The organism is Myxosarcina sp. GI1(2024) (assembly GCF_053543375.1).
Map to the genome: position 1 here is coordinate 687,619 of NZ_JBKGTY010000001.1, position 57,671 is coordinate 745,289.

The 57,671-nt window shown below is 41.7% G+C and carries 55 protein-coding genes and 2 pseudogenes; 30 read left to right on the forward strand and 27 right to left on the reverse strand.

The genetic code is table 11. The annotated features are described in order from the left end of the window. The first annotated feature begins 118 nt into the window (after positions 1–118). The 5 genes from ACLFKQ_RS03390 (at position 119) to ACLFKQ_RS03410 (ending at position 6,456) form a co-directional block, all read left to right on the forward strand. Positions 119–604 (forward strand): allophycocyanin, encoded by a 486-nt coding sequence (locus ACLFKQ_RS03390; protein WP_448998484.1) that lies wholly within the window; start codon positions 119–121, stop codon positions 602–604. Between the two features lie 116 nt (positions 605–720). Continuing rightward, positions 721–1,206 carry an allophycocyanin subunit beta gene (gene apcB, locus ACLFKQ_RS03395; protein ID WP_448998485.1) on the forward strand — a complete coding sequence of 162 codons (486 nt, stop codon included), beginning with the start codon at positions 721–723 and terminating at the stop codon, positions 1,204–1,206. A 322-nt stretch (positions 1,207–1,528) separates the two neighbouring features. Further along, positions 1,529–1,732: a phycobilisome linker polypeptide gene (locus ACLFKQ_RS03400; RefSeq protein WP_448998486.1), complete on the forward strand. Its 204-nt coding sequence runs from the start codon at positions 1,529–1,531 to the stop codon at positions 1,730–1,732. A 109-nt stretch (positions 1,733–1,841) separates the two neighbouring features. Continuing rightward, entirely contained in the window at positions 1,842–3,011 is a 1,170-nt protein-coding gene (locus tag ACLFKQ_RS03405; RefSeq protein ID WP_448998487.1) for an FtsW/RodA/SpoVE family cell cycle protein, read from the forward strand. A 160-nt stretch (positions 3,012–3,171) separates the two neighbouring features. Beyond that, positions 3,172–6,456 (forward strand): tetratricopeptide repeat protein, encoded by a 3,285-nt coding sequence (locus ACLFKQ_RS03410; protein WP_448998488.1) that lies wholly within the window; start codon positions 3,172–3,174, stop codon positions 6,454–6,456. 77 nt (positions 6,457–6,533) lie between these two features. Here ACLFKQ_RS03410 and ACLFKQ_RS03415 read toward each other — a convergent pair whose 3' ends face one another. Beyond that, complete coding sequence (locus ACLFKQ_RS03415; protein WP_448998489.1) at positions 6,534–7,247, reverse strand: Crp/Fnr family transcriptional regulator; 714 nt, start codon at positions 7,245–7,247, stop codon at positions 6,534–6,536. A gap of 35 nt (positions 7,248–7,282) precedes the next feature. Here ACLFKQ_RS03415 and ACLFKQ_RS03420 point away from each other — a divergent pair, with 35 nt between their 5' ends. Beyond that, the gene (locus ACLFKQ_RS03420; protein ID WP_448998490.1) at positions 7,283–7,519 is read left to right on the forward strand and encodes a hypothetical protein; all 237 of its coding nucleotides are present in this window, start codon (positions 7,283–7,285) and stop codon (positions 7,517–7,519) included. A gap of 238 nt (positions 7,520–7,757) precedes the next feature. Here the strand turns inward: ACLFKQ_RS03420 and ACLFKQ_RS03425 are convergent, their stop codons facing one another. From ACLFKQ_RS03425 to lpxB, 9 genes and pseudogenes are all read right to left on the reverse strand, one after another. Further along, positions 7,758–7,919: a hypothetical protein gene (locus ACLFKQ_RS03425; RefSeq protein ID WP_448998491.1), complete on the reverse strand. Its 162-nt coding sequence runs from the start codon at positions 7,917–7,919 to the stop codon at positions 7,758–7,760. An 8-nt stretch (positions 7,920–7,927) separates the two neighbouring features. Then, the gene (locus ACLFKQ_RS03430; protein WP_448998492.1) at positions 7,928–8,056 is read right to left on the reverse strand and encodes a hypothetical protein; all 129 of its coding nucleotides are present in this window, start codon (positions 8,054–8,056) and stop codon (positions 7,928–7,930) included. Further along, positions 8,047–9,501 (reverse strand): hybrid sensor histidine kinase/response regulator, encoded by a 1,455-nt coding sequence (locus ACLFKQ_RS03435; protein WP_448999443.1) that lies wholly within the window; start codon positions 9,499–9,501, stop codon positions 8,047–8,049. The genes ACLFKQ_RS03430 and ACLFKQ_RS03435 overlap by 10 nt, the downstream gene beginning before the upstream one ends. Continuing rightward, positions 9,467–10,876, reverse strand: a complete 1,410-nt coding sequence (locus tag ACLFKQ_RS03440; protein ID WP_448998493.1) for a PAS domain-containing protein — start codon at positions 10,874–10,876, stop codon at positions 9,467–9,469. The genes ACLFKQ_RS03435 and ACLFKQ_RS03440 overlap by 35 nt, the downstream gene beginning before the upstream one ends. Continuing rightward, positions 10,827–12,128, reverse strand: coding sequence for a CheR family methyltransferase (locus ACLFKQ_RS03445; RefSeq protein ID WP_448998494.1), 1,302 nt, complete (start codon positions 12,126–12,128; stop codon positions 10,827–10,829). Before ACLFKQ_RS03445 ends, ACLFKQ_RS03440 begins: the two co-directional genes overlap by 50 nt. Further along, positions 12,125–12,532, reverse strand: a complete 408-nt coding sequence (locus ACLFKQ_RS03450; RefSeq protein WP_448999444.1) for a hypothetical protein — start codon at positions 12,530–12,532, stop codon at positions 12,125–12,127. Before ACLFKQ_RS03450 ends, ACLFKQ_RS03445 begins: the two co-directional genes overlap by 4 nt. Continuing rightward, a pseudogene (locus ACLFKQ_RS03455) lies at positions 12,512–12,952 on the reverse strand (chemotaxis protein CheB); the annotation flags it as partial. The pseudogene ACLFKQ_RS03455 and the gene ACLFKQ_RS03450, both read right to left, overlap by 21 nt. Positions 12,953–12,964: 12 nt before the next feature. Continuing rightward, positions 12,965–13,126 (reverse strand): hypothetical protein, encoded by a 162-nt coding sequence (locus ACLFKQ_RS03460; protein WP_448998495.1) that lies wholly within the window; start codon positions 13,124–13,126, stop codon positions 12,965–12,967. A 167-nt stretch (positions 13,127–13,293) separates the two neighbouring features. Then, a complete protein-coding gene (gene lpxB / locus ACLFKQ_RS03465; protein ID WP_448998496.1) occupies positions 13,294–14,454 on the reverse strand; it encodes a lipid-A-disaccharide synthase in 1,161 nt (386 codons plus the stop codon). A gap of 173 nt (positions 14,455–14,627) precedes the next feature. Between lpxB and ACLFKQ_RS03470 the strand changes: the two genes are divergently transcribed. Beyond that, positions 14,628–15,434 (forward strand): hypothetical protein, encoded by an 807-nt coding sequence (locus ACLFKQ_RS03470; protein ID WP_448998497.1) that lies wholly within the window; start codon positions 14,628–14,630, stop codon positions 15,432–15,434. A gap of 107 nt (positions 15,435–15,541) precedes the next feature. Here ACLFKQ_RS03470 and pdxA read toward each other — a convergent pair whose 3' ends face one another. Continuing rightward, positions 15,542–16,600, reverse strand: coding sequence for a 4-hydroxythreonine-4-phosphate dehydrogenase PdxA (pdxA, locus tag ACLFKQ_RS03475; RefSeq protein WP_448998498.1), 1,059 nt, complete (start codon positions 16,598–16,600; stop codon positions 15,542–15,544). Positions 16,601–16,738: 138 nt separating this feature from the next. Here pdxA and petM point away from each other — a divergent pair, with 138 nt between their 5' ends. The 4 genes and pseudogenes from petM to fghA all read left to right on the forward strand — a co-directional run. Then, positions 16,739–16,876: a cytochrome b6-f complex subunit PetM gene (gene petM / locus ACLFKQ_RS03480; protein WP_448998499.1), complete on the forward strand. Its 138-nt coding sequence runs from the start codon at positions 16,739–16,741 to the stop codon at positions 16,874–16,876. A gap of 154 nt (positions 16,877–17,030) precedes the next feature. After that, positions 17,031–17,399, forward strand: a complete 369-nt coding sequence (psb28, locus tag ACLFKQ_RS03485; protein ID WP_448998500.1) for a photosystem II reaction center protein Psb28 — start codon at positions 17,031–17,033, stop codon at positions 17,397–17,399. Positions 17,400–17,442: 43 nt separating this feature from the next. Continuing rightward, positions 17,443–18,360: a thylakoid membrane protein ThyD gene (thyD, locus tag ACLFKQ_RS03490; protein WP_448998501.1), complete on the forward strand. Its 918-nt coding sequence runs from the start codon at positions 17,443–17,445 to the stop codon at positions 18,358–18,360. 20 nt (positions 18,361–18,380) lie between these two features. After that, positions 18,381–19,017 (forward strand): annotated as a pseudogene (gene fghA, locus ACLFKQ_RS03495) (S-formylglutathione hydrolase); the annotation flags it as partial. 493 nt (positions 19,018–19,510) lie between these two features. Here fghA and ACLFKQ_RS03500 read toward each other — a convergent pair. Beyond that, positions 19,511–22,489, reverse strand: coding sequence for a peroxidase family protein (locus ACLFKQ_RS03500; protein ID WP_448998502.1), 2,979 nt, complete (start codon positions 22,487–22,489; stop codon positions 19,511–19,513). A 335-nt stretch (positions 22,490–22,824) separates the two neighbouring features. Between ACLFKQ_RS03500 and ACLFKQ_RS03505 the strand changes: the two genes are divergently transcribed. Next, on the forward strand, positions 22,825–23,520 hold the full coding sequence (locus ACLFKQ_RS03505) for an HAD family hydrolase (RefSeq protein WP_448998503.1): 696 nt from the start codon (positions 22,825–22,827) through the stop codon (positions 23,518–23,520). 3 nt (positions 23,521–23,523) lie between these two features. Here ACLFKQ_RS03505 and ACLFKQ_RS03510 read toward each other — a convergent pair whose 3' ends face one another. Continuing rightward, a complete protein-coding gene (locus tag ACLFKQ_RS03510; RefSeq protein ID WP_448998504.1) occupies positions 23,524–24,153 on the reverse strand; it encodes a CPP1-like family protein in 630 nt (209 codons plus the stop codon). Between the two features lie 87 nt (positions 24,154–24,240). Further along, complete coding sequence (locus tag ACLFKQ_RS03515; protein WP_448998505.1) at positions 24,241–24,453, reverse strand: DUF2839 domain-containing protein; 213 nt, start codon at positions 24,451–24,453, stop codon at positions 24,241–24,243. Positions 24,454–24,798: 345 nt separating this feature from the next. On the opposite strand from ACLFKQ_RS03515, the gene mtnA reads away from it, so the two are divergent. After that, entirely contained in the window at positions 24,799–25,866 is a 1,068-nt protein-coding gene (mtnA, locus tag ACLFKQ_RS03520) for an S-methyl-5-thioribose-1-phosphate isomerase (RefSeq protein WP_448998506.1), read from the forward strand. Here the strand turns inward: mtnA and ndhM are convergent. The 3 genes from ndhM to ACLFKQ_RS03535 all read right to left on the reverse strand — a co-directional run bounded on the left by ndhM (position 25,863) and on the right by ACLFKQ_RS03535 (position 27,761). Then, positions 25,863–26,222 carry an NAD(P)H-quinone oxidoreductase subunit M gene (gene ndhM, locus ACLFKQ_RS03525; protein ID WP_448998507.1) on the reverse strand — a complete coding sequence of 120 codons (360 nt, stop codon included), beginning with the start codon at positions 26,220–26,222 and terminating at the stop codon, positions 25,863–25,865. The genes mtnA and ndhM overlap by 4 nt on opposite strands. A 314-nt stretch (positions 26,223–26,536) precedes the next feature. Beyond that, complete coding sequence (locus ACLFKQ_RS03530) at positions 26,537–27,046, reverse strand: inorganic diphosphatase (RefSeq protein WP_448998508.1); 510 nt, start codon at positions 27,044–27,046, stop codon at positions 26,537–26,539. Between the two features lie 160 nt (positions 27,047–27,206). After that, positions 27,207–27,761 (reverse strand): carboxymuconolactone decarboxylase family protein, encoded by a 555-nt coding sequence (locus tag ACLFKQ_RS03535; RefSeq protein ID WP_448998509.1) that lies wholly within the window; start codon positions 27,759–27,761, stop codon positions 27,207–27,209. 102 nt (positions 27,762–27,863) lie between these two features. Between ACLFKQ_RS03535 and ACLFKQ_RS03540 the strand changes: the two genes are divergently transcribed. Beyond that, positions 27,864–28,436, forward strand: coding sequence for a TetR/AcrR family transcriptional regulator (locus tag ACLFKQ_RS03540; protein ID WP_448998510.1), 573 nt, complete (start codon positions 27,864–27,866; stop codon positions 28,434–28,436). 72 nt (positions 28,437–28,508) lie between these two features. On the opposite strand, the gene ACLFKQ_RS03545 is transcribed toward ACLFKQ_RS03540, so the two are convergent. Next, positions 28,509–29,363 carry a tetratricopeptide repeat protein gene (locus ACLFKQ_RS03545; protein ID WP_448998511.1) on the reverse strand — a complete coding sequence of 285 codons (855 nt, stop codon included), beginning with the start codon at positions 29,361–29,363 and terminating at the stop codon, positions 28,509–28,511. 54 nt (positions 29,364–29,417) lie between these two features. On the opposite strand from ACLFKQ_RS03545, the gene ACLFKQ_RS03550 reads away from it, so the two are divergent. After that, positions 29,418–30,638, forward strand: a complete 1,221-nt coding sequence (locus tag ACLFKQ_RS03550) for a DUF790 family protein (RefSeq protein WP_448998512.1) — start codon at positions 29,418–29,420, stop codon at positions 30,636–30,638. A 142-nt stretch (positions 30,639–30,780) separates the two neighbouring features. Here the strand turns inward: ACLFKQ_RS03550 and ACLFKQ_RS03555 are convergent, their stop codons facing one another. Next, positions 30,781–31,572 (reverse strand): glutathione S-transferase, encoded by a 792-nt coding sequence (locus ACLFKQ_RS03555; RefSeq protein WP_448998513.1) that lies wholly within the window; start codon positions 31,570–31,572, stop codon positions 30,781–30,783. A gap of 193 nt (positions 31,573–31,765) precedes the next feature. Here ACLFKQ_RS03555 and mnmG point away from each other — a divergent pair, with 193 nt between their 5' ends. After that, entirely contained in the window at positions 31,766–33,682 is a 1,917-nt protein-coding gene (gene mnmG, locus ACLFKQ_RS03560) for a tRNA uridine-5-carboxymethylaminomethyl(34) synthesis enzyme MnmG (protein WP_448999445.1), read from the forward strand. A gap of 127 nt (positions 33,683–33,809) precedes the next feature. Here mnmG and ACLFKQ_RS03565 read toward each other — a convergent pair whose 3' ends face one another. Beyond that, positions 33,810–34,658 carry a polysaccharide lyase gene (locus ACLFKQ_RS03565; RefSeq protein ID WP_448998514.1) on the reverse strand — a complete coding sequence of 283 codons (849 nt, stop codon included), beginning with the start codon at positions 34,656–34,658 and terminating at the stop codon, positions 33,810–33,812. A gap of 276 nt (positions 34,659–34,934) precedes the next feature. Between ACLFKQ_RS03565 and ACLFKQ_RS03570 the strand changes: the two genes are divergently transcribed. After that, the gene (locus ACLFKQ_RS03570; RefSeq protein WP_448998515.1) at positions 34,935–35,756 is read left to right on the forward strand and encodes a fatty acid desaturase; all 822 of its coding nucleotides are present in this window, start codon (positions 34,935–34,937) and stop codon (positions 35,754–35,756) included. Between the two features lie 134 nt (positions 35,757–35,890). Here ACLFKQ_RS03570 and ACLFKQ_RS03575 read toward each other — a convergent pair whose 3' ends face one another. Further along, a complete protein-coding gene (locus ACLFKQ_RS03575) occupies positions 35,891–37,192 on the reverse strand; it encodes an ABC transporter substrate-binding protein (protein ID WP_448998516.1) in 1,302 nt (433 codons plus the stop codon). Between the two features lie 418 nt (positions 37,193–37,610). Between ACLFKQ_RS03575 and pilM the strand changes: the two genes are divergently transcribed. The 8 genes from pilM (at position 37,611) to tmk (ending at position 46,843) form a co-directional block, all read left to right on the forward strand. Then, positions 37,611–38,717, forward strand: coding sequence for a type IV pilus assembly protein PilM (pilM, locus tag ACLFKQ_RS03580; protein WP_448998517.1), 1,107 nt, complete (start codon positions 37,611–37,613; stop codon positions 38,715–38,717). A gap of 48 nt (positions 38,718–38,765) precedes the next feature. Further along, a complete protein-coding gene (locus ACLFKQ_RS03585) occupies positions 38,766–39,515 on the forward strand; it encodes a PilN domain-containing protein (protein ID WP_448998518.1) in 750 nt (249 codons plus the stop codon). Beyond that, the gene (locus ACLFKQ_RS03590) at positions 39,512–40,252 is read left to right on the forward strand and encodes a type II and III secretion system protein (protein WP_448998519.1); all 741 of its coding nucleotides are present in this window, start codon (positions 39,512–39,514) and stop codon (positions 40,250–40,252) included. Before ACLFKQ_RS03585 ends, ACLFKQ_RS03590 begins: the two co-directional genes overlap by 4 nt. A gap of 57 nt (positions 40,253–40,309) precedes the next feature. Continuing rightward, positions 40,310–42,883, forward strand: a complete 2,574-nt coding sequence (locus ACLFKQ_RS03595) for a secretin N-terminal domain-containing protein (protein ID WP_448998520.1) — start codon at positions 40,310–40,312, stop codon at positions 42,881–42,883. Positions 42,884–43,285: 402 nt separating this feature from the next. Then, entirely contained in the window at positions 43,286–43,564 is a 279-nt protein-coding gene (locus ACLFKQ_RS03600) for an HU family DNA-binding protein (RefSeq protein ID WP_448998521.1), read from the forward strand. A gap of 22 nt (positions 43,565–43,586) precedes the next feature. Next, a complete protein-coding gene (gene cobD, locus ACLFKQ_RS03605; RefSeq protein WP_448998522.1) occupies positions 43,587–44,666 on the forward strand; it encodes a threonine-phosphate decarboxylase CobD in 1,080 nt (359 codons plus the stop codon). Between the two features lie 73 nt (positions 44,667–44,739). Continuing rightward, on the forward strand, positions 44,740–46,197 hold the full coding sequence (locus ACLFKQ_RS03610; protein ID WP_448998523.1) for a dihydrolipoyl dehydrogenase family protein: 1,458 nt from the start codon (positions 44,740–44,742) through the stop codon (positions 46,195–46,197). Positions 46,198–46,222: 25 nt separating this feature from the next. Beyond that, a complete protein-coding gene (gene tmk, locus ACLFKQ_RS03615) occupies positions 46,223–46,843 on the forward strand; it encodes a dTMP kinase (protein WP_448998524.1) in 621 nt (206 codons plus the stop codon). A gap of 33 nt (positions 46,844–46,876) precedes the next feature. Here the strand turns inward: tmk and ACLFKQ_RS03620 are convergent, their stop codons facing one another. Both ACLFKQ_RS03620 and ACLFKQ_RS03625 read right to left on the reverse strand, forming a co-directional pair. After that, complete coding sequence (locus ACLFKQ_RS03620; protein ID WP_448998525.1) at positions 46,877–47,224, reverse strand: GTPase; 348 nt, start codon at positions 47,222–47,224, stop codon at positions 46,877–46,879. Positions 47,225–47,484: 260 nt separating this feature from the next. Then, entirely contained in the window at positions 47,485–47,781 is a 297-nt protein-coding gene (locus ACLFKQ_RS03625; protein WP_448998526.1) for a hypothetical protein, read from the reverse strand. 421 nt (positions 47,782–48,202) lie between these two features. On the opposite strand from ACLFKQ_RS03625, the gene ACLFKQ_RS03630 reads away from it, so the two are divergent. After that, the gene (locus tag ACLFKQ_RS03630) at positions 48,203–49,939 is read left to right on the forward strand and encodes a cation:proton antiporter (RefSeq protein WP_448998527.1); all 1,737 of its coding nucleotides are present in this window, start codon (positions 48,203–48,205) and stop codon (positions 49,937–49,939) included. A 153-nt stretch (positions 49,940–50,092) separates the two neighbouring features. Here the strand turns inward: ACLFKQ_RS03630 and ACLFKQ_RS03635 are convergent, their stop codons facing one another. From ACLFKQ_RS03635 to ACLFKQ_RS03645, 3 genes are all read right to left on the reverse strand, one after another. Then, positions 50,093–51,739: an ABC1 kinase family protein gene (locus tag ACLFKQ_RS03635; protein WP_448998528.1), complete on the reverse strand. Its 1,647-nt coding sequence runs from the start codon at positions 51,737–51,739 to the stop codon at positions 50,093–50,095. Further along, entirely contained in the window at positions 51,740–52,171 is a 432-nt protein-coding gene (locus ACLFKQ_RS03640; RefSeq protein ID WP_448998529.1) for a nucleoside deaminase, read from the reverse strand. A gap of 132 nt (positions 52,172–52,303) precedes the next feature. Next, entirely contained in the window at positions 52,304–52,948 is a 645-nt protein-coding gene (locus ACLFKQ_RS03645) for a class I SAM-dependent methyltransferase (RefSeq protein WP_448998530.1), read from the reverse strand. A gap of 359 nt (positions 52,949–53,307) precedes the next feature. Here ACLFKQ_RS03645 and ACLFKQ_RS03650 point away from each other — a divergent pair, with 359 nt between their 5' ends. Further along, a complete protein-coding gene (locus tag ACLFKQ_RS03650) occupies positions 53,308–54,063 on the forward strand; it encodes an alpha/beta hydrolase (RefSeq protein ID WP_448998531.1) in 756 nt (251 codons plus the stop codon). Here ACLFKQ_RS03650 and purN read toward each other — a convergent pair. Next, positions 54,016–54,660: a phosphoribosylglycinamide formyltransferase gene (gene purN / locus ACLFKQ_RS03655; protein ID WP_448999446.1), complete on the reverse strand. Its 645-nt coding sequence runs from the start codon at positions 54,658–54,660 to the stop codon at positions 54,016–54,018. The two genes, ACLFKQ_RS03650 and purN, sit on opposite strands and share 48 nt — an antisense overlap. 294 nt (positions 54,661–54,954) lie before the next feature. Here purN and ACLFKQ_RS03660 point away from each other — a divergent pair, with 294 nt between their 5' ends. From ACLFKQ_RS03660 to ACLFKQ_RS03670, 3 genes are all read left to right on the forward strand, one after another. Further along, on the forward strand, positions 54,955–55,650 hold the full coding sequence (locus ACLFKQ_RS03660; RefSeq protein ID WP_448998532.1) for a hypothetical protein: 696 nt from the start codon (positions 54,955–54,957) through the stop codon (positions 55,648–55,650). A gap of 118 nt (positions 55,651–55,768) precedes the next feature. After that, on the forward strand, positions 55,769–56,332 hold the full coding sequence (locus tag ACLFKQ_RS03665; protein ID WP_448998533.1) for a DUF2231 domain-containing protein: 564 nt from the start codon (positions 55,769–55,771) through the stop codon (positions 56,330–56,332). 77 nt (positions 56,333–56,409) lie between these two features. After that, entirely contained in the window at positions 56,410–57,657 is a 1,248-nt protein-coding gene (locus ACLFKQ_RS03670; RefSeq protein ID WP_448998534.1) for a cytochrome P450, read from the forward strand. Positions 57,658–57,671: the final 14 nt, after the last annotated feature.

Sequence of the window (57,671 nt, forward strand, 5' to 3'; positions counted from 1 at the left end):
GATTTTACATCCAGCGACCGATTGAGAACTAAAAAACCGAAAACCTTGTTTGAGAAACACTATCTCTTGAGGTAGCTCATCCACTATTTGATTTCATTGTATTGGGAGGAATCCATCGATGAGTATTGTCACGAAATCGATCGTGAATGCCGATGCTGAAGCTCGTTACTTGAGCCCAGGCGAACTCGAAAGAATTAAATCTTTCGTTACTACTGGTGAAAGCCGCCTGCGTATCGCTCAGACTTTGACCGAGTCTAGAGAACGCATTATCAAGCAAGCTGGCGACCAATTATTCCAAAAACGTCCCGATGTCGTTTCTCCAGGCGGTAACGCTTATGGTGAAGAAATGACTGCAACTTGCTTGCGGGATATGGATTACTATCTACGTCTAATTACTTACGGCGTAGTGGCAGGAGACGTTACTCCTATTGAAGAAATTGGTTTGGTCGGCGCACGAGAGATGTATAAGTCTCTAGGAACCGATATTGGTGCAATGGCTCAAAGCATTCGTGAAATGAAAGACGTAGCTACTTCTATGATGTCTGCTGAAGATCAATCTGAAGCTGCTTCTTATTTCGACTACGTTATTGGAGCAATGCAGTAGGATTCGGTTATCGCCAATAAACTACCGATCGACTCGATTGCAAATTCAAAAAAAACAATACACTAACTTATCGGTGTTAAAGCATTTAAGACTAGGTAAGATAAGGAAATAAAACTATGCAAGACGCAATTACCTCTGTTATTAATTCTGCTGACGTTCAAGGCAAGTATCTCGATGGTTCTGCCATGGACAAACTCAAAAACTACTTTCAAACTGGTGGACTGCGCGTCCGTGCGGCTAGTGTGATTAGTGCTAACGCAGCAAGTATCGTCAAAGAAGCAGTAGCTAAATCCTTACTGTATTCGGATGTTACTCGCCCCGGCGGAAATATGTATACTACTCGTCGCTATGCTGCTTGCATTCGCGATTTAGACTACTATCTGCGCTATTCCACTTACGCAATGCTAGCTGGAGATCCTTCGATCCTAGACGAGCGCGTACTCAACGGTTTAAAAGAAACCTATAATTCTTTAGGCGTACCCATTGCTTCTACAGTTCAAGCTATCCAAGCGATGAAAGAAGTAACTGCCAGCTTGGTCGGTGCTGATGCTGGTAAAGAAATGGGCGTTTATTTTGACTACATTTGCTCTGGCTTAAGCTAACCTAACTGACTAGGCGATCTATTAAGTCATTTATAAATAGTAGTTCTAGAGGTTCGGGAAGTCTAGAGTGAGTGCTAGTTCTAATTAAGCTTGGGCTTTCGAGCGCATTCGCGAGCTATGAGTTTTGAAGATCTAGTATTGACTTTTGACTCTCGAACTTTAGCAATTTTCAGGTCATCCGACGCTTCGGGATGATAACAATTGGTAAAAATTTTTGACAAATTGACAAAAAACCATAATATTTTCACCATAGTGATAGCTGCAGAGCATTAGGCTCGCTCATCTAGGCAATAAATAATTAAATCGGGAGAAATTTTAAGTTATGAGAATGTTTAAAGTTACGGCTTGCGTTCCTAGCCAAACTAGGATTCGTACCCAAAGAGAATTACAAAATACTTATTTTACCAAACTCGTTCCCTACGATAACTGGTTTCGCGAACAACAGCGCATCATGAAAATGGGCGGAAAAATTATGAAAGTAGAACTAGCTACAGGCAAGCAAGGAATTAATACTGGCTTGTTATAAACTTTTGTATCGAACAACGGAATTTAACTAGAGAGGTCTTGCAAGACCTCTTTTTATTTATTTTTTTGTCTGTTACCTTTGATAGGGAAAAAAACTATCTACTAAATACGTGAGACGATATTTACGCTATTTAATTCCCTTTATCGATCCTCAGGTAAAAGCTTGGACTTGGGAAGCTCGTTTATTAAATTGGTTGACTTGTGTATGGCTGTTAATCGGATTGGTTACTTTAGTATCGGCTTCCTATCCCGAGGGCATTGTCAATAATGACGACGGACTGTATGTATTTAAAAGGCAGTTGCTCGGAGTCTTAGTCGGAATCGTTGGTTTCAATCTTGTAGCCAGACAGCCCCTGAAACAAAGTTTAAAATCTGCTCCCTGGATCGTTTTAGTGGGCTTACTGCTAATTTTGGCGACTTTGATTCCAGGTTTAGGCAAAACTACTATGGGAGCGAGTCGTTGGATTGCTATCGGTCCATTTTCGCTACAACCTTCAGAATTAATCAAACCTTTTTTAGTTTTACAAGCTGGTTATTTTTTTTCTCGCTGGCAAGATTTAAAAATAAAAGTCAGGATAGTATGGCTGATAGTTTTTGCTCTAGTGCTGCTGGGAATTTTGAAACAGCCCAATTTAAGTACTGCAGCTTTATGCGGTATCGGTTTGTGGTTAATTGCCCTATCTGCTGGTCTGCCCTGGAGTCAGCTAATCGGTTCGGCAATAGTGGGAGTGGGACTTGCGGGTACGAGTCTTGCCCTCAATTCCTATCAGCGCGATCGCATCATCTTTTTTCTCGATCCCTGGCAAGACTATCATGGTAAGGGATATCAGCTAATTCAAAGTCTACTGGCGATCGCTTCGGGAGGAATCAGCGGTTCGGGATTGGGACTTTCGCAACAAAAATTATCATATTTACCCATACGTTCTACAGATTTTATTTTTGCCGTCTATGCCGAAGAATTTGGCTGGCTCGGTTGCTTATTGTTTCTATTGCTGCTTTTGGGGTTTGCAACTTTAGCCTTGAGAGTAGCGATCAAATGCCGTCATGCCGTATCCAGCGCGATCGCCATCGGCGCAATGGTTTTTTTAGTAGGACAGTCTCTAATTAACATCGGAGTAGCTACTGGTGTCTTACCTACTACTGGTTTACCCCTACCATTTTTTAGCTACGGGATTAACTCGATCGTCGCCTCTTTGCTTTTAGCAGGACTGCTAGTTAGAGTCGCCAGAGAGAGCAATCGGGGGAGAATAATCACTTTCAAACCGTCTTTTCGTTCGTAAACTAAAATACTAGAGAGAGATAAAAACAGAACTATCATTCAAAATCTAGGTATTTTAAATCTAGGTATTTTTTTATATAAGTTAGAAGAATCCTGCCCTGGAACGACGAGGCTTCCTCTAACAGCGAGACAGTCGTAGATGATCCCCACAAATCCTAATTATGCTTAACCCCAAACCGATACCGACAGATGTGGTACCCTCAAGCGATCGTCTTAAAACTATCGTCCACGCTCCTGGTGCAATTGTGGGACGCTATCAAATTATTCAGCAATTGAGTAAGGGAACGGCAGATAAAACTTATTTGGCAAAAGATTTAGAAATCAACCAACGCTCGCTTCCCCGCGCTGGAGATCGATTGGAAAGACCGAGTAACGAAGATTCGCGATGCGTTATCGAGCAGTTTTATCTCTGGTCAGATAATTCTCAACCTGAAACTGATACTATAGCTAAATTCGCTCGACAATTAGAAATTTTACAGAGATTGGGCAATCGCCCTCAAATTCCTCAATATAGAACGTATTTTGTGGAGAATAGGCAAATTTATCTCGTCAGAGAATATATCGACGACGAAGCACTAAAGCAGAAAGTCAAACGTCGAGTTTTTGACGAAGTGCGTGTAATACATTTATTGCACGATGTGCTTAAAACCCTGGATTTAATTCACAAAAACCATCTCGTTCATCAGGCGATCGAACCAGCTCATTTAATCGAACGCCAGGAAAACAATAGTTACGTGCTCTTAAACTTTGGTGCCTTCAAAACTATAGAAGTTTTTCAAAGCTCTCAACAAAATCCTGCTTTAGCTTCCCAATTTAGTACCTATGTCGCACCAGAACAAATAGTCAGAAAGCCGAGATTTAATAGCGATCTTTATGGCTTGGGTAAAACTGCTATTTACAGCTTAACCGGACTTTCACCACGAGAATTAGAACAAACCAATACATTTTGGCGGCGTTGCTGTCATATTAGTGATAAGCTAGCGGCAGTTATTGAAAAAATGATTGCCGCTGACTGTAACCAACGTTATCAAACTGCCTTAGAAGTTCTCTGGGATCTCAAGCCTCTATTAATAGTGGGTCAGATCGTAGATGGACGTTATCGAATTATCCGACATTTACAGGAAAAACCAGCAGTAAGAAAGACTCTACCCTCGAACGAAAGGGGTGCCTCTAACTTTATCAATAGTTATTTTGCTGAAAATCTACGACGTTCCTATCAATCTCCCTGTATTGTCGAGCGTGTAGAATTGAGCCAGTGCGATGCGGTTAGCTGGGAAGAAATCGAGCACCATTTGAGCAAAAGACTTTTAGACCTAGATAAATTAAGAAATTGCCCACAAATATCTCAGCTTTGGGATCATTTTCAAGTAAACGGCGAATTTTATTTAGTTAAGGCATGTGTTCGCGGTGAAAGCCTCAGAGAAATTCTGGCAAAGCGAAAGTTGTCTGAAGCAGAATTAGTAGGTTTTTTAGAAAGTGCTCTCACCGCATTAGGATTAATTCATCAATATCGGGTGATTCATCGTCATCTCCAGCCAGAAAATTTGGTAATCGACCAGGACGAGCGGGTAATCTTGATTAGTTTTGGTATTTTAGAGGATCTCCAATATTTATGGGGTAGCAACATAACCGATCGTAGACATGTTAGTTATAGTGCATATCTTCCTCCGGAACAGATTGCCGGTAGACCGACTCTCAGCAGCGATATCTATAGTTTGGGCATAATAGCAATTGAAGCTTTAACCGGAATTGAACCCGAATGCCTATCGAGACAGCAAACGGGAAAACTTCTCTGGCAGAAAGAGGTCGTCAACAATCGTTTGGCAAAAATAATCGACAAAATGACGGCTTTAGATCTGGCTCGACGCTATCAATTGGTAGAGAATGTAGTTAGGGATCTAGGCAAAGTGGAAGTTAGATCCGCTCGAGTCACTGCCGCTAAACTCGATAAATCTAAAACTGGGGCACCTCCCTCTTCATCATGGTCGCTACAGCCAGCTCAAATGGTCTTAGTAACTCTAGGAATTGCTAGCTTACTGGCAAGCATTGAATTTGCTTTTCCGATGGTTAGACCGATGTATTACTGGTATCGCGGCAAACAACTCCTCTCAGAACAACCTCAAATTGCCTTAAATGCTTTTAACCAGGCAACCGAAATACAGCCGAATAATTCTTTGGCATGGGAAGGAAAAGGAGATGCCTTGTACGACCTAAAACGTTTTCCAGAAGCTATGGCAGCTTATTCCGAAGCAAGCAAATTGAATCCTAGCGACTTTCAAATCTGGAAAAAACGAGGAGATTCTTTCTACCGTTTAGAAAGTTTTCCTAAAGCTCTACAGGCTTACAATCGTGCTTTAGAATTACAGCCCAATGATGGGGTAGCCTTGAATAGCAAAGGCAAAACTTTAGAAAATTTACAACTTTACCAAGAAGCACTATTCTTTCAGGAAGCAGCATTAAAACAAGACCCCCTCAACCCCGAGTTCTTAAGCGATCGCGCCAGAGTGTTAATTAGTTTGGGTCGCTATTATGACGCGCTAACCGTACTCAACCGCGTCCAGGCGATCGAGCCTAAAAGTCCTCATTTGTGGCAAGATAAGGTTTTTGCCTTGCAAGCTCTCGGTCGTCCACAAGAAGCCGATCGAGTTTATCGAGAAGTTCTCTCTACCTACCAAACAGTAGTCGAAGGAGCATCAGCAAGTTCGAGTTACAATCTTTGGCTGGCGCAAGGAGATTTTTTAACTGAGCTTCGAACCTCCCAAGCTGATGGATTATTCCGTCAGGGAGCTTCCAGTAATGCTTACTATTCTCCCTTACAAATTCAAAGTAAAGCCTTAGCAGCATATGAAGAAGTAATCGCTACCTCATCTCAAGCTTATTTGGCTTGGATTGGTAAAGCGAGAGTTCTCTCAGCATCTGGTGAATATGAAGCAGCCTTAACCGCATTAGATCGAGCCTTACAAATTCGTCCCCACGCCGGTCGCCCTTGGCAAATTCGCGGTTCGATTTTTAAAGACGGTTTAGATCGACCCGAAGCTGCAGTTGAAGCTTACGATCGAGCACTAGCGATCGAGCCAGATTTCGCTCAGTTGTGGCGCGATCGAGGTCTAGCATTAAGCCAAGCGGGTCAATACGCTCTAGCGATCTCTTCTTTTACCAAGGCAAGTCAACTCAATCCTAGAGACAGCAAGACCTGGATTGGTTTGGCCCATGCTCTACAGGAGGTCGCTCGCTCAGAAGAGGCTCTCTCAGCCATCGACCGTGCTCTCGCCTTAGAACCTCAAAATCCCTCGCTCTGGCAAACAAAAGGCTCGATTTTAACTAAGCAACAAAATTATAATGCAGCCTGCGATACCTATCGAGAATCGCGGCAGTTTGCTCCAAATTTTGCTCCCATCACTCAAGCGATGAATATAGTAGGCTGTCGTATGGATGGCCGTGACTAGAAGACGAAAGGAATTCACCAAATTTATTGCCTATATATTCAAGTAGCAGATAGCTAGATAACAATATATTCAATAGCCTAATTCTCTTGCATATCGTTAATTATGTTCTCTAATTTTTCCCAATCTCGAACGATAATTGTACCGCCTCTTTTATAAACAGTTATTCCCTTAAGCTTTTTAAATAAACGCACGCATTCTTCGTAGGTAATACCAATACTGCGAGCAATTTGGTAATAAGAGAGTTTGACATTCAAACAATCTCCTTCCGCCACAGAATGAATACCATCGCGATCGCGATAGTATTGAATTAGTCTTACCAAACGCACCATTGCCCGTTCGGAAATCAACCCGTGTACTGTATTGTGAAGCTGTTGCAGTCTTTGATTGAATACTTCTAAGATTCTCAAACTAATTTCTGGTGAATGAGAAATTGCCGTTAATAAAGCTTCGCGATCGATAGTTAATACTCGTGACTCTATTTGACAAATTACCCTTGCCGGAGCAATACTATTGCCAAAAATAGCTGGCGCGGCAAAAAGCTCACCTGCGGGAATCAGACGCAATACCGTTTCTTTACCATTGGCAGTAGTTTTTTTAACCTCTAGTCTACCCGTAATTAAAGCATGAAGTTGTTGGGGAATGCGATCGCCTTCTTGCATTACTATTTCATTTTGCTGGTATTCCCGTACATAACTATAGGGAACGAGGCTGTTTAATTCTGCTACGGCTAAATCTTGAAAGATTGAGATTTGTTTTAATTGGGCGATCGATGAGGAGCCTTTAACGAGCATTTATTTTGTTATTGGTCATTGGTCATTAGACTTCAATGAAATTTTCATACAGCTTCATTTTAAACCGCGTCCATATAGAGAACTGGAGTTTTAGTCAAATACCTTTTCCCTTTGCCCCTTGTCCTTTAACTTACAGCAGTTTTCGTTTGGGTAGACCATATCTCGATCTGAGGCAGGAGGACGGAGCTTTCAAGGATTCGAATGCGATTCGAGATACAGCTCCTCCAGAAGGCAAAGGAAAAAAGTCGCTCGGTTGTGTTCTATTCAACTGAAAAGCAAAGTAAAAGTAGAAAAATAAAGAACTACTGGTTTCAAAGTAGATGCGGTTTATTTATTAATATTGCTGACAAACTTAACAAAAGACCAGACAGGCGATCGCATAGCAACTATCAAACCGTTTTAAGTATGAGGCACTTCTCTATCGCCATTGCCAAACAAGCCAATAAATAAAAACTATTTGAAGTATTGAGCGATTTGGTCGATTTGTCAGATAGCGGTCTTGAAGTAACCTTATAAAAACTGCTCGATAAAATTTATCAGCTCGTGCTGTTGAAAACCAGCGGCAAGTTGTCCTGTTTGTCGTGTAAAGGGAGTGTATTCATAATCTAAAGTCGTTAAAGATTCTAACTGGCGTTCCAATGCTTCGATATCTCCCAGTTTAGCCAACTCCAATAGCTGAACTAGTCTCGTTCTGAAGGAACTTTGAGATTCGACAAATCGTCATCTATATCGCCATTAGCATCTTTATGAGTACTCCATTCTAGAGACAATTCCGTCTCTAGTAGTTGTAAAAGCTGTTTTAAGTCCACGGGTTTTGTAAGAAGCCATTACAATCAATCTCTTGTCGCTCGCGCAGGTATTGAACATTAGCAGAAATAATAAAAATCTTAATGTTCTGTAAGCTAGAATTGCGGCGAATCTCAGCAGTCATCGCTTTACCGTCCATAACTGGCATGACCAGATCTAACAGAATGGCATCTGGTTGAAAACTTGCAGCTTTAATCAAGCCCGTTTGTCCATTTTCAGCTTCCTCTAAAATAAAACCTAAAGGGCGTAAATAGTTAATTAACAAATAACGATTATCAAAATTATCGTCTACCACTAAAATTTTGCGGGGTTGTTTTAACGAGCTAATGGCTCGCAATTGTAAAGGTGGCTCGGAGTCGGGAAGCTCACTGTCTGGTAGTTCGAGATCGAACCAAAACCTGCTACCTTTGCCTACAGTACTTTCTAGATTGATTTGGCTGCCCATAAGTTGGAGAATTTTTTGACTGATAGTCAATCCCAAACCCGTTCCCTGGTGATTTTCTATGTCGTCTGGTAATTGCTCGAAAGGTAAAAATATACTCGCCAATTTGTCTTCAGGAATGCCTCGTCCCGTATCTTTAATCTCAAAGCGAATTAAAGAAGATAAATTAGGATCGCTGCCATTGTCATCAGCGGCATGTCGAGGGTAGCCGACACTGAAAACGATTTTACCCGTCTGAGTATATTTAATTGCATTACCGAGTAAATTTAATAAGACCTGCCGCAGTCGAGTTTCATCGGTTTCGACAGTGTGGGGTAGATTTGAGTCCGCTTGATAATTGAATTGTAGACCTTTCTGACGGGCACGGAAGCGAAAAATATCGACTAAATTTAGTAAAAAATCGTTTAAATTAAACTTCTGGATTTCCAAGTCTAATTTACCAGCTTCTATTTTAGAAAAGTCGAGAATATCGTTAATCAAAGTTAATAGGTGTTTACTCGAACGATGAACGATATCGACATTCTGTGACTGTCGGGCAGAAAGTTCGGGGTCTCGTTGCAAAATTTCGCTAAAGCCAATAATACTGTTGAGAGGAGTTCGCAACTCATGTCCCATATGAGCGATAAACGAGTCTTTAGCCTGATTAGCTCTTTCTAGTTGAGTACGGCTCTCAGCCAAAGCTGCTTCAGCCTGTTTGCGATCGCTAATATCTTCAATAACGGCAATCAGATAATCGATTTCTCCCGAATCTTTTTTGACCGACGAAACGGTTAAATTAACCCAAACTGTCGAGCCATTACCTCGAATGTAGCGTTTTTCGACCGAATAAGCTACCAGTTGGTCAGCTAGCATTTGCCGAAAATATTCGAGGTCGATGTCTAAATCATCAGGATAACTAATTTCTGTAAAGCTCATTTGAATTAAGCGCTCGACTGAATAGCCAGCGCTCTCGCCAAAGCGCTGATTGACATTAATAAATTTCCCTTCCAGAGATATATGAGCGATGCCTACCGCTGCTTGTTCGAAAGTGTTGCGAACAGCGAGCTTCGCTAGCTAAAAGTGCTTTAGCCGCCCTCGAGGAAGCTAGAGACTGTCCGATATCCCTTGCCATTAGTTCGACAATCTCTAGTTCGTAAGGAACAAATTCTTGACTTCTAACTTGAGTATCGGCGAAGCTTAAAGTATCAAAAAGAGTTCCATTGACCAAAATTGGCGTACCGATAAAGGAGCTTAACTGGAAATCGCGGTAAATTGGGTGTTGGTTAATTGGGGCGTCAGGTTTCACTTCAGCATAGGCGATCGTTTGTTTCCTATCTACAACATCGCCATAATAATTATTCTGACAGTAGACTTTTTTGCCCGAAGTTATAGCTTGAGGAGACAGTACCGCCAAAACTTCATAAATGTCACCACTAATTTTGCTAATAACACCAGTAGCTAAATTGAGTATACTGCATCCAGTTTGCAAATAATCGTCAAATAAATCTTCAATTCTGAAGTATTTACTAGTAGCCAAACGATGTAACTCCCGAAAATTCTCACTAAAATTAGCTAGAGCCGTGGTACGTTCGACAACTCTCTGTTCTAGCTCGCGATTGAGTTTTCCAAGTTCGGCTTTTCTGGTTTTTAGAGCAGCTTGTACCGAACGAATGTCCGTGATATCGATGGTTACTCCCGCCATGTAATGGGAATGGGAATGGGGATCGGTGTAAACTTTTCCTCTAATTGAAAGCCAACGTTCCCTGCGATTAGGAAGAATTATTCGATAATCTACTCGACAAGATTTTTGAGCGGCAAAAGCAGCCTCGATCTGCTCTTCGACAATAGGACGGTCGTTGGGGTGAACTAGCTCTAACCAACCAGTAAGAGAACAAGGCATTTGTACTGCTGTTAGACCATACAAATGATGAACGTTATTGTCCCAAATAAAACTGTTGTCTTGTGGCTTCCAGAACCAAGTACCGATGTCGGCGGCAGAAATAGCTAGATTGAGTCTGGCTTCGCTTTGTCTTAATGCTTCGAGAGTCGTTTCCAATTTTCGTTGAAGTCTTTTAATTTCGTTGAGCTTGACAAAACTAATTACGATACCATTCCTACGACCATCCTCCGATAGATAAGGATTGAGCCGCATCAATAAATATAAATTGCTGTTATTTAACTTGACTTCTCTTTCTACAGTTTTTTGGTTACCCAAGACTTGCAAGAATAAGGACTGCAAATCGGAACACTCGATCTCAAAAGCAAGTTCGGAAATGGGGCGACCGATATCAGTATTGCGGAGTGCGATCGCTATAGTAGCGGCAGGAGTAAATTTGCGAATTTTCAGCTTTCTATCGAGGAAAATAACCCCAATATCGGTACTGTTCAGTAGAATTATCAATATCGTTATTGAGTTCTGTTAATTCTTGAATTTTGGCTTGATACTCACTATTTAAGGTGTGTAGTTCTTCATTGGTGCTTTGCAGTTCCTTATTAGCAGCAGCTAGTTCTTCGTTAGAAGCTTGTTGTTCTTTATTAGCGGTGTCTAACTCTTCTACTAATGCTTCTAAATTGGCACGAGTAAGCTGCAGTTGTTGCTCTAATTCTAAATTGCGTCTTTGAGCTTCATCGTTGACCTCAAATTGTTCGGGTACGATTTTTGTCGGAAGTGGAATTTCTTCCCTAATTCGTACTAGCCAAAACTGCTCGGTTTGCTGTTTAGAAGGATAGTATAGCAATGGCTGAGAACTGTCTGCTACTGGTTCATTTGGTGGTATGACCGTGAGACTAATACTAAGAGTATTATCGCCCTGTCCTAACTTAATTCCGGTGTAAGCAATTGGTTTTTGCTCTGCTTTGGCGCGGCGCAAAGCAGTATCGAGAGGTAGTCGTAAGGCTGAGACTACCATCTGAGAAGCCTCTGTGGTAATTTTGCCATCAGGGATCTTAAAAATTTTCGCTGCATTATTACCACAGACATGAACTAGTCGACGATTTCGATCGACGATTAAGAGCATCGATTGGGATTCAGCTAACAATTGGTCGAGACTTTGTTCGATAATTGACTCAAAATACAATTTTTCCTGGGGTTGAATCGAACATGACCTAGTTGTCGCTCCAGCAGAGCGATGTTTGGCTTGAAAACCAAGGGGCATTTTAACATCGCGACGTTTTTGATAAATTTTCCATTGGCGGTCGAGGGTTTTAAATTCTCTGGTCAGGGTTTCGGCTGTTTCGGCTTCTCCCAGAAAAAGTATTCCCTTAGCAACCAGAGAAAAGTGAAGATTGCGCAGTACTAAAGTTTGTAACTTAGGTTGTAGATAAATTAGAACATTGCGGCAGCTAATAAAGTGCATCCGACTAAAGCCCGCATCGTCGGTCAAATCGTGGACTGAGAAAATAATTTTTTTACGAATCTTGCGCACTATTTGATAGGAATTCTCTCTGGCAATAAAATATTTTTGTAGTCGTTCTGAGTCGATTTCATTGGCGATAGATGTGGGATAAATGCCCTCAGAGGCTTTCACTAATGCGCTGCGATCGATATCGGTAGCAAATATTTTGATGGGAATTTGCTGTTGGGACTCTTCTAAAGTTTCATCGATCGAGATAGCTAGAGAATAGGCTTCTTCGCCCGTGGAACAAGCTGTCACCCAAAACTCAGTTCTTCTTGAGATTGAGCTTGTTCGATAAGCAAAGGTAAAACATTGTTTTTCAGGTTTTCCCAAGCTGAAATATCTCGAAAAAAGTGTGTAACGTTAATTAATAAGTCCGAACCTAAATTTTTTCTCTCTTGGTGAGAATTTCTAAGCAGTTTAATGTAATCATCGACATCTTCTAAGTTATTAATCAAACGCCGGCGCTCGATCCGTCGTGATATAGTTGTGGCTTTGTAATGAGAAAAATCTAAGTTTTCTTGTTCAATTAACAAATTGATAATTTCTTTGAGACGAGAAGAATCGAGCCATATATTTTTACCTAAGTGAGCTTTAGCTAAATCATCAGGAATGATGGCACATTGATAGATCAGTTGAGCTATCTTGTAAGGTGGCAGTATGTGATCGACTACGCCCGTATCGATCGCGCTTAAAAGCATACCATCGAATTCTGCTGTTGATGGCTCTTGGACTAAAATGATTCCTTCTGCTTCTTTAATCGCTTTGATACCTTGAGTGCCATCACTTCCAGAACCAGATAGGATTACGGCGATCGCTTGCCGACCAAAGTTTTTAGCTAGGGATTTCAAGAAGATATCGACAGAAAAGTTAACTTCGTACCTGCGATTGTGGTTTTTGTGGCGTCGTTCTAAACGCAGCCAACTTCCTTCCACTTGCAAATTTTTACCTGGTGGAATGAGGTACACCGAGTTTGGCTGTAACTTCATACGATCTATGATTCGATAAACCATCATCTCGGTATGGCGCTGCAGTAACTCTTTCATCAAACTCTCACGAACGGGCGACAAATGAGGAATGACTACAAACGCCGCTCAGCTATCAATTGGTAAATTGGCAAATAGTTCTTCTAAAGCCTTAAGTCCTCCTGCAGATGCGCCAATCCCGACTACAAAAAAACGCTCGCTGTTGGCTTTTTCAGAAAGATCGCTATTGTTTGTAGTTCGACCGCTGTCTTGCTGGTGGTTTTCGGGCATTAGTTATTTAAGTAAATGTTTGACATCTTACCGCCGATTGACAGTATCATTATCAAAATGGGCCTGAATTTTGGTAACCGTAGAACTACTAACACCGTCGTGCTGCTGTTGAGGCTAAACAGCAATCTTACCTAAATAAAAAACTTCGAGCTTGCGGTTGAAAAGTTCTAGGCTCTCAGAGATTTAAGTATTTCTCTGGCAGCGCGATCGCACACGCCGGTGTCTCCTAATAAAGAGCGCATTTGTTGATAGTCGGCAATAACTCTAGCACGCTGATTAGCACTAAGTAAAAGTTCTAAAGCGCGATCGCGTAAATTAGCCACCGTAGCTCTTTCTTGAACTAGTTCTGGTACTATTTCCCGTCGAACGACGAGGTTAGGTGGAGAAATTAAAGGAATGGAAAATCCTAATAAATGACGAGCAATCCGAGCGGTAAAGGGATTGAGGCGATAAATTATTACCTGGGGAATGTTCAGTAAAGCAATTTCTAAATTTACCGTACCAGATTTGGCGATCGCCAGATCGCCTGCGGAGATCGCTTCTAGGGTTTGACCCCCCGTTAAAATAGTTGCGGGTAAATCGTATTCAGCGACAGCAGCAGTAATTTTTTGACGATAGCTCTCTAGGGAAATCGGAATTAAAAATCGTACCTGTGGTAAGAGATGGTGAATTTCTCTTGCAGCTTGGCAGATTATTGGTAGTAAATATTTAATTTCTTGTCGGCGGGAAGCAGGTAATAAAGTAACAATTTGCTCTTGGGGTTGAATGTCTAAGGTCAGACGAGCGGCCGCTCTATCTGGAGCATTTTGTAAGCGATCTAATAGGGGATGACCTACCCAAATAACCTCAAGATTTTGCGCTTTAAAATAGTTAGCTTCATCAGGAAAGATTGCTAAGACTTTATCTATGAGCTTAGCAATTTTGTCAGCATTACCTAACATCGGTACTGCCCAATCTTGAGGTGCAATATAGTAAATTATCGGTATTTGTGGCAGATATTTTTTGACAAAGCTAGCAATTGCCAAGTTGGAAGTAGGGTAGTCAATTAAAACTAAAAGATCGGGGGGATATTGCCTTAAATACTCTTGGGTTTGCCGTTGAATTTTTAACGCAGGCAAGATAAACGGCAGAGCCTCTAACAATCCTACCGAGCCAATACTACTAGTATTAGCCAGTAACTTTGCTCCTGCTGCTTTCATGCGATCGCCACCTAAAGCAACAATCTCTAACTCGATGCCGGTAAGAGCTGCTTGGCGATACAAAGCCTCAACCAACATCGCTCCCTGTAAGTCACCCGAAACCTCTCCCGTACTAATAAAAATTTGCATAGATAAACTCAAAAATTGAGGTTGGTGCGACTATCTACCCTAAAAATAAATTCCTGTAATCTAGACAAATATTAATTAAGTTTTCACCTATTTTGTCTAATATTCGATATCGTAAATGACAAACAGTTTTAAAGCAGTGCTGTTTGAGATTCTTTACATGGGAGAGTAAAAACATGGAACTAACAATTAAGCTTTATTTATACTTAGTCATAGCTCTAGTCGCAGGTACTATTGTTTTACATTCTCTTCCCCATTTGGGCAAATTGGGCAAAAATCTTGCAGAGTTCTGTTGTTTTGCACCCGGTATCGATTTAGTTTTAGCATATTTCATGTTACTACCCCTAGCCATTGGTTGGTTAGTAAGTGGTTGGCTGGGAGTAGGAATAGCTCTTTTAGCGGAATTGAGCGTTTTATGGATGTGGATAATTGGACATGAATTTGTCAACCGCGATCGTCGCGATCGCGGTAAAATTGCCCGCACGATGAGCGGTATTTTTGGGCGTTGGCGTAACCATGTGGCAATTTGGATTACAGCTTTAGCAATTCCGGTATTTTGGTTCGTTCGTTTTGCCGAAGTAATCGTCTATCCACCGCTAACCGGATTAATTGGTTTGCCTAAATATCAAGCAAAAGACTGGGTTAACGTTTCGCGACACAAGTTTGAAGGCTTAATCGGCTACGACCTAATTTGGTGTTTATACTGCGATTGGATGACGGGTGTATGGTCTTTAGGAACTGAGATGCTAAGAAATGTCGAATCATTTTGGTGTCCGATCCGTTTTTACTCTGATAAAAAATGTGTAAACTGCAAGCAAGACTTTCCCGATTTAGAAAATGGCTGGATTAGTGCCGATGGCAATATGGAACAGGTATCAGAGTTACTGCAAGAAAAATATACTGGTCGAGAGGAATCTTCTTGGTTCGGTCATCCTGCTCGTCAAGTCGATTCTCAGTGCAGTAATTGCCAAACCGAAGCCTAAAATTTAATCAGGGTTCGACGAAGTTGAAGGATTCAGCAATTCTCGCTCGAGAAGAATGCATAGCCATTTGTCTTGACATTAATTGGCGAGCGATAGAAAACCAGAAGCTATTTAGTATTTTTGCTACTTCTTTGAATACATATCCGTGCGGCTAGTTCGATCGCGGCGATAATGCTGCTGGGATTGGCAATTCCGCGACCGGCAATATCGAATGCCGTTCCGTGATCGGGTGAAGTTCGAACGAACGGCAGCCCAATTGTAGTGTTGATGGCACGGTCGAATGCCATTAACTTAACTGGGATTAATCCCTGGTCGTGATATAGGGCAAGATAGGCATCAGCAGCTAAAGGGCGATCGCTATTGTCCAGATTACCGTACCAAGCCTGTCCTGGTTTGACCCACATCGTATCTGGGGGAATTAGTCCGATTAACTCTGCTTGAGGATATTTAGCTCGTTCCCCGCTCAACCAAGCATTCAACCAATCTTTTTCCTCGGTTCCCAGTTGCCCTGCTTCACCGCTATGGGGATTTAATCCCGCGATCGCAATTTGAGGTCGCTCGATGCCGAAGTCTCGTTTTAAACAGTCGATTAACAAACTTAATTTTTCAGACAATAACTCAGGAGTTAGAGTTTGAGGTACTTTTGCTAGAGCAATATGAGTAGTAGCAAGAAGAGTGCATAACTGCCAATCGCTATGGGGCGATCGCGCTACGAATAACATGCCAAAGCGATCTACTCCTGCCTTTTGAGCTAAAACTTCAGTTTGACCTGGATAATCGTATCCTGCAGCTTTCCAAAGAAATTTAGCGACCGGTGCGGTGACAATACCTTGAAATTTGCCGGCGCGAGTTAAGGCGATCGCTCGTTCTAAACAGGCAAAACTAAATCCTCCACTAACAGCATCACCTCTACCGAAGTTTATCTTTCCCTCCCAAGGAAGATCTACAACTAATAAATCTTCGGGATCGGCTAAATCTTCTGGTTTTAGCTGGCTATTATGTAATAAATATTCGTAAGTAGTTTTTAAGAGCGAACGATTCCCTACCACTGTGATGCAACAGTTTTGAGTGTGAGTGAGAGTCGAATCTGCTAGAGCTTTTAAAATTATTTCCGAGCCGATTCCGGCTGGATCGCCCATGGTAACTGCTAGATGAGGAACTGACATAAAACTTTAGGTTGCGCGACTTAGGCAATCGCCAGGACAAAAATCCCGTTCTGGGGGCGATCTAAAGTATGATTAATAATCGATGAGGTAGGCTCAATCCTTGAATAAATATTAAACAAATAATTAGGAGAAATTGAGATGAGTGCTGAAAGTATGCTATTTAACGGAATAATTTTATCTATAGTTCTGACTTTAGTAGGGTTGAGTTGGGGCTTTTTACTACTTAAAATTCAAGGCGGCGAAGAAACCGAACAAACTGATAATATTAGACCATAAATATTTTAGTTTAATTAAATCTTTTCAAGAAGCGGTCGCCCAACAAACGATCGCTTTAGTTTTTAGAGTCAGACTGGCGATCGATAATTACCCAAATTTAGATACTATTGTTAAATAAGTAACCATAAATCAAATCAACAGTAAACAGTTATTGATGTCCTCTGCCATTCCTTCAATTGAATTTTTTCAAGGTATTTCCGAAGATTTAAGCGGTGTAAGTTTGCGGCGTAATAAAAAAACAGGAGTTCGCAATGTACTTATGGTGTTTGAATCTTTAAATGCTTTAGAAAAGTTTAATAGCTTCACTAAAGGAGCGGCAAAAGAGTTACGTCTGAAAGACTCAGAAGGAGATATTTTGGTTCGTCCGTCCTCTTTAAAAATAATTTTTGGCGGTGATGAGGGGAACGAATTAAAAAGAGTCGAATGCAAGTTCGAAATCGAACCAGAAGCACACTGGCAAAGATTTACCCGCTTTATGGAACGTTACGCTGAAGCAAACGGTATGGAATACGGCGAACATTAACAATGCGAACCTCTCCATATACCAAGTCGATTATTTTTAAACCATGAAAATAGCAATTACAGGAGCAACCGGACTTGTCGGTACTCGTCTAGTTGAAAAACTCAATCGCGAAGGACACCAAATAGTAGTTTTTACCCGCAACCCAAACAAAGCCCAACGAATTTTTCCCAGTACGGCTTTTTCCAACTTGGAGACAGTAAAATACACTCCCCAAGCCTCCGGAGACTGGCAACAAAAAATTTCGGGTTGTGATGCCGTGGTCAATCTAGCAGGTGAACCCCTCGCCGAACGCTGGACGAAGGAGAAAAAGCAGGCGATTATGAATAGTCGTCAACAGGTGACGGAAAAAGTAGTCGAGGCGATCGCCAAGGCAGAAGACAAGCCGCAAGTTCTAGTTAGTGGTTCGGCGATCGGCTACTATGGCACTAGTGAAACTGCTACGTTTACTGAAAGCAGTTCCCCTGGTAATGATTTTTTAGCCCGAGTCTGTCAAGAGTGGGAAGCAGCAGCCAAACCAGTTACTGAGTATGGAGTGCGCTTGGTTATTTTGCGCATTGGGATCGTTTTGGCTAACGGCGGCGCATTGGGTAAAATGATCGGACCGTTCAAAATGTTTGCCGGTGGTCCTATAGGTAGCGGCAATCAGTGGTTTTCTTGGATTCATCGCGAAGATCTGGTGAATTTAATCTCTGAAGCGATCGCCAACTCGGATCTGGAAGGAGTTTACAATGCTACTTCACCCAATCCCGTGAGAATGTCTCAACTCAGCCAAACTTTAGGTAAGGTAATGAATCGCCCTTCTTGGCTGCCCGTTCCCCATTTTGTTTTAGAGTTACTCTTGGGAGATGGAGCGCAGGTAGTCCTAGAAGGTCAACAGGTATTGCCCCAAAGAACTCAAACTGCTGGCTTTAACTATCAATATCCAGAGCTTCGACCGGCGTTGGCAGAAATCGTTACTTAACCACAGGCTGACTTAGAATTATGACTAATTCTCTTCAACTAAGATCGGAAAATCTCTGCTTCGGTGGAACTGTCGCCTATTATTCCCATGCTTCGGCAACTTGTAATTGTGAGATGAATTTTGCCGTCTACGTGCCACCCCAAGCGAAAGCTCAGCCCGTTTCCATTCTCTACTATCTTTCTGGTTTAACCTGCACCGAAGAAAATTTTACCGTTAAAGCAGGGGCACAAAAATGTGCTTCCTAACACGGCATTATGTTAGTTACTCCCGATACACTAGTCCCCGCAACACGGGAATATCTGGAGAAAATAACGACTGGGACATCGATAGCGGTGCGAGTTTTTATCTCGATGCTACCGTTCGACCTTGGAAACAGCACTATCAGATGTATAGCTACGTTACCCAAGATTACCAGAACTAATTGCTGCCAATTTTGCCGTAATCCCAGAAAAACAAAGTATTTTCGGGCATTCTATGGGTGGACACGAAGCCTTAATTTGTGCTTTAAAAAATCTCGATAAGTATATTTCGGTATCTGCTTTTGCTCCCATTGCCGCGCCGATGAGCTGTCCCTGGGAAGAAAAAGCCTTTACTACCTATTTAGGTCGCGATCGCGCAATTTGGAAAAATTACGATGCTAGCGAATTGGTCAAACAGACTCAGTTAAACTATCAATAAGTTTACCGTTAAAGTTGAAGCATCCTACCTATCCCAGATTAAATTTAGCGATAACCAAAGTTTGACTGAAGCCTTAAAAGTCGCACCACGAGAATATCTTGAGTGGACTTTCATCAAGCAGGAAATAACTTAATTTTAGTTTGCAAATAAACCAAAATTGTCATTCGCGGTCGCAGCTTTTTACTGCGAGTTTCAGTTGAATATAACACAACCGATCGACTTTTTTACTCTGACTTCTGGAGGGGCTGTGACTCGAATCGCATTCGAGTCCTTGAAAGCTCCGTCCTCCTGCCTCCTGTCTCAGATCTAGATCTGGTCTACCCAGACGAAAACTGCTGTAAGTCCAACACTCATCTAAGGTATTAAACTCGATCTTACTAATTAATCGTGCGACATAAACAAAGATACATCAATATCATGAGTTAATATCAATGTATCTTTCTTAGTTACTATTATCAGCTAGACTCGATTTTTAACTAACTAAATCGTTCAAAGCTGAATCAACATTAGTTTGAGTACTAGTTGTCAGACCATAGTTGCTCAGCCACTCCCTGCCGTAAATTTCGGCTTCGGGACCACTATAAGCGTCTCTTTCTGCTGGCATATCCATACCATTGGTAAATAGATCCGCACTATGAATTTTATTGTTGAGTACCACGATATCATTATTTTGGGCACCCAACGCAACTTCTAAAGCAAAGGTAGCTAGAGTCACATTACCTGCCTCTAATTGTTCTGTCCAGAAGTCCAGTCCTGCTTCATCTCCATCGCGGTTGAAAGCAAATCGATAGACTTGATTGACTCTTTCCCTGTCACTATCGAATCCGCCAAAGAGACGCGCTGCCTCTGGTGCATTACCAAACGCATCGACAACTCGATTATAGACATCGGCTTGACTTCCTGTTAAAATATCGCCTTGTCGTGGAGCGTAACTCACTTCGTTCTCTATAAGAGTATCGTTCCAAAACTCAAGTCCTGAGTAATCTCCTGGTCTGCCGTAGTATGCCACATAAGCAATTTGTGCGGTTCCACCGGTCAGATCTAGACTGGAATAGGCTTCGAGAATTTCCGTTCCAGAGAGATTATTGATATTTTCAATAAAGCCCGTTCCTGTCTCAACCGTTTCTCCATCACTAAAGAAGTTGCTAATGGTCAAATCGCTGGCGGACTCAGCAACACCGTCACTGTTGACATCGATAATCAGATCGGTACCGACTTTTTCAATTCCAACCGCGCCTTTATGAGGAGGGGCGATGCTAATAGTCGTATTGGCAGCAGAGGGATTGGCAGGATCGCTGACGTTAAGATCTTCAGGAGTGATAATGACAGTATCGGAACCGCCAGCATCGTTAATAGTATCTCCAGATGCCGTTTCTAGTCCAAACAGATAGAGATCGTCTCCCAAACCACCTTCTACAACGTCCCTACCTGCACCGCCGAACAAGGAATCATTACCATCTCCACCGTCAATGGTATCATTGCCAGCTTGACCGAAGAGGATGTCGTCGCTGTCTCCACCTTCAATGTTATCGTTGCCGCCCAAAGCATTAATTAAGTCGTTGCTTGCAGTACCTTCTAGTCGTTGATTATTGTCGGTACCAATAATTTCATTATCGAAAGGAACTGTAAAAGCATCGTCGGGAACTAGTTCGGGGTTGACAACATGATTGCGAATTACGTCAGATAGACGCAGTTCTTCAAGATCGAGATCGATAGTATCAGTAACGACACTCAAGAAAGATTGGGAATCTTCTAGCTGGTCGAGATAGAAAAAGCGATCGTTTTGTCTTAGTCTGGCAAACTGATCTTCGATAATTGCTGAGAAGGTGGGACCGAGTAAACCCTGATTATCTCCCGCTATCTCAGAAATACCACCAATCCAGAGGTCAATTTGGTCTACACCGTCATAAGCCTGCTCGAATAAGTCGGCGACTTCTGCGCCAAATACACGGTCTAAATCGTCAAAGGTACGGATAGGTGCTTCATCGGGGAATAGAGAGTTGTAAACTTCCACATAGCCTGGTAGACCCACATCTCGACCGCGCTGAATGTTAATTGCGGCTAAGTCAAAACCACCTTGTCCCGCAGGGAAGAGAAATTCTCTGACTGCATCGACAATTAGATTATCGATATTGTTAGCTTGTTGGTAGGAAAGACCGATAAGGTGGCGGTCAACCCCGTTTTCACTGACGACATCGGGATTAAAGAAAGCATCCGCCAAAGGAATATCTTCTAAGCCGTTAGGATCTATGGTACGTAACTGCTCATTAAGTAAAGTATGTCCTACTCGAAAAGCAGCATTGGCAAATTCGTTGCTAATTCTAGGATCTGAAGATTTTCTAAGATCGGAATCGATAGTTTCTAAGCTGTCGGGGTCATCTTTACCAATCAATAGAGGTAAAAATTCTTTGTAAGTAATTACCTGAGTTTTTGCTCCTATTACCGCGCGAGCTGCTTCGTAGAGGAATTCACCCCTAATTTGTTCCTCGCTAGGTTCGAAATCTAAATTTAGAGAGGGTACGTATTCATCGCGATACCGTTGGTAAAGTTCGGTAATTGCCTTCTCTCCAGCATCGAGATTAGAGGCGATTTTATCCACCAGTAAATTGTGTTCCCTAACAAAGAGAGTGTGAACCGAAATTAAGCCCAGTTGCTCGTTGACCCGAATGTCGCCAGTGATAAATCCGTTTTCACCCAGTTCTCTACCACCACTAGCGTTCTCCGATCCTGGTCTGGCACGGTTGTAGGGTAGTAATATTTCACCAGATTCATTGAAGGGATCGCCTCCTTCTGGGTTGAGATCCCCATTGGTGTTGTAGTCGTCATTAGCAACTAGTAACTTGCCATCAAAGGGAGTAATTCCTCTGGGTGGAGTTTCTTCTAGCTCGGATAGACCGAAAAAGCTATTACCCAAATCGGTACGCTTGGCTGCGGCTCTTTCTAGTTCGGAGCCATATCCCTGAGAACCGTCAATGAAGCTGGTTAGTTGGTTTTCTTGTTGCCGTGGAGTTCCCGGTACACCAGTGCCTTCTGCTGCTGGTACCCGAATAAAAGGTAATTCTTGAGGACGACCATTTTCAGTGAATTCTTGATTATTAAAAAGAGGATCGTCGGGGTTGATAATAGGAATAGGTGTGACATCCTGAGGATCTTCAACTGCTTCAGGATTTCCTACATTTTCGTTAAGACTCAAATCGTGGTCGATAAACTGTCCCCATTGCCAAAGCCAGTCACTAGCGCTAAGGGGATTGCCTGTATCCTCTTCTTGGTCGGAGATAACGTTACTAATTTCACGAGGATTTGGTAAATTACTATCAAACCCGCCTCTAGGTGCATTGTAGCCGTCTTCGTAGGCAGGTTCGAATAATCTAATTAAGAGATCGTTTGCCTGACCGAGGTCTTGGGGTTGATTGTCAGTGCCGTCAATTTTTCTAATATCAATATTAGCCATTTTTTTTGCTTCCAATTGAGAAAATAGAGTTTTTTGTAAGAAATTAAGAGCTTTAAGAGCTTCACTAGAAATAACTTTGCTTGAATAAGAGATACGTTCGACTTTGGATATTTATGCTGTGCTTGTCATAGATCGGCTAGTAAAACTAAGCAGTATCTGTAACTCAATTGTGTTATTTTTTAAGTTGTTAATGTATTATGTTTGACGGTTGTAATTTATGTAGCAAATACAAAAATCAAAAAAGTCGTCCAAACCCACTATTTACAAGGATTTGGGAATCTCCAAAGTAATGCGTGTATAATAAATAAAACTTAACAATTGGGGCTGAAAGGGGAATGCTGCGACTGATTACTGATTTTGATGGACCGATAATAGACGTAAGCGATCGCTATTATCGCGTTTACCAATATTGCTTAGAACGGGTACGGTTTCCCCAACAAGAAATTCATCAACTGCCCAAAGATGAGTTCTGGCGACTCAAGCGAGCGCGGGTTCCCCAACGAGAAATCGGCAAAAAATCGGGCTTAAATGAAGCGCAAGCACGAGAATTTGCCCACCTGCGTAAAGTGACAGTACATAGCTTACCCTATCTCGTATATGACAAACCGATCGCTGGCGCCACAGAGGCACTATCTAAAGCTCAATACTTGGGATTCGATCTAGTAGTCATGACTATGAGGCGCGATTGCGAGCTAAATGCGGCCTTTCAACAGTACGATCTCGAAGGCTTTTTTCCCAAAAACCGTCGTTACTGTTTGCCAAATGACTACTCTAAAACTACAGACGTGCAGGATAAACCGAGGCTGATGAAAAAAGCCTTAGCAGAATTGCCACCAGTAGCGGATATTTGGATGGTAGGAGATACAGAAGCAGATATCGTCGCTGCTCAAACCCACAATGTTAAGGTAATTGGAGTTTTATCGGGAATTCGCGATCGCCAGCGTTTAGAACACTATCAACCGAATTTAATCGTTAATAACTTACAAGAAGCTGTAGAGGCGATCTCGACTTCTTGCTGGTTGTCTTGTTGACCATCAGCGTAAAAAACAGCTTGCTAGCCAGAACAGACAAAATGTAACTGCCGCAGCAAAGTGATCGGCACCTAAAACTCCACCGCCACTCTGACCGACTAACAAGTTAGCACCAGCGGTTCCAAGTCCAATTCCCAATAGCAAGGCGACCAAACTGATTAAAAAAGCTCTTCCAGAACGGTTTTCTTTTCGATTGAGAAAGTAAAAGCTCGCGATGAATCCCAGTGACATCAACAGAGGCAGCAAAGAAGTTGCGCTATTTTGAGAAAAAACTGCAATGCTCGCCAAAACTAAATATACTGCCGAGGGTAATAAGATATCAGCTTTAGAGGGTGTATCGAGAAACTCTCCCAGCCAATCGGGAGGATTGCTGTTGACCATAGAAACGGGTTTAGATGGCTTCTTCTCCACACTGCGTTCGGGAAAGCGAATTTTTTCGGGAACCTTAATTTTTCCTTCTTGCCGTAATTTCAGCCGATCCATAATGATCGAATCATAGGCAGTTTCAACTTTTTCTAAAACATTGCTGTCGTTGCCATATTTTTCATAAAGCCGTTCTTTAGCTGCCTGAATTTCTTCAAAAGAGGCACTTTCACTAACTCCAAGTTGTTCGTAGGGATTTTGTTCGCTCACGATCTGCTCTCTCCAATCTCTAACCGATCTAGATTAACGTTTTTTGTTTGGCACTTAGTCGCTCGATGATGTAGTTATCAAACTTATTTAGTATACTTCCCACCAACCCAAGGCAGGACCGATAAATCTAACGGTCAGCCAAGTGGCGATCGCCACTCCAATTCCGATCCAAGCTCCTCTGGTAGTCCATTTGACAAATTTTTCAGCTTGATTTTTGGTAATCGGTAACCAAGACAAGATTTTAGTATCTTGTCCGTATTTTTCTCCTAATGCGGCTTTGCGTCTTTTTGCTTCTCCCATAATTTCAATCTATCGCTAATAATACTTTTACTCCTCGATCGTAACGTTTTTTGAGGTTTGGAGTACACTATTTATTCTTCAGCTTAGTTTTAATTACTCAATCTAAAATCGACAACTTTGTAATAATAATACTAAATATTAGGAGCAAAGGGCTACTCGCTGTAATTGTCTTGCTAGCTCGATCGTTTTAGGTCAAAAAGGTTCGAGCGGCAGATGGAGCGTTTATCGCAGGTAACACTTTTAAGAAGTTAATGTAGCGCTCCTCCACAACAATAACCAACTCCAGCATTCGCTAAAACTTATAGTTAATTATATATTTATAGTTAATTATATATTTATTTATTTATGGCTTCTTTTTCCGATCGCATTTACCCTGTAGTTTGGCATCAAAATAAAGTCTTATTAATCGATCGCACTCGCTTGCCTAGTGAATATGGCGTTGTCGAAATCCACCGCAGCGAAGACATAGTCAAAGCAATTGAAACCAAAATTGTCGGCGGTGCTTCGGCGATTGGGGTTGCGGCTGCTTATGGGATGTATTTAGGTGCCTTAGAAATCGAAACTAACCAGCGAGATGAATTTTTACAGCAATTAGAAAAGGTGGCTACAGATTTACGTCAGACTTGCCCGACAGTAGTCAATTTGACCTGGGCGGTGGCTCAGATGTTAAAGACGGCTTATGAAACTTTTGGTTCGGTTGAAGAACTCAAACTAACTTTATTACAAACAGCCCAGGCAATACAGTTAGAAAATTTAAACATTTGTCGGGAGATTGGCAATCTCGGTTTGTCCGTTCTTCCTTCCCATCCCCAATCCTTGAATATTTTAACTCACTGTAATGCTGGTTCTCTAGCTACTGCGGGTTACGGTACTGCTTTGGGGATAGTTAGAGCTGCATGGTATAATCGCCGTTTGCAAATGCTCTATGCTGGTGAAACTCGTCCTTGCTTTGAAGGAGCTAAACTCACTGCCTGGGAATGTTTGCAAGAGGGCATCCCCGTTACGGTAATTACCGATAGCACGGCGGCTTACTGCATGCGGCAAAAAAAGATTGATGCCGTAATCGTTGGTGCAGATTCGATCGCAGCTAATGGAGATACTGCCAATACAGTTGGTACCTATTCTCTAGCCTTAGCCGCTAAAGCTCATAATATTCCTTTTTTTGTTGCCGCTCCTTTTTCTACCATTGATTTCGAACTCTCATCGGGAGAAGAAATTTTAGTTAGAGAGCGGAATGCTTCAGAAATCTACCAAATCGGTCGAACTAAGATCTGTTCGCCCAAAGCCGAATTTTACACTCCAGACCGCGATGTCACACCGGCATCATTGATTACCACCATTATTACCGAAAAAGGTGCGATCGCGCCTGACTCTCTGGTTGCTCGCCGAACTGCCATAATCAAAGGAGATTAAAGATATTTTTTTTCGGTATCGGGGCTTTCCATCTTCGGCAAACCCATGCTATAGTTACGGACTTTCGAACCTAAATTATAGGAAATTTCGCCACTTTGGAGTAACGAGCGAATAAAATGTTCTAAGTTGGAGCCGATACGTCGTAGATTGTACTCGGTTAAATCTTCTCCATTACTTGCTTCTACTAAGTCATCGAATTGACGATAAACTTTTTGCAAGGCATCTTCACTCCAGTTAAATTCATTATCTGGATCGACATCTAAGGTTAGTACGTTATCACTATAAGTAAATTCGTTATTTTCAACTTCAGCAGTGTAAATACGAATGTGGCGGGTAGTGGATTTAATAAATGTCATTATTTAGATTGGATGAAAAATTAAGCAATTGAGATGATAGAACAGGAGTCACGAGATGCCGAATGCAGTTGGGCTGGTTACGTGGATTTAAACTTCCCGTCAGTTCCAAGCAAAAGGCAAAACCAAGATAATTAAATCTATGTGATTAAACCTTCCGCTGGCGATCGCCTGACGCTCTAGTTCCAATTTAGTCGATCTAGCTTTATTTGCATTTTACAGTTTCCCCGTTAGGATTATCTTCCCAACAGCTAATTGGCAAATATTCGCTGCGCTTAAATTTTACTGTTGACCGGGTGACTCCTGCGATAAATTAATTATTTATATGCTTTAACGCATTGTTCGACCATTGGTTTAACTGCCTCTACGTCTTTCCAGCCCAAGATTTCTGTAACTTTCTTTTCGAGGTTTTTATAGGTTCTAAAAAATTCGGCAATTTCATCTAAACGATGCACGGCAATATCTTTAAGGGAATGAACTTCTTTGTAGCGCGGATCGTCAACAGGAACGCAGAGAATTTTTTCATCGCGATCGCCACTGTCAATCATTTCTAGCATACCAATAGGTCTAGAAGCAATTACACATCCAGGAAAAGTAGGCTGATCCATAATTACCATACCATCGAGAGGATCGCCATCATCGGCTAGAGTGTTAGGAATAAAGCCATAGTCGTAGGGATATCTCACCGAAGCAAATAAAACGCGGTCTAGAGCGAAAGCGTTCAGGTATTTATCGAATTCGTATTTATTCTTACTTCCGGCGGGAATTTCAATCAAAACGTTAACCACATCAGGTTTTGGTTGGGGGGGGATGAGTGATAAGTCCATAAAAACTTCTAGCTAAATAACTTCCGGCTGTATTTCTCGACTGCGATCGGGCAGCCATGAAGCATTTTACCTGAAGATTAGCTCCAAATACATATACTCTTTTACTTCAGCTAAAGCGATCGCGATTTACTTGACAAAAATATCTGGGTTTAAACTGTTGTTAGGTAGTCGGCTTTTTCCAAACGTTGGGTTTAAATTGCCGATCTAAAGGAGTTTCAGCAATGTGGTTCGTATAGTTGTGCATTACTTTAATCGCAATACCTAAAATCACTTCAAGTACTTGCTGTTTGCTATATCCAGCAGTTATAAACGCTTCAATTTCACTGTCTTCTACCCAGCCACGAGTCTGTAGCATTTTTTGAGTAAAGTGACGTAATGCCTGTAACTTTGGCTCTAGCATTGGTGTTCCATTTCTTAGGGTTTCAATATTTTCCTCCGACATTCCTGTCATTTTTGCCAAACCTGAATGGGCTGCCATACAGTAACTACAAGCGTTTTCATAATTGGCTGTTAGATAAATAACCTGCCGTTCGATAGGAGTAAAACTAGTAGCCTCAAACAAATCCCATAGAGTCATCGCACCCTTCAATAAAGCTGGTGCTTCTGCAAGTACGCCTTCTAAATTAGGGATAAAGCCAAAAGTTTCTTTCGCGTGAGCCAATGCTTCTTTCGAGTCACTTGGGGCTGTTTCTAGGGTATGAATGGTAAATTCCATAGCTTAAATTCTCAATTCAATCAATTAGGAGACAAACTTGTCTACCAAGTTTGGTTGATAGTATATACCTATAAAGACAACTTTGTCTACTTAAAATCAAAAATGTCATCTACCAATCATCCACGGCAGCAAATCTTAGAAACTGCTTCATGGCTTTTTTATCAAAAAGGAATTCAAAAAGTCGGTATCAACGAAATTATTGCTACCAGCAGAGTAGCTAAAAGAACGCTTTATCGACATTTCGCTTCTAAAGACGAACTAATAGAAGAAGTAATGAAATATCGAGCTAAAGAATGGTTACGCTGGTTTGAAATAGCAGTAGAGGATCGTGGCAATACAGCAAAAGAAAAACTGCTAGCTACTTTTGATGTATTGCGGGAATGGTATGCTAGTCCAGATTTTAGAGGCTGTCCTTTTATTAATGCAGTGCTAGAAATAGCCGATGCTTCTCATCCCGCTCATGATATTTCAGTAAAAGTAAGAGAATCAATTCGGATGCAGATCGAGCGACTAGCCGAACAAGCAGGAGTGAAGGAAGCCAGATCGTTTTCGCAGCAATATTTATTGCTAATTGGAGGGGCCAGTTTGATGGCAACAATTGAAGGGTTTTCCGAGGGTGCCAACTACGCACAACAGGTATTGTCCGCCCTAATCGATCGCTCCGTAGTTAATTAAGTCAAAAACTGTTAAACAGAAGGAAGAATTTACCCTTCTTCCTTCGAGCGCAGCGAGTTAAATTTACAAATCCTATCGCTGTTTTCTCTTAGCAATTAAAGATTGAAAACCAGGCTGTTGACGATATTCTTGCCATATTGGTTCGGAAACTACTATTTCTAAGTATTCTTCGGGATAGAGATCGATCGCTTTTGCTAAATTAATAATTGCCAAGTCGAATTTATTCAACTGCCGATAGCAGCAAGCCAAACGATAATAAACGGGCTCCGATTCGGGAGTAGTACTCAAAGCGCGCTCGTAACACAAAATAGCGTCTGGAAAACACTGTAACTGCTCTGAGATAATACCTTTTTGATACCATGCCCAATAATCACTGGGTCGAATAGACAAGGCAAGATTGTAACTAGCTAGAGCCAATGCTAACCTCCCCCATTGTTGCCAAGTTTCTGCCTGCCGATAATAGCTCCAAAAATCGTTGGGACGTAATTCTAATGCTCGTTGGTAGTAAGCGATCGCTCTATGATAGTCCGCTCGTTTGCGCCATGCTTCCCCCAAACGATAAGTCGCCCAATAGTCGTCGGGATAAGTGGCTAAAGCTTTCTCGAAACAACTAATTGCCTCTTCATACCTGGCTAATTCTTGAAGGTAAATGCAGCCTTGCTGATACCAAGCCCAATAATTCCTCGGTTTGATAACTGCAGCTTGATGATAATTTTCTAAAGCTTGCCGATATTCACCCAGCTTTTCTAGAACTACTCCCTTACGATACCATGCCCAATAGTCGTGAGGGTGATATTCTAGGGCACGCTCGTAACTTGCTAGAGCTTCCGGGTAAGAGCCTCGTTCGCGTAAAGCATTGCCTTGCTGATACCATCCTTGATAGTTATCTGGTCTGCATTCTAGAGGTTTAAACATCTGATTAGCCATTGTTCGAGGTTTGATTACTTGCGCGAATTTAAGATTTAAACTTAAAAGATTTTCATGCTCAAAAGCGATTTATTGATTTACAGGCATAGTGGCGAGACGATCGTTCCCAAAAAGTTAACCATCGATAACCGGACTCTAGCTTTAGCTGAAGAAGCGATCGCCTGTTTCCAAAACTGTGTGGGTAAAACCCAAGGAGAACTGGATTGCCAACTACTCGAATTAGAAGGAAATAGCCCCGATTATCGGGTTAGAAGAGGCTTGGCACATTTATTACGCAACAGCTTCTCTACTTTTGAAATTATAAGTCCTCTCGAACCACAAATTCTCAGAGAACGAGTATTTATCGAAGCAGCGAAAACGCCAACTATTCCCCGTTACCGCAGTCAGACGCTTGAAGCGATCGCCAATACTCTAGCCGGAGAATTAAACCGCAACGTATCTCGACAGGAAATAGAAACGGGTTTGTATGCGGACTTACAGGAAAATCGCATTTTGACTCAATTCGATTCTCCCGTTGCCGAAGCCTTGCTACACCGGTATAATCTGGGTCAAGTACAGGGAATTTTCTATCGCGCTACCAGTGTGGTGATTAATGCTCACCGTAACGACCCAGGAGAATACAAACTACTATTTCGCTATCTCAAATTATTCCAGCTAATGGCATATATTGAAGGTGATGCCGACACTGGTTTTACCCTTACTCTCGACGGTCCGGCAAGCTTATTTAAAGCCAGCACTCGTTATGGTTTAGCTTTGGCAAAAATGATTCCTGCTTTGCTGCATGTCAGTAAGTGGAGTTTACAAGCCAAATTACAAAACCGCGATCCCTACTCTGGTAATGTCAAACCAGGTAAATTTAACTTAGAGAGCGATCGCTGCGATTTGGTTTCTCACTATCCTCCTGGTAAACCATACGACAGTATGTTGGAAGCTTCTTTTGTCAAAAACTGGGCGAAAGCTAAAACTGAATGGAGATTGGAAAGAGAAGTCGATCTCGTCCCCCTGCCTGGTAGCGTCATGATTCCCGATTTTCGCTTAGTGCATCCCGACGGCAGAGATTTTTTATTGGAAATAGTTGGTTATTGGCGACCAGAATATCTCAGAAAGAAATTTTATCAAGTTAATAATGCTGATGCTGATAATTTGATTTTGGCTGTTTCAGAAAGACTCAATTTAGAAAAAGCAGGAGTAAAATTTACTAATCTTCCCAATCGAGTTGTTTGGTTTAAGAGTAAACTACAGCCTCAAGCGGTTTTGGAGGTTCTCGAGCCTTAGTATAGTAAGTTCGGGTTGAGACTTGGGGAATGATTATTAGCTTTCACCCGAACTTAGGTTAACTAGAAAATAAAAAGCCAACGACTAAATAGCGATTGCTTTTTACCATTGACTCATCTCAACCAAAAAGAAACGAAAAAAGCTATTCAATATCGATAGATGTTGGAGAAGAGCCGCTAGCTGAGATAATATTGCCACCCTGACGATACTCAGTATAAAGGCGATCGCGCCAAGCAAAAAACGGTTCGTAGACGATATTGTCCGCGAGTCCGGGAATGCCTTTACCTTTAAGCTGTTCGGGAATATCCAGATAAGAACCGGCGGGAAATTTCAACAAAATACTCAATCCAGCTACAGCTAAATCTGCCAGGGTAGGAGTATCGCCGACTAAATAAGGACGTTCTTCAAGGATCAGACAAAGAGCTTCTAAGTCTTGTTGTAAGCCTTTGGTGGCTTCTTTCACGGCATCGCCGCCAAACCCTACGCCAGAACCCAAGACATCCAGTAAGTCACCGGGAATCGCACCGACTACTGTCTTGACAAAATCGGGAGTGTCTTTTGGTAGTAAATCGGCTCGAAAATTCTGATTGCGGTTTAAAGCACCGATAAAAGCCTTGCGCCCTTTGAGAGCGATGGATTCGTCAGCCCACTCTTCGATTAACAAGCACTGTCCTTTAGCTAGAGGTTCTGTAGGGATAATAGGACGTTCTGGGTACTTACGCTCTAAATACATAGCGATTTCTGTAGAGTCGGCGATATAAGTACCCCCATCTTTAAGCACGGGTACTTGGCGACTGCCTGACTTTTGCAGCAATTCTATCTGTCCAACGCCCGGAGTAACCTCAACTTTGCGGTATTCTAACTGTTTGTAATCGAGAATGAGTCGTACTTTTTCTGAATGATGAGATAGCTCAAACTGATATAACTCCAGCATTGGGACTCCTTAGAATAAATTAACGTTCACGATCGCCAATATACCGTTTTTGACTATTGATTACATCAATCAAAAGTCAAAAGTTTCTTATGTCTTAAGTGTATTAATTACTGAAAGGCGATCGCTTCTTACCGAACTGGTATCCAATATTAAAATATTAATATTGCTCGATAAACTCAAACCAATAATTAAAATGACCGTATCTCATCCCGTAGAGTTTCAAGAAAGTTTTGACATTATCGTAGTCGGTGGCGGGCACTCTGGCTGCGAAGCGGCTTTAGCGGCAGCGCGATTGGGCTGTTGTACTTTGATGCTGACTTTAAATCTCGATAAAATTGCCTGGCAACCCTGTAATCCAGCTGTAGGCGGACCTGCTAAATCCCAGTTAGTTCATGAGGTCGATGCCTTGGGTGGTGAAATCGGCAAAGTTAGCGATCGCGCCTATTTGCAAAAACGGGTACTCAACTCTTCAAGAGGACCTGCGGTTTGGGCGTTGCGGGCGCAAACCGACAAGCGGGAATATGCAGCAATTATGAAACAAATCGTGGAGAATCAAGAGAACTTGAGCGTCCGCGAGGGCATGGTTACCGACTTGGTCTTGGGTAAAAACGATGAGGTAATTGGCATTGAAACTTATTTTGGCACTTGTTTTGCTGCTCGGGCAGTCATTCTCACTACGGGAACCTTTTTAGGTGGCAAAATTTGGGTTGGTAATAAGTCCATGCCAGCAGGGAGGGCAGGAGAGTTTGCCACCGAGGGTTTGACCGACACTCTCAACCAGTTAGGGTTTGAAACGGGAAGATTGAAAACTGGTACGCCAGCTAGGGTAGACAAGCGATCGGTCGATTACAGCAAAATGGAAGTACAGCCTCCCGATCCAGAAACACGCTGGTTTAGTTTCGACCCCGAAGCTTGGGTAGAGCGCGAACAAATGAACTGTTATCTTACTCGCACTACCGCCGAAACCCATCGAATTATTCAAGAAAACTTACATCTATCTCCGGTTTATGGTGGTTGGGTGGATGCTAAAGGACCGCGTTATTGTCCTAGTATTGAAGATAAAATCGTGCGTTTTGCCGATAAAGCCAGTCACCAAATCTTTATCGAACCCGAAGGCAGAGATATTCCCGAACTCTACATTCAAGGATTTTCCACTGGTTTGCCAGAAAAATTGCAGTTGGCAATGTTGCGGACGCTACCCGGAATGGAAAACTGCATCATGCTACGTCCCGCTTATGCTGTCGAGTACGATTACTTGCCGGCTACCCAGTGCTATCCGACTTTAATGACTAAAAAAGTTGCGGGTTTGTTTGCCGCCGGACAGATTAATGGTACCACTGGCTACGAAGAAGCTGCCGCTCAAGGATTGGTGGCAGGAATAAATGCCGTAAGATTTGTTAGAGAAGAACCGGAAGTTATTTTGGCTCGAGAACAAAGCTACATCGGAACCCTAATCGACGACTTGTGTACCAAAGACTTACGAGAACCCTACCGGATGTTAACCAGTCGGTCGGAATATCGTTTGGTTTTACGCTCTGATAATGCCGATCGCCGTTTGACTCCTTTGGGCAGAGAAATTGGTTTAATTGGCGATCGCCGCTGGCAGCTATATTCGGAAAAACAGGCAAAAATTGCCGCCGAAAAAGAAAGACTTTACGAAACCAGAATCAAAGAAAGAGATGAAGTAGGAATCGCGATCGCGGCAGAAACCAAACAAAAAATTAAAGGCTCGATAACTCTCGCCGATCTATTACGTCGCCCTGGTTTTCACTACGCCAACTTAAAGCGTCACGGTTTGGACGCTCCCGAACTGACTTCCTGCGAAGCTGAAGGGGCAGAAATCGATATCAAATATTCCGGCTACATCAAACGCCAAGAAACTCAAATCGAACAAGTTAGCCGTCACGCTCGGCGCAAACTTCCTCCGGACTTGAATTATCTGGCGATCGAAACTCTCTCGATGGAAGCAAGAGAAAAACTCAACCAAGTAAAACCACTGACCATCGGACAAGCATCCCGTATTGGTGGAGTCAATCCCGCCGATGTTAATGCTTTGCTAGTGTATCTGGAAATTCAATCACGAGCTAAAGATCGAGCGATCGCCAAGTAGCAAGACAAATTGAATTATTCTAAAAGTTTGTCATTTTCTAAATCGGTAGAGAATCATCTAGGTACTATCTAGTATTTCGTAAGCGCTATAACTCATCATTACATTTTTAGCACTACCTCTTAGCAGACTATAAACCTACATCAGCAGCATTAGTCGAAACAACAAAGTCATCAAAGTATGCATTAACATCACGTTCTGGCCACCAGTCGCTGCCTGAGCCACCATGAAAAGTGCTGAAAAATAGGTTATCGATGCCCTGATTATTAGTTACAAATTTGAGATTGTCCCTGGAAAGTACTTGCTCTTTATCCATCCAAACGTCTATTTCTCCATTAGACTGATTGCCGTCATTAATTTTTACTCTTTGAATTAGGTTATGCCATTTACCTCGCGCAAAATATTTATCACTGCCGTCGCTTCCTTTAAGTAAAATGTCTTCTCCATATGCTCCTGGTTTATCCATGTGATATAAATACAGAACAGCTTTTCCATTTTCTCTCCACATATACCGTGAAGTAAATCCATTATTGCCATTACAACTATTGCCTCCGGCGCAAAGACCATCGGCACCCAATCCTGGTAGTTTTCCTCCACTATACTTGGAACCATCAAAATCAAAATCTTTATCGAACTTGACCCAATAAGAAAGAAAGTATTCCTTTTGACTGGGAATTTGCCATTCTGCACCCACATTCGATTGAGCGTTTGAGGGATAGGTAATTTTTAAGGATTTATCGCCAGAGTGAGCATCTTCATTGGTAATCATAGAGTATTTATCCATATACATTGACCACTTTGCATCCCAATCTTGTCTTTGTACGTCAGTGCTATAGATCGTATTATTAGCATGCTGTTCAAATCCTACTGAGATGGCGTTGGAACTAAGAGGTTCGATAAAACTCCAGATTGCTAGTAATGCGATCGCGCCTACTAATCCCCAAGCTGCATATTGTAATTTTTTAGAGATGTTTTTCATAATACTCATTTAAAGTAGTCTGTGTACTGATAGATAAATTTCTCGCTTTTTGAAGATCGGCACTCAGTAATTGCGATCTGCTCAGTCGAATATGTCCCTAATTTGCCAAAACAGGAAGAGGGTAGACAGCGAGGCTCTATTTTTCTTATAAATTGGTTGTAAAAATTGTCTCTTGACTAGTCCAGCAACCCAATGTATGTATCTTTTGACAGTGTTGTCAAAAAATTAAGTTTTGTTAAGAAGAAGATCCATGTAAAAAAATGTTATAACCAATCTATGCAAAATGTATCGACACCAGAACCAACTGAGATTCAAACTAATTCTCGAATTGGCGAGGATGTAGCTATTATTCTGATACTTTTATGGTTTAGTAGTCTGATCGGACTAATGGCGATCGATATTTCCTCGGCTCCCCTATTATGGATCGTTGCGGCAGTTTGTTTGCGTTCTTTTCTACACACGGGACTTTTTATTACTACTCACGAAGCAATACACGGAGTTGTTAGTCCAAATAGAAAATTTAACGATCTTATTGGCTATATCTCGTCTTTTCTGTATGCACTGTTGCCATACAAGCTTTTAGCCAAAAACCATATGCTCCATCATCGCTATCCTGCCAGCGAGAAAGACCCAGATTATCATGAATCGGAGCAAAACAATTTTCTCCTCTGGTACGGCAAATTCATGAAAGAATATTTACAAGGTAGACAGGCTTGGATTTTGCTCGTCGGAATGGCAGTAATTTTCGGGATATTTTTGGTTCTGCACATTCGCCTGAGCAACATATTTTTATTTTGGGTCATTCCCATTTTAATTAGTTCTCTACAGCTATTTACCTTTGGCATATTTTTACCCCACAGAAAAACTTCCTCAGGCAAAAGAGATCGTCATCAGGCTATCAGCAGCAATTATTCAGTGTTTTGGTCGTTTATCGCCTGTTATCACTTCGATTACCATTGTGAGCATCATCAGTACCCCAATTTACCTTGGTACAGTTTGCCTGTAGCTCGTCACGAGCTCTTCTGCTACCAGACGGCAAAGGCTGTAGTTAAAATAGATAGCGATCGCTCTCCTACTAACACTCTTACTAACAATTAAACAATTAAAGTTAAAACAAAAAGCTCGTTGCCCAAACCTCGATCTTTCTTATTTTTTGTCTTATCTTATCTCAAAGCTAAGCTGTTTCAACCTCGATTGGACTGGCGATTCGGACACCAGTCCGATAATTCCGATTAACTATTATTCCATTCTGCAGCAGCATCTTTAACTGCTTGTTCTACAGTTTTTTCATTTAACATTGCCGCCTGTAAATTTTCGTAAATTGCTTTTTGCAGTACCTGTAAATTGTCCATCGCTGGAATTAAAACTTGTGCATCTTTTAGTTGAATTGCACTCACTTTTCGAGCTCGTTTTAAAGTCGTGGTGGTTTCCTGGCTTTCTAAATCTTGAATGTATCGTTCTACTGCTTTGACAGTAGAGGGAAGCACGTTGGCTTCTTTAGCGAACGCAATTTGATTGTCGGTGTTAGTAACGTAAAGTGCATACTTTAACGCTGCATCCAATTTATCGCTACTACGAGCAATTGCCAGGTTCATCACCGCTACATTCTTTTTACCAGTTTTACCAGTAATTTGGGGGGCGGCAGCGGAAACTTCGGCAATTGTCGGGGCATTATTGTTAATTACCTCTAAAAACTCTGCACCAGAAGCTAGTAGTGCTGTTTCTCCTGCCTGATACAGTTCGATGCCGTGGCGATGTCCTTGGGTCAATACTTCTGGAGGCAGTAAATTTTGTCGGTACAAATCTACCCAGTAACCAAAGGCTGCTATTCCAGCCGGAGTATCAAAAGCCGCTTTGCCATCATCATCTACTAACTTTACTCCCATCTGTACCAAAGATTCTAAAACTTCACCCGAATCACCAGGAACAAAAGTGGTAAAGAAAGCATATTTTCCCGTTTTTGCTTTAACTTGCTTGGTTACTTCAGCTAACTCCTCATAGGTTTCGGGTGGTCGAGTAATACCTGCTTGCTGTAGTAGGTTTTGATTGTAAATAGTAATGCGAGTAGTTAAATACCAGGGTAGTCCAAAGGTAGTATTTTTACAACTATTTTCCTGGCATAGTTTTATACTGCTAGCCTGCCAAATTTGAGGTAAATAAGTTTGTTTTACTTCGGGCGAAATTGCTTCTTCAAGATTTATCCAGGCATTACGAGTTGCTAACTGGGAGGCAAAACTAGGATTTAAATTAACTACATCTGGGGCGGTACTTGCCGAAATAGAAGTAAGAATTTTACTTTCCATTGCCGACCAAGGTATATCTACCCAACGCAATTTTACTGGTTCGTTTTTAGTTTCAAAATTATCGTTTAGTTCTTGAAAATATTGAGTAAACTGCGGTTTGAGCTGCATCGTCCAAAACTCAAGTTCTGGAGCACTAATATTGTTGCTCGGACTACAGCTAAATAACCAGCTAATTAGTACTCCTAATATCAGCCACCAACCAAATCTTTGACAATTGAAAATATTCTTCATTTTTTGAGCTAGTTAGAAATAAACGAAATTTATATTTTACAGAGTAATAATAAACAATAAAGGTAAGTATTATTAACCAAACTTAAAATAATAGATCTGTTTTTTTTCAGTACAACCACTTATCTTGAAAATAAATTTTAGCAGCTAGAATATCCGAGATAGCTAGACATTAAATCGAGTTCGTTCGAGCGTGTGTTTAACCTATGTGTGGCTTTTTGACAAGTCGCAATTCTTGCGTCTTTTTATAGCGTATTCTATAGTGACTTCGTCAAAAATTGGCTAAAAACTTTGTCTATTGCCACCGCTATTTAAAGGGATGAGGAACAAAGTTTAGCTAATGCAATTGCCTCGCTTAACCGCTCGCTTTGTTCGAGTTAAGTCCCTTGCTATTAGAAATAATATTATTAAAGATAAGCATATGCTCCAATACTTAACCAATATTTTTAGCAAACAGAGTAACAGTATTGGTATTGAGATAAATCCCCGCAAGATTAATATCGTTCAGATAGCCAAACAAGGGCAAAAGTATAAGCTGCTGAAAAACGTTTCGGCTAAAGTTCCTCAAGGAGTATACGAAAACGGACAAATTGTCGATGCTCTAACTCTATCAGAGTTAATTAAAGACACTCTTAAAGCCAATAATATTAGAGCTAAACAAGTCTTCACCGCCGTGCCGATGCGAGAAGCAATTATTCGGATAGTTCCAGTTCCTGCCGAATTGGACGAAGAAGAGTTAAAAGATATGGTTCTAGTTCATGAAGCGGGAATGTATCTGCCATATCCACGAGAAGAAGTAGATCTCGATTATGCCAAGCTAGGTTACTTTATGGATGAAGACGGGATCGAAAAAGTTAACGTTTTATTGGTAGCTACCAAAAGAGAAGTTACCGACCTCTATCTAGAGATTTTCGAGCAAGCAGATTTACAAACCATCGTTCTAGAAATTAACAGCTTTGCTCTAATTCGAACCATTCGAGAACAACTGCGGCAGTTCGGTTCCAGAGAGGGTGTCGTTTTGGTCGATATTGAATTTGACAGTACGGAAATTGCCATTATCGTCGAGGGCGTACCGCAATTTTCTCGAACTGTACCTATCGGTATCGAACAGATGTATGCTTCAATATCCCAAGCAATGGGCAGTAACCAGACTTCAGATGATTTAGAGCTACTGCAAAATGTCGATTTAATGGCGAATATACACGATGACACCGAAGCTCAAAACATGGAATTGTCCGTCGGCACCTCGGCTGTCCTGAGAGTATTAAAAGAGTTGATCGACGAACTGGGGCGTTCGATTAATTTTTATCTCAATCAAAGTGAAGATTTAGAAATAGCTCAACTGCTGTTAGCAGGACCTGGTGCGACGATCGAACGAATTGATGAGTTTTTTACTCAAAAATTGAATTTACCTGCAATGCGGGTCGATCCCGTGATGGCTTTAGCTCTAGAGGTAAATGATAGTGTGTCACCTCCCCAGCGACCCGGTTTGGGTATTGCTTTAGGTTTGGGAATGCGAAACAGCTAAGCAATAATTTTGCCATTAACAACTGCTAAAAGCCAGTATCGATCTGTTATGTACAATCTAGATATTAATTTTCTTAAAGACCGAGATTTAGTAAAAACTGCAGAAACCTCTACCAAGACTTTAACCGATCCCTCATCTCTTTCGGATAAAGTTCCCATCACTGCAGGAGCGGCAGCCGCTTTAATTCTGCCTCTGCTAATGTTTAGCTATCTCAAACACGTAGAAGCTAGAACTGCCGAACTTGAAGGAGAAATTCAGCAATTAGAAGGAGAAATTGCCGAGCTTGGCAGTCAGAATACCAAAATCGAAGAGATAAAGCAACAGGTAGAGGCTGCAGCAGCCGACACTCAAGCTTTTATCGGCGTATTTGAAAAGATTCGACCCTGGGCGGCAATTTTACAGGTAGTTAGCGATCGCACTCCTCCAGGAGTTCAAGTAAATTCAATTCAGCAGACGGGTTCGCAAGGGAATCTGGGAATCAATTTGTCAGGAATAGCCAAATCTTACGACGATGTCAATGATTTCATGCTGTTTCTGGCGCGATCGCCTTTTTTCGATGGAGGAAATATCACTTTAAACGGTGCCAGCACCACTGAAATACCGGTCAATTTTGAAGGAGAACCAGAATTACCGGAAAATGCCTCATTGATCGTACCTCAAGGGGTTAAATATACGATCTCGGCTCAATTGAGCAATACTCCTGCTTCTCAATTAATTCAGGAAATAAATAATAAGGGTTCGGTTGGAGTAGTTACCAGATTAAAAATCTTAGAAGGTCTAGGAGGGATTGCCAAATGACTTTTACAGGTGATTTTCTTGATGAAGAAAAACTAGAACAATACTATCCTTCTGCCTTTGGGATTACTTTTACTCCCCAAATTACGGGAATTGCTCTGGCAGTTTTAGGAATAGTCGGTGCGGGATATATTTACTTCAATATGGTTGCCCCAGTACGGCAACAATATCAGCAAGTTCAGGATAAGCAGCAACAAACCGAAGGACAATTACAAGGACTTAAAACTGGCGATTTGCAACGGCAATTTGCCGAGCTAAACCAAGAGTTGGAACGCCAAAAAGCTCTTAAGGATAGCATTATAGCTATGTTTGCCAATGAAAGTGACTTAGACACCTTGTTACTCGATTTGAATAGCTTTATCGTCGCCAATCAAGGAAAATTACTGCAATATCAACCCGACAGCGGCACGAACATCGTCCAAGATAGTTCTTTGGGGGATGGTTTGGAGGGTAAACTCAAGCGAAAGGGAATATCTCTGTCTATTGAAGGTACTTTCGCTCAAACTAAAGGAATTTTACGAGATATAGAAAGATTACAACCTTTATTGTTGATAAAAAGCATCAATTCTACTGTCAGTGAAGAGCCGACGGTAGTTCTAACCAGCGATCGCGGCGAAATCGTGCCCCAACAAGAAGCAAAATTACAAACTCAAATACAACTAGACGCTATCTTGCCATTGACCGAAGAAGAACTGCAGGCAGCTCAAGAAGCAACTACCGAACAAGAAACCCAACAGTAACATCATCTTTTTATTGCAAACAGATATTCGCTATCAGTATTAGGTTGAGGAGAAATTATGAATAGTTATCGCGATCCCCTTTCTTGGGTAACGGGATTAACAGCAATACTGTTGGTAGCAAAACCTGGGTTTGCTACCGAGAATTCAATTACGGGAATAAATTTAGAAAAATTAAATAATAAGCTCGAACTAAAACTAACTACTCAAGGTAATGCTCGGGCATCTTACTTCACCGTTCGTAACGACAATACTATTGAAACCAATCTGCTCGATACAGAGTTGAATTTGCCCACAGGCGATAGTTTCAGCCAAAAAAATCCTTTTCCAGGTATTGCCACCATAGAAGTTGCCAAGGTAGATAACCAAAATACCCGAGTTGTATTCACTGTTGAGAAGGAACTAGCAGTGGAACCTGACTTACAACAGCAGGGCAAAGAGATGGTTCTGAGTTTGGAGCGATCGCCCGAAGCAAATAAATTGCAGCAGTTAGGCAGACAAGCGATCGAGAGCCTCAAACAAACCTATCGCTCTATTTTTGGCAGCAATGACCATAATAAAAATGAGCTCAAGCCTACTACTAAATTGGCTCAAAATACCTCACCAGAAATTACTATTAATGACAGTGTAGAGAATCCTCCCGCCAGCAACTCACAACCAGCCCCAATAGATCCCAACCTCGTCCAGAATAATACCAGTCCTGACGTTTTAGTTCCCAACCCCGATATTGAAATTACCGGGGGAACCCCCAACAACTTGCCAGGCGCGTCTTCCAATCTTCCTACCTTACCCAGAGCCGTCGCTCCTCCCGTAGGAGATATGGCAGTTTCTAATATCGATGCCAGTCCCGATCTCGTAGATTTGGGTACCGATACACTCGTACCGCGTTTAGTCTTACGAGATGCACCTGTTAGAGAAGTCCTTTCCATATTGGCTCGTACGGCTGGTTTAGATATTGTCTTTTCTCTGAGTAATAAAGAAGAAGCTCAAACTAACGAAGAAGGAGAGGTAATTGGACCCACGATTACTTTAGATTTAGAAAATCAATCCATACAAGAAGCTTTTAATTCAGTACTTTTGGTTTCTGGTTTGAATGCCAACCGTAAAGGCAATATCATTTACATTAGCGATCGACTACCCACCCAAGCTCGGAACTTAGTTAGCCGTACTTTGCGCTTAAACCAGGTTCGTGCTGAGAATGCAGCTCTATATTTAGCAAGTTTAGGAGCCCAAGGTCAAAGATTGACTACAGAAGTAGAAGAAACCATCGATCCCGAAACTGGGCGCGTCGTTCAGAGAGTTGAATTACCAGCTACCTTAGAAGATTTAAGCGGCAGTTTGGAAGATGAAAACGGTATGCAAGCACTATTACTTCAAGGACTACAGGTGTCTACTGATGACCGCCTCAACTCGATTACTTTAGTCGGCGAACCCCGCAAAGTAGAAATAGCTACTTCTTATTTAACTCAGTTAGATGCTCGTCGCCGTCAGGTAGCAGTTAATGTCAAAGTGGTTGATGTTAACTTACTCAATCAAGACATTTTTAACAGCAGTTTTTCTTTTGGGGTTAATGATAGTTTTTTCGTGCAGGATAATGGTTCTGCTACTTTAAGATTTGGCGAGAGAAGTCCAGCGACATCAGGAGATATTAGCTCTCATACTGGACGCGCAGCAAACCCCCCGGTAATTACTAATCCTTTTGCAGGTGCGGAGACATTTATTGACCTGAATAACCCCAACAATAGCTTTTCTATTCCGGGCACGACTCCTGGTTTGATTAATGACGGTCAAATCGTTAGAGAACGCGGAACGGGCAACTTTTTTGGTAGAGTTGCAGGAATTTCAGAAGATCCCTTTACTGCAAGTCTGACAGATTTTACCCGAGCGGGTTTTGATGAAATAACAGTTACAGAAACTGAAGAAGGAGTGGAAACTACTTTCACTAGAGGAGAAGATGGTACCGCAACCCTATCTCTACCCGGTCTCTTTCAATACCCCGATAAATTCCTCGCTCTCCTAGAAGCTAGAGTTAGCAGTGGTAACGCTAAAATTCTCACCGATCCGACTTTAATGGTACAAGAAGGGCAGCAGGCGACAGTCAAACTCGCTCAAAATATTGTTGAGAGTGTGGAAACTAGCATCGATGCGGAAAGCGGCGCGAGAACGATTACTCCAGTTATTGGTGAGGCAGGTGTAGTGCTTACGGTAAATATTGAAAGAATCGACGATAATGGCTTTATTTCTCTGTCTGTTAGTCCTACTGTAAGTTCTGTCGGTCAGACGCAAGAATTTGATAGTGGTGGTGGTGCGACTAATATACTAAATCTGTTGAGTAAGCGCGAACTTAGTTCAGGTTTGGTTCGCCTACGAGATGGTCAGACTTTGATTCTGTCGGGAATCATTCAAGACCAAGAAAGAACGACTGTATCGAAAGTACCGATCTTGGGTGATATCCCTTTACTGGGTTCTTTGTTTAGAAGCACGGATAAAGCTAACGAACGGGCAGAAGTAATCGTCTTACTGACTCCTCAAATCGTAGATGAGGATAGTAATTTTGGCTACAATTACACTCCAGGCAAAGAAAGCCGCGAAGTTCTTAGAGAAGGAGGAGTTGAACTGCCTGGAAATCCTTAACTTAAGTTAAAAATTTTTAGGATTTAATTACTCTAGTAAATTTTGCCCCCCTGACTCCCCAAATCTGGGGGAAATATATTCAAAGTCCCCAAAATTGGTGGGTTTAGGGAGATAAGTACATAAGTACGAATCTCCTAATTTGTGACTAATTTTAAGCTCGAAATCGAAAAAATTGTTGAAATCTATATAAATTAATGCTTTTGACGATCCATATTTGACGAGTAGAGCTTAGAATAAGGCAGTAAAATACACAGTCTCTGGTTATTGTGGGGATTTTTCTCTACTAATGCTATAAATTAGGCTGGTTAATTTACCAACGGTCAGAGGAGGCTGTTGAGCTTGTCTGCGCAGTAACCTCTGACTCAAATAAGCCAAAATTAAACACAAAAAGGAGATTTTTAAATGAATAAAGGTGAATTAGTCGATCGCATTTCTCAAAAAGCGACCGTTACTAAAAAACAAGCTGACGCAGTTCTAACTGCTGCCATCGAAACTATTATGGAAGCAGTTTCCGAAGGGGATAAAGTTACTTTAGTAGGTTTTGGCTCTTTCGAACGCCGCGATCGCAAGGAACGCGAGGGACGTAACCCTAAGACTGGCGAAAAAATGTCAATTCCTGCGACTCAAGTACCTGCTTTTTCTGCCGGTAAGCTATTTAAAGACAAGGTTGCACCTAAATAGCCAGATTGGCATTTACTTTTTCTTGACTAGACCGAAACACGGTGGAAACTTAGCTTGGGCAGCCGCAATCGCAGGCTGTCCGGTTTCTGCTATTCGGGATTTTTCTGCTAGTATTAACCCTCTGGGGCCGCCTCAAAGTGCTACTGCCGCAATTACCCAAAATATCGAGGGACTAAGAACCTACCCCGATCCAGAGTATTCTCAGTTGCGCTCGGTTTTGGGGCAGTATCATAACCTGAGTCCCGATTACATTTTGCCCGGTAATGGTTCGGCAGAGTTGCTAACTTGGGCGGCAAGAGAATTAGCGCAACAGCAAGTTACTTATTTAGTAACTCCTGCCTTTGGCGACTATCAGAGGGCATTGTCGGCTTTTGAGGCTAACATTGTTACTCGCCCTCTAACTGAATTGGAGCGCGATAAACAACCGTTGTTTAATCTGGGCAAACAGTCGTTTGCCCCTACTGCGGCATCGGGAATAATGATTAACAATCCTCATAACCCGACGGGTAAATTATGGACGAGAGCAGAACTCTTGCCTTACCTAGAGAGATTTGCTTTAGTTGTGGTAGACGAAGCCTTTATGGACTTTTTACCGAGCGATCGCGAACAGAGTTTAATTGCTCAGATCGCAGAGTTTCCCAATTTAATTATCTTACGTTCTTTAACTAAATTCTATAGTCTACCAGGTTTGCGTATCGGTTATGCGATCGCTCATCCCCAAAGACTGCGACGTTGGCAAAAATGGCGCGATCCTTGGTCGGTAAATAGTCTGGCTGCGGTAGTTACCGAAGCGGTTCTCCAAGATCGAGAATTTCAGCAGCGAACCTGGGAATGGCTACCAAGAGCGCGATCGCAATTGTTTCACGGTTTGTCTGAGATTGCCTCATTACAGCCACTAAAAAGCGCGGCAAATTTCCTATTGGTAAAAGCGGAAATATCTTGTACTCAACTGCAGTATCGATTGTTGCAAGAAGACAATATTTTAATCCGAGATTGTCTCAGTTTTCCCGAATTAGGCGATCGCTATTTTCGAGTAGCAGTTCGCTTGTCAGCAGAAAATCAGCAGTTAGTTGACGCGATCGCCAGAATCTTAAGGGGTTGAGAATTAAGAACCGAGAAACAGAATTCCCAAAACTGCTATCGTTTAATCTAGGTTAAAAATTGTGAATTAAGCTATGGCAGTAGATTACAATTTAGTAGTAATTGGTAGCAGTTGGGAAGGAATTTACGCTGCTGCTACTGCTGCTCATCTTCAAGCACGTGTTGCTTTGGTTACTCAAAGTGAGGCTGAATATTTAGATAATAACTCGCTCGTCGGTCATAGCATTAACGAAGTAGCTCGTTGGCATTACTGGCAACGAAAAAATCCTCTGGCGATCGCTTTTGATAATCTACCCAATCCTTGTTTAACTGAAGCGAGAAACTGGGGACGAATTGTTAATGCCACCGTCAATGCCGAACATTCTCTAGCTAGTTTGGCAGCCTTGGGAGTAGACGTAATTTTAGACAAAGGGGAATTTTGTCGATTACCCAAACTGGCTTTTACCACCAGCAACAGAAAGTTAAGATCGCACAAGTACTTACTAGCTACTGGAGCTAAATTCTCGGTTGAGCCGATAGACGGAATCGATCGCACTAACTATTTTACTCTCGAGGATCTTTGGCAGATGGAAGATCTAGAAACTTTGCCCCAACGCATAACTATTGTCGGTGGTTCTTTACTGAGTTTGGAAGTGGCTCAAACTCTAGCGAGATTCGATAAAGACATTACTTTAGTTTTCAAAGAGCGGCGAATTTTACCCCAAGAAGAACCAGAAACTTCCAGGTTAATTCAAGCTCAGTTGGAAGCTGAAGGTATCGAGATCTTAACTGACTCTCCAGTAACCCAAATTAAAGAAATAGCAGGAACTCAATGGTTACAGGCTGGCGATCGAGCGATTGAAACTGAGCTAATTTTTTTTGGAGATCGCCGTATACCTAATATTGATGGTTTAAATTTGGCAGGAGTTGAGGTTAAATACAATCGCGATCGCTTAATTGTAAATAGTAAACTGCAAACTACCAATCCCGATCTATATGCCTGCGGCGATCTTCTCGGCGGTTATTCCATGAAAAATATCGCTCGCTATGAGGTAAATATAGCTTTAAGAAATGCTTTGTTTATAGCTCGATTTAAAACTGATTATTACTATCTTCCTTGGGCAATATTTATTCAACCCAATATAGCAAGAGTAGGTATGACAGAAGCGCAAGCGAGAATTAATTACCGAGATCTTTATGTAGTCAAGCTAGATTTAAATGGGGTTGCCCGAGCACGAATTTTAGGAGAGACTACAGGATTGTGTAAGTTATTAGTCAATAAAAATGGCGCAATTCTCGGCTGTACTCTCATCTGCGATCGCGCTACGGAATTAATTGGTGCGATCGCTATAGCAATGCAACATAAGATAAAACTTAATCGCAATTCTCTAGCAGGATTACTAGAGGTAAATTTTCCCAATGTCTATCCTAGTTTGGCTGAAATTTGGCAACAGGCGGCAGCTAATTATTATCTCCAAAAAATGCAACAAAATCCCATTTTGCTAAATTTTTTAGAAACTTGGTTTAGTTTTAGGAAAAATTGGAAAAACTAGTATTCGCCTCTCGACCATTATCTTAATGTACAAAAAACTATTTATCGTCTTTGAAGGAATAGACAGTTGTGGTAAATCGACTCAAGCAGAGTTGTTATTAAATTATTTTTTAAATCTAGGGGAGCGTGCAGTAATCAGTCCCGAACCTTCTAATGGTATTATTGGTAATTTAATTAGACAGGCATTAAAACAAAGAATTATTTTCAGTCGCGATCGCGATTTATTTGACGAACAAATGGCTTATTTATTTGCCGCCGATCGCCACGATCATTTATATAACGATATCGATGGAGTTTTTAGCTTAATTGCCAATAAGATTCATGTTATTAGCTCTAGGTACTATTTTTCTTCTTTAGCTTATAACTGTGACACTAAAGAACAGTTTGAATTCGTCAGCAGTTTAAACGCTCGATTTCCCAATCCCGATCTTACAGTTTATCTCGAAATTCCGATTGAAGTATCTCTAGATAGATTAAACCACCGTTCTTCAAAAGAAATATATGAAACCCGAGAAAAGCTAACTAAAGTCACTCGAAATTATCAACAAATATTTGATAGTTACCAAGGAGCTTTATTAAAAATTGATGCGACTAAAACGCCTAAAGAGATTCACAAACAAATTGTTGAATACATTGAGAAAAAGTAGCAGTAATTTTTAACTTAAAAATTACGTAACTATTTAGCGCGCTATAACCCGATCTACTCGGGAGATTAATTCATCTAAAGTTTGAATTTCGTTTAATTCTGATTGGGAAACTAGGATCTCTAAATCTTTATTAGCTCGCAAAATCACTGGATAATCCAATTGGAGATTGTATTTTTTCTCGAATTCATCTCTATGCAAAAATTCCATCTCTGTATGTGATTTTTTTCTAAATTTCTTCCACCGTTCCTGTTCTTTAATTAATCCATAGGTTAAAGCACAGAGATTGCATTGATAAGTTTGAGGGCTAACTACTTTGTGTCCTATATCTAAAAAAGTATTAATTAGTCCACTATCGGCATTATAGACAAATATTAATTTCATGGTGTGAGCCTACTATTTAATCAAATCCCGAGCATTTGTCTGGATAAATACTCGCGATACTTCTATCGGATCTTTGCCAATTTGTTCCCTATATAAATCTGTTACTAAGAGTAAACTTTCTACATCATTGCTACTATATCGATTCTATTTTATTGCAGAAATTACATCATCGAACAGTGACTGAGGAACAGGGAACAGAAATTATCTCATCTCATTTAGGATTGCTATAAAATAGTTTTGCTACATTTTCTAATTATCATTCAACTAGTTTGCTTTTCCCAGTCTGGACAATAGGACGATCGCAACCAACCGTAAGGATGTATGGCACATACTAATTGAGTACGAGTAGCAGTGGTTTGTCCGTAAACTCGTCCGTGATAATTACTGCAGCCTATACAAGCTTCAGGACGAGAACTTTTTACGCCATCAAACCCTAATTGCGTACGTAAAATGTAGCTTTGTGATTTATGACGGTGCCAGTTTCGATAAGCTGCTTGCCTTCTAATTAAATTTGCTTTTTGAAAAATTGCAGTATTTTGATAAGTATTGTCGGGCATAATTTACCCCTTGGTATCGATCTAATTTATTTAATAAATAACTCGTATTGACACCTTTGACAATCATTCACAAGTTGTTAATTGTAATCAAAGCAATATATAATTCGCCAATAGCATTATTGAGACTACTTACCCTAACCAAAAACGATCTTGTAATTCTCTACTGTAGTTATATGAAATACTTAAATGTTTACTAGGGATGACTAAAGTTTACAGTCAATAATTCTTCTTTTGCCTTCCGCCTTCTGCCTTCTACCTTCTAAAGATTGTGTCTACCCAAGAGAAAACTGCTGTAATACCAGTGGTGAGTTAATAAGAAAGTTGAAGTATTGAAAATTGCGATCGAATTAATAAAAAACTAAGTATAAGTAACTAGGTTGATTAAGATTGAAATGAAAACAGATGCAAACTTCTAAACTTAATGGCAGGCGTAGATACCTTTGTTCTAGACCTCACAATTGTCTTAGGCTCCTCAGCATTGGGTGGTTTTATTGCTAATCGCCTGCGACAACCAGTTCTTTTAGGCTATCTAGCCTGTGGCTTGGCGATCGGACCCTTTGGTTTGGGATTAATCGCTCAAGTAGAGCAAATCAAATCTTTAGCAGAAATTGGCGTGGCTTTTCTCCTGTTTGCTTTAGGTGTAGAATTTTCCCTCGCCCAACTAAAACGAGTAAAAGATATTGCCATTAAAGGTAGTTTGCTGCAAATTGGTTTGACAATCGCCTTGGTGGCAATTTTTGCTTGGGTGTTTGGCTGGGTGACGACACCAACCCAGGGAATTTTTCTAGGAGCAATTCTCTCTCTCTCTTCGACAGCAGTAGTACTCAAAACTCTCACTGAAAGGGGTGAGGTAGATACCATTCACGGTCAAGTAATGCTGGCGATCCTGATCGCTCAAGATTTGGCTTTGGGTTTGATGCTGGCTGTTTTACCTGCTCTTAACGAACCAGACAATCTAGTTCCTGCTTTAGTCGCGGCAATATTAAAGGCAGCGATCTTTTTCGTTAGTGCTATAGCTGTCGGCTACTGGGTAATTCCTTCTCTGATGAAAACTATAGCTCAGACTGAAAATAGCGAGCTATTTTTGTTGACAGTGATCGCTTTGTGTCTGGGAGTTGCCCTAATTACTGCTAGTCTTGGATTGTCGATTGAGATGGGAGCTTTTGTAGCGGGGTTGGCTATCTCCGAAATTGATTATTCAGATCGGGCTTTAGCTAAAGTCATACCCTTACGAGATACCTTTGCCAGCTTATTTTTTGCTTCCATTGGAATGTTAATCGATCCCCAGATCCTCTGGCAAAATTTAGGCATAATTGTGGGTTTAGTAGCTCTAGTCCAAATCGCCAAGGCATTGATTGTTTTTCCTATCGTCTGGCAATTTGGCTATTCGTTTAAAACGGCAATTATTTGTGCTTTGGGACTAAATCAGATTGGAGAATTTTCGTTCGTTTTAGCGTTGGTAGGACTTGAGTTAGAATTTATTACTCAAGAGAAATACTTGCTACTTATCGGTACGACGGCGATAACTTTAATTTTAACTCCAATTGAAATGAAGTTTTCGCCGCAAATTGCTCGCCGACTGGCAACTATACCGTTAATTGCCAATTATTTAGAGCGCAGACAACAAAACCGAGGCATATCGGTTCCCGAAACGATTTGCAACCATGTAGTCGTAGCGGGTTATGGTAGAGTCGGACAGGTAATTGTGAAAATTTTACGCGACCGCGGCTATGAAGTTCTGGCGATTGAAAACAGTGAAGCGGCGGTAAGACGCTTGCGACAAGAAAAAATTCCCTATGTTTTTGGCGATGCTGATTCAGAATTAGTCTTAGAAAAAGCCCATTTACCCAAGGCTCAAGCTCTGGCAATCGCTCTCCCCGATCCCTCAAGCACTCGTATCTTACTGGAGCACGCTCTCAAGCTTGCCCCCAAATTAGACATTGTAGTTCGCACTCATAACAATAGCGAAATCGATTTCTTAGCTCAGATGGGTGCCAAAGAAGTCGTGCAGCCAGAATTTGAAGCCGCTCTAGAAATGGGAGCACAAATTTTAACTACTTTAGGTGAATTCGAAGCAACAATTAGTTCGGTACTGCAAACAATTCGTCGCGATCGCTATTTGAGCGTTCGTTCTGAAAGTGAAAGGGATGGTGAGTAGGTAAATGTCTCGTGTTTAATTTAAATTAATACATGAATATCCCCAAAGATAGAACGCGATCGTCCTTTCTCCCTTTTGCATTTTCGCTTCTATCTTGAAAGAGGTAGTAGACCATTTCTCGGCTTCTTCTACTACTCTATTTCCTCTTACCTTTTACCTCAGCTTTCCAGAACGTAGAATGCTAATCACCAACCACAGTCCCAATAAGCTAGCTGCGGCAAATAAAATATTGCTGACAATCGATACCTGAGTTGTCTCAGAACCCGTAGAAATAATCGCCGCTCCCATAATCAAAGAGCCAACTAGAATACTAAACGAAAGTCGATTGGCAGAATCTTCCAGACTTAGAGACAGCAAGTCGATCTCGCGGATTCTCAGATTCCATTTCAGAGTTTCTGAGGTAACGCGGTCTAATAGTAATTCTACCTGGCGCGGCGATCGCAAAGTCAAACTTTTGAGATCCAAACCAATACGCAGCAAAGTTTCTAAAGGACGTTCCCCTAACAACTGACGGCGAAATAAATCTGCCATCAATGGTTTGATTTGCTCGAGAAAATTAACTTCAGGATTGAAGCCACGAGCCACTCCCTCTAAGTTAGCTAGAGATTTGGCATACAATCCCATATTGCTGGGAAGACGAATTTTGTTATTGCGCGATACCTGTAAAACTTCATAGAAAGCCTGACTGAAGTTAATTTGCGAAATGCTACGATTATAATACTTGCGCAGCATGCGATCGTAATCATTACTCAAGCGCGATAAACTAACGGGTTGTCCCCCTTCAGCTAGTTCTAAAGTTAGCTGGGTACACCTTTTCGCATCCAAATCCACGATCGCCAACAGCATTTCGGTTAAAATTTGTTGGGTACGGGGATCTAATCTCCCAATCATCCCGCAGTCGAGCAGTGCTACTCGACCATCTTGTAAATAAAAGATATTTCCTGGATGAGGATCGGCATGAAAGAAACCATCGATATAGATCTGTTGGAAAAAAGCCCGAAATAAAATTGTAGTAATTTCCTGTCTTCTGGTGGCTTCGTCCTTCTTTTCAGTCGCTTCGATCTCAGCCTTTAAAATTGGCTTTCCTTCTAACCATTCGAGAACCATCAATTTCGAGGTGGACAAATTTCGATAGACTTGAGGAACGAGAATTTGACTGGCATCGAACCAGTTACTCTTGGACATATTGAGCCGTAACTGTTCTGTATAGCCAGCTTCGATAGTAAAATCCAGCTCGTTTTTGATTGCATCGGTAAATTCTTGAGCTAAAGCTACGATATCAAAATCCTTACCGAATTCGGTAAAAGCAACTAACTCTGCTAGACTTTTAATTAATTCGATGTCGCGGTCTACTACTGGTTCGATTCCGGGACGCTGCACTTTAATCGCTACTTGTTGTCCGTTAACCAAGGTGGCTCGATAGACTTGAGCGATAGAAGCAGCCGCTACGGGATTGCGATCGATCGAAGCAAAGATTTTTTCTAGGGGTTGGGATAGCTGCTCTCGAATGAGACTCTCTACCTCAATCCAGGGTACGGGAGGAACGTTTGCTTGAAGATCGGTAAGTTTATCTACATATCGTCCGGGTAAAATATCGGGACGAGTTGATAGTAACTGTCCCAATTTGACATAAACGGGTCCTAACTCGATTAAAATATTTCGCAGTACGTCGGGAGAGGGTAAGCGAGGTTCTTCAGCGTTATTGCCAGTTAACAACCTCCGCGCATAATCCCAACCGTTACGAAATACTACTTCAGCAATTTCTCTCTGGCGAGAGGTATTTTTGGTAAGAGCAAACATTTATTTAAAGAGTTCCAAACACTCGTGAGCTAAAATACCTTTGGTTACTTTGACGTTTTGAAATCCTCGGGCAATTACTTCTTCGCAAGTAAGATCGATTTGTTTTGAACCAATACCGATTAAGTTTTTGATCGAAGCTCCGAATACGATTTCAGATAATCCCGCCCAGACGCAAGCCGCAGCGCACATCGGACAAGGTTCACAAGTAGTATAAAGGGTATAACCCTTTAACGCATCCAAAGAGTAGGAGTTTTGAGTGGTAAAGCTACGCAAAACATTAGTTTCTGCATGAGCCAGGACATCATTATCGGTTTGGGCAGTATTATGTCCTCGGATAATAACTTCTCTGTCTTTTACGAGTACCGCACCATACGGCAGATCGCCTTTTTTTGCCTCTTCAAGTGCTATGCGCATAAAATTTTCATGGCTCATGATACTTTTGGGTTCGATCTGGTATTTATAACAAATTGCTACTTCATAGCTTATCTCAAACAAGAAGGCACGAGGCACTAGTCTCTAGGCACTAGGATCTCGTATTTAAATCTAATCGTTTTTTTTACCTCTCTACTTTTTGTTGGCAATGACTGCATAAAAAGGATCGTCTCCGGTTATTCCGAACATTTGCAACAGGCTAGAACCTGGTGCCTGACGCACTACTATTTCTGGGGTACTAAAGCCAGCAACGGCTTGAAAATATTGCTCGACCAACTTAACTCTATTAGTTTCGGTACCATCCCGCCAAGCAGCGATCGCTTTTTGATAGAACATTCGGTTGGAGAAACTGACGATAACCACTCCTTCTGGCTTGAGGATGCGCTGAATTTCGGCAAAGACTGCCTCTGGATACTGAAGATACTGCACGGAAACTGCAATTAAGACTGCATCAAAACTAGCATCTTCTAGGGGTAATTTGGGATTTTGATTGAGATTTTGCACGAAATAGCTGTCTAAGCGCGGATTTTTCGCTAATTCTTCTTCATTGAGTCCGTGTCCTACCACCTTCTCGAACTGCATTTCTGCAGGTAGGTGAGATACCCAACTGCTCATTAAATCCAGAATGCGAGTATTAGGCTGCAATCGTTCGCCATATAGTTCGCTGAGGCGCTCGATAAAACTTTCGTCGACGTGGGTGACAAAGCGCGGAAAAGCATAAAAGTCATTGTCGTCGGTAGCGTCTAATTTAGACCTTTGTTCGGATCTGAGTATCATTTGGTATCTATGGCAATTATCTAACTCTCTACTATTTAATTATGACGAATTATTAAGCAGATTTTGAATAAAAATTAAGCGACTTGGCACTGCAAAATACAAAAAATATTTTTATTTGTTTTTCCGCCCAATCATTACTAACAATATAATGGGCAACTTGAAGCACTCTCCTAAGCTTGATTAAAATGTAGCTGTAAATCAAGCAAAAGTTTAGAAATTACAATCTTCTCGTGTTTTAGGTTAGCTGCTAACAGAATTATTTAGGTAGCAAAACTATAATGACCAACGAAATCAGCAAGAAATAGCCCCTTAAATTTTCCAAGGAAGGGGAAGTTCAGAAGATTTAAATTTAATTATTAATGAGTCCAGAGCAGATTACAGAACAGCAACTAGCTAATTTAGAACCTAACACTCAACCGACAGCCACCGAGCGATTCGAACATTCCTTAAAAGATATTTACTGTGTCAGCGGTTTAGGTGCCGACGACCGAGTATTTAAGCAGCTAGAGTTTGAAGGCTACCGTCCAGTTCACATTCGTTGGTTAGAACCAGAACGAGGAGAAACAATTGCCAGCTATGCTAAAAGGCTAACGGCTCAGATAAAGTCAGAAAAGCCAATTTTGATCGGATTATCTTTTGGCGGTTTAATTGCAATCGAAATTGCCAAACAAATTGAGGTAGAGAAGATAATTTTAATTTCCAGTGCTAAAAATAAACACGAAATTCCGCTTTACTTTAGGCTATTGCGCTGGTTTCCCATTTATCGCCTGATTCCTCTAAAAAGTATAGTTTGTACCGTATATCGAATAGCATATTGGTTCTTTAGTTTGGAAACCATAGAGGAACGCAAGTTACTCAGAGCAATCTTAACTGATACCGATCCGCATTTTTTGAAATGGGCAATTCATCGGGTTGTCACCTGGAATAATAAGCAGGTTCCCGAACAAATCTGTCATATTCACGGAACGAACGATCGCATTTTCCCCATTTCTTTTGCCAAAGCAGATTTACAAGTAGAACAAGGGGGACATTTAATGATTATGAATCGCGCTGCTAAAATTTCGGCTCTAATTAGTCAAGTTCTCGATCGGGTTGACTTGGTTGAGAGCTGCTAAAGCGATCGCTCGTGGTAAGATGCGATGTTCTTGCTCTTGTATTCTGGCGTGTAGAGTTTCGGGAGTATCTTCTTCGTCAACCGGCACGGCAGCTTGAATTAGAATTTTACCACTATCGATTTCTAAGGTTACTAAATGCGCGGTACAGCCCGTAATTTTGACTTTGGCTGCTAGTGCTCGTTCTACAGCGCGAATACCTTTGAAACTTGGCAACAAACTGGGATGAATATTGATGATACGCTCTGGAAAACTGGCGATTAACACTTGAGTTACCACTCGCATCCAGCCTGCCATTACTACCCATTCTGCGCCATATTGTTGCAGGGTAGTCACAATAGCGCGATCTAAATCTTCTCTAGTTTTATAATCTCTATGGTTGAGTAAGACTGTGGGAATACCATGTTTTTGTCCCAGCGATCGCACTTTTGCTTGAGGATTGTTGTAAATCAGAACTTGGATCTCTGCGTTTAATTGACCAGAAGCGATCGCTAAAGCGATCGCCTCGAAGTTAGTTCCGCTTCCCGAAGCCATAATTCCCAATGGAAGTGGTTGACTGGGATTTAATTCTGACAGTGGCAAATTAGGAGATATTAACACGAGTAATTTAGTCGATCTTGAGAGGATATGACGAACGGTTTCGGCGATCGCCGTAGAGTTTAATCTTTCAAACTCAATATAAAGTCTTTTGAATAAGAAAAAAATACTTTTTAAATGAGGATACGATCTACGCAAACGACAGACTAAGGTTACTTCATTAGATAGAGTGCTCGTCACAACAAAAAAACTAACATAAAGCTAGCTCAAATTGTGTTGTCTTTTAAGAAAAAACTCTCTAATTTGATTACAAAAAGATCGGCTAATTGTAAGTACGAAATGGTACGAAATTGGGAAATGATACTTGATCTGTACGATATCTCCATCCGATTGGCAAAAGTTACAATTACTCAACCTCTAACCCAACCTCAAGCCTTTGTTTTGTCAGGAACTCAAATTTTTGTTGCCTTGGTTGCCGGGGTACTAATGGCATTTGCTTTTCAGTTTCTGTTAACAAACTTGACTCTTGCTACTGAGATTTCAACTGAAAATTCTCCTTTAGAAACAAGCGCAGCAGACGATTGGAGTAACAAGGTTCAGAATGGAGTTTGGGCATTAATTACAGTTAATCTTGCCCTTTTTGGTGCTTGTTATTTAGCAGTTAAATTAACTTTAGTTAATAGTATTTCCTTAGAAGCAATTACTGGACTTTTAATTTGGTCGGCCTTCTTTTTAATGCTACTCTGGATTAGTTCGAGAACGGTTAGTTCTTCAGTAGGTTCTGTGGTTAATAGTGCCTTATCAGGGTTGCAAGGAATTGTGCCCATTGTCACCACTGCATTAGGTGGAAAAGCAGTCAACGCTCAAGTCGTCAATACAGTACGGGAGTCCGTAGCTTATGTGCGTCGTGAAATAAGTTTGGCGGTTGATCCCACGGGAGTTCGAGGAAATCTAGAAGACTATCTCAAGCTGATTCACTACTATTTTACAAGATCCCAAAGCGGGTTTCGAACAGTTGCGCGATCGCTAACGCAGCTTGAGACCTGCTACTAGAGAAATCCTCCATTTGGCTCAGTACTAATTGCTGACTCAATGAATCAGGATGAAATCTTAGCTTTCTAAACTTTCCGAGCTAAGGAAGCATCATCTTTATCTAAACAAGGAGAAAACCATGACCAATCCTGAATTTCCCCAAGACCCCAACACTACCCAAGTTCCCTATCCCAATCTGCCCCCGTTGATTGAAAGTAGAACCACTGAATATTACGGTACCGGGGTTACTAGTTCCGTTAATATTTTGGGGCATCCGATTCACCCGATTATCGTCATTTTTCCTATTGCCTTTCTCAGCGGTGCTGCGGGGTCTGACTTAGGCTATTGGCTTACCCAAGATCCATTTTGGGTGCGGGTTTCTATGTGGCTGATCGGTTTGGGCGCACTGGCTGGAATTTTAGCAGGTTTAGTGGGGATGGTGGATTTTATTCGGATTCCGCGAGTCCGTCATCGTACCGCCGGTTGGGCACATACAATCGCTAATATTGCTGCCCTGGTACTGTCACTGGTCAACTTTGGTCTGCGATTGAACGACCCGGCAACGACTATTTTACCTATCGGTTTGACTCTTTCATTAGTGGTGGCAACCCTGCTCTTGGTAGGCGGTTGGTTTGGCGGCGAACTAACGTTCCGGCACAAGGTGGGGGTAGTTGGCTCCGATAAAACCCTAACGAATGTTTAACGGAGGTTTCCCAATTACCCATCTGTCTTCACGGTGGGGCAAAAAAGTATTCAGATAGAACTTATTTATCAAGATTAATGTCACAAATTAAGCGCGATCGCAGTCTAGATAGTACATTAGGTTTTTTATCACAAGGCTACACCTTTATTTCTCGGCGATGTGAGCGTTACCAAAGCGACATTTTTGAGACTCGGCTGAGATTCCAGAAGGCGATCTGTATCAGAGGCGAGGAGGCAGCGCGAATGTTTTACGAGTCAGGTCGCTTTACCCGCAAAGGTGCCATTCCTCCTACCGCCCTAATGCTACTCCAAGACAAAGGGAGCGTTCAGACATTGGATGGACAAGCCCACTACCATCGCAAGCAGATGTTTATGGCACTGATGAGTGAGAAGAGTAGGCAACAGTTGGCGCACCTGATGGTCGAGCAATGGCATCGGCAATTAGCTAAGTGGGTAACCATGGATCTAGTCCTCCTCCATCCGGAAGTCCAAGAAATTCTCTGTCGCTCTGCCTGTGAGTGGGCTGGCATTCCCCTCTCCGAGTCGGAAGCCAAAGAGCGAACGCGTGAATTTGCGGCAATGATCGACGGCTCGGGTTCCATTGGTCCTCGGAACTGGTGGGGACTCCTGCTGCGAACTCGCACTGAAAGATGGGGGCGGAGAATTATCGATGGGGTGCGTAGTGAGCGACTTGCCGTTCCCGAAGGTAGCGCAGTGGATATTACAGCTGGGCATCGCAATCTAGAGAGAAACTTACTCGACCGAAAGATAGCAGCAGTAGAACTGATTAACTTCCTGCGTTCTACTGTGGCGATCGCTCGCTATATAACCTTCGCTGCCTTGGCACTGTACGAGTATCCAGAATGTCGGGAGAAACTGTTGTCGGGGGATGAGGATTACACCGAACTGTTTATCCAGGAAGTGCGTCGCTTCTATCCCTTCTTTCCGGCGGTAGGAGGACATGTGAAACAGGAGTTTGACTGGAGGGGCTACCACTTCACCAAAGGTACCTGGGTTTTGCTCGATATTTATGGCACGAACCGCGATCCTCGCATTTGGGAAGCGGCCGACACCTTTAAGCCAGAAAGATTTCGAGACTGGAACCACAGTGCCTATAACTTTATTCCTCAAAGAGGAGGTGACCATTACTATAATCACCGCTGTGCTGGAGAGTGGCTCACGATCGAATTAACTAAAACTGCCGTACATTTGCTGACCCATACTATGAGCTACAATGTACCGCGACAAGACTTGACCCTGAATCTGTCGCGCTTGCCAACGATACCAAAAAGCCGTTTCGCGATCGACAATGTCCAGTCTAAGTAATACTTTTGTTTCCT

Coding starts and splice junctions, on each gene's coding strand:
- mnmG (WP_448999445.1), top strand. CDS start 31,766: ATGACCGTATCTCATCCCGTAGAGTTTCAAGAAAGTTTTGACATTATC.
- ACLFKQ_RS03570 (WP_448998515.1), top strand. CDS start 34,935: ATGCAAAATGTATCGACACCAGAACCAACTGAGATTCAAACTAATTCT.
- ACLFKQ_RS03640 (WP_448998529.1), bottom strand. CDS start 52,171: ATGAGCCATGAAAATTTTATGCGCATAGCACTTGAAGAGGCAAAAAAA.
- ndhM (WP_448998507.1), bottom strand. CDS start 26,222: ATGACATTTATTAAATCCACTACCCGCCACATTCGTATTTACACTGCT.
- ACLFKQ_RS03470 (WP_448998497.1), top strand. CDS start 14,628: ATGGAACTAACAATTAAGCTTTATTTATACTTAGTCATAGCTCTAGTC.
- ACLFKQ_RS03540 (WP_448998510.1), top strand. CDS start 27,864: ATGTCATCTACCAATCATCCACGGCAGCAAATCTTAGAAACTGCTTCA.
- ACLFKQ_RS03585 (WP_448998518.1), top strand. CDS start 38,766: ATGTACAATCTAGATATTAATTTTCTTAAAGACCGAGATTTAGTAAAA.
- ACLFKQ_RS03545 (WP_448998511.1), bottom strand. CDS start 29,363: ATGGCTAATCAGATGTTTAAACCTCTAGAATGCAGACCAGATAACTAT.
- ACLFKQ_RS03555 (WP_448998513.1), bottom strand. CDS start 31,572: ATGCTGGAGTTATATCAGTTTGAGCTATCTCATCATTCAGAAAAAGTA.
- tmk (WP_448998524.1), top strand. CDS start 46,223: ATGTACAAAAAACTATTTATCGTCTTTGAAGGAATAGACAGTTGTGGT.
- ACLFKQ_RS03550 (WP_448998512.1), top strand. CDS start 29,418: ATGCTCAAAAGCGATTTATTGATTTACAGGCATAGTGGCGAGACGATC.
- ACLFKQ_RS03410 (WP_448998488.1), top strand. CDS start 3,172: ATGCTTAACCCCAAACCGATACCGACAGATGTGGTACCCTCAAGCGAT.
- ACLFKQ_RS03415 (WP_448998489.1), bottom strand. CDS start 7,247: ATGCTCGTTAAAGGCTCCTCATCGATCGCCCAATTAAAACAAATCTCA.
- pdxA (WP_448998498.1), bottom strand. CDS start 16,600: ATGTCAGTTCCTCATCTAGCAGTTACCATGGGCGATCCAGCCGGAATC.
- ACLFKQ_RS03515 (WP_448998505.1), bottom strand. CDS start 24,453: ATGGGAGAAGCAAAAAGACGCAAAGCCGCATTAGGAGAAAAATACGGA.
- pilM (WP_448998517.1), top strand. CDS start 37,611: ATGCTCCAATACTTAACCAATATTTTTAGCAAACAGAGTAACAGTATT.
- ACLFKQ_RS03635 (WP_448998528.1), bottom strand. CDS start 51,739: ATGTTTGCTCTTACCAAAAATACCTCTCGCCAGAGAGAAATTGCTGAA.
- mtnA (WP_448998506.1), top strand. CDS start 24,799: ATGGCTTCTTTTTCCGATCGCATTTACCCTGTAGTTTGGCATCAAAAT.
- ACLFKQ_RS03620 (WP_448998525.1), bottom strand. CDS start 47,224: ATGAAATTAATATTTGTCTATAATGCCGATAGTGGACTAATTAATACT.
- ACLFKQ_RS03530 (WP_448998508.1), bottom strand. CDS start 27,046: ATGGACTTATCACTCATCCCCCCCCAACCAAAACCTGATGTGGTTAAC.
- ACLFKQ_RS03505 (WP_448998503.1), top strand. CDS start 22,825: ATGCTGCGACTGATTACTGATTTTGATGGACCGATAATAGACGTAAGC.
- ACLFKQ_RS03630 (WP_448998527.1), top strand. CDS start 48,203: ATGGCAGGCGTAGATACCTTTGTTCTAGACCTCACAATTGTCTTAGGC.
- ACLFKQ_RS03610 (WP_448998523.1), top strand. CDS start 44,740: ATGGCAGTAGATTACAATTTAGTAGTAATTGGTAGCAGTTGGGAAGGA.
- ACLFKQ_RS03595 (WP_448998520.1), top strand. CDS start 40,310: ATGAATAGTTATCGCGATCCCCTTTCTTGGGTAACGGGATTAACAGCA.
- ACLFKQ_RS03590 (WP_448998519.1), top strand. CDS start 39,512: ATGACTTTTACAGGTGATTTTCTTGATGAAGAAAAACTAGAACAATAC.
- ACLFKQ_RS03460 (WP_448998495.1), bottom strand. CDS start 13,126: ATGCCCGAAAACCACCAGCAAGACAGCGGTCGAACTACAAACAATAGC.
- thyD (WP_448998501.1), top strand. CDS start 17,443: ATGAAAATAGCAATTACAGGAGCAACCGGACTTGTCGGTACTCGTCTA.
- ACLFKQ_RS03565 (WP_448998514.1), bottom strand. CDS start 34,658: ATGAAAAACATCTCTAAAAAATTACAATATGCAGCTTGGGGATTAGTA.
- petM (WP_448998499.1), top strand. CDS start 16,739: ATGAGTGCTGAAAGTATGCTATTTAACGGAATAATTTTATCTATAGTT.
- apcB (WP_448998485.1), top strand. CDS start 721: ATGCAAGACGCAATTACCTCTGTTATTAATTCTGCTGACGTTCAAGGC.
- ACLFKQ_RS03625 (WP_448998526.1), bottom strand. CDS start 47,781: ATGCCCGACAATACTTATCAAAATACTGCAATTTTTCAAAAAGCAAAT.
- ACLFKQ_RS03400 (WP_448998486.1), top strand. CDS start 1,529: ATGAGAATGTTTAAAGTTACGGCTTGCGTTCCTAGCCAAACTAGGATT.
- ACLFKQ_RS03600 (WP_448998521.1), top strand. CDS start 43,286: ATGAATAAAGGTGAATTAGTCGATCGCATTTCTCAAAAAGCGACCGTT.
- ACLFKQ_RS03650 (WP_448998531.1), top strand. CDS start 53,308: ATGAGTCCAGAGCAGATTACAGAACAGCAACTAGCTAATTTAGAACCT.
- ACLFKQ_RS03670 (WP_448998534.1), top strand. CDS start 56,410: ATGTCACAAATTAAGCGCGATCGCAGTCTAGATAGTACATTAGGTTTT.
- ACLFKQ_RS03575 (WP_448998516.1), bottom strand. CDS start 37,192: ATGAAGAATATTTTCAATTGTCAAAGATTTGGTTGGTGGCTGATATTA.
- ACLFKQ_RS03535 (WP_448998509.1), bottom strand. CDS start 27,761: ATGGAATTTACCATTCATACCCTAGAAACAGCCCCAAGTGACTCGAAA.
- ACLFKQ_RS03390 (WP_448998484.1), top strand. CDS start 119: ATGAGTATTGTCACGAAATCGATCGTGAATGCCGATGCTGAAGCTCGT.
- ACLFKQ_RS03665 (WP_448998533.1), top strand. CDS start 55,769: ATGACCAATCCTGAATTTCCCCAAGACCCCAACACTACCCAAGTTCCC.
- ACLFKQ_RS03660 (WP_448998532.1), top strand. CDS start 54,955: ATGATACTTGATCTGTACGATATCTCCATCCGATTGGCAAAAGTTACA.
- lpxB (WP_448998496.1), bottom strand. CDS start 14,454: ATGCAAATTTTTATTAGTACGGGAGAGGTTTCGGGTGACTTACAGGGA.
- ACLFKQ_RS03500 (WP_448998502.1), bottom strand. CDS start 22,489: ATGGCTAATATTGATATTAGAAAAATTGACGGCACTGACAATCAACCC.
- ACLFKQ_RS03645 (WP_448998530.1), bottom strand. CDS start 52,948: ATGATACTCAGATCCGAACAAAGGTCTAAATTAGACGCTACCGACGAC.
- psb28 (WP_448998500.1), top strand. CDS start 17,031: ATGTCCTCTGCCATTCCTTCAATTGAATTTTTTCAAGGTATTTCCGAA.
- ACLFKQ_RS03420 (WP_448998490.1), top strand. CDS start 7,283: ATGAAATTTTCATACAGCTTCATTTTAAACCGCGTCCATATAGAGAAC.